The organism is Tenacibaculum sp. TC6, from assembly GCF_050606265.1.
GTDB lineage: Bacteria > Bacteroidota > Bacteroidia > Flavobacteriales > Flavobacteriaceae > Polaribacter.
Genome location: NZ_JBOCUK010000002.1, coordinates 192,672 through 245,882, shown reverse-complemented (window position 1 = coordinate 245,882; position 53,211 = coordinate 192,672). Strand labels below are relative to the sequence as shown.

The window sequence follows — 53,211 nt, the reverse complement described above, 5'->3', positions numbered from 1 at the left end:
TATCATAACCTTACTCTACGCTTTTTCTTTCTGGTTTTTATTACTAAATTTAAACAATTGCTAACTTAAGACGTATATAATTTATTGCTAGTTCTAGCCTACTTACGAAAATCCTCGCGGATTTTCTATTCGGTTTTGTTTGCTAAATTACGTGCTAAACCACGCAACAAACCATATACAAACACGTTGTACATAATACAAATGTAACTAATTTTTCAAATAATATTACTCGCTTTTTTTATCATTTCTAGTTGTAAATCTAAACAGATTGATAAAAACGAATCAATTTCAAAAGCATCAAAAGTTGAGTTTACGTAATTCGATTTAGGAGGAAATGATTTGCCAAAACTCAAACGAGAAGTAAACGATTATGAATTTATTTTCACACTTGAACAGTTAGAAAAATTGACTCTAATAATTCGTGAGTTTGAAAAAGAAACAACTAATCAAATTACTGTAGTTTCAATAGGCTCAATTGGAAAATATACTGATTTTGACCAATTCGCAATTGATTTATCGAATTACAATGGAATTGGACAAAAGGAAAAAGATAACGGACTGACAGTTGTTTTCAGTAAAAACTTAAAAAAATGCGAATCTCAACAGGTTTAGGGACTAAAAAATATTAACAGACGAAATCTGTAAGAATGTAATTGACCAAATAATTATTCCTGAATTCAAAAATGGAGAATATTACAACGGAATTGAAAAGGGGTTTTGGAATTAATCGAAAAATGGAAATAAAAAGTACTGTATACAACAAGATGTATAATTAATAAGATGATTGAATTAAACATAAAAACTAAAGAGCATTTTGACTTATATCTTTTTGATTCAACACTATACTCAGACGTGCCTTCTGATATTGATATAGCTATCATTTACGAGAAGAGTTTTATTAGTATTCAAGAAGTAATAGAGTTTCATTTCGAATTATTGAATGATTTATCAACCAAATCAAAGATGAAAATTGATACAATTCTGCTTTCCAAAGAGAAGGAAATAGAAACAAAATTTCTTTCTAATGCAAAACAGAAAAGATTATAAAACTAACCACAACAAAAAAGAAACTCACAAAATAAACTATGCAAACGATACTCGGAGCTAACGGACAAATTGCTGAAGAATTAACGCGGGAATTGTACAAGAACTATACTAAGAACATTCGGTTAGTCAGTCGAAATCCAAAAAAAGTACACGAAACCGATCAGCTCTTTCCTGCAAATTTGATGGACTCTCAATCGACTAAAAAAGCAGTTGAAGGAAGTGAAATTGCGTATTTAACAGTTGGACTTCCGATGAATTCAAAAATGTGGGAAGACCAATTCCCAACAATGATGAAAAATGTCATTGAAGCCTGTAAAAAATATAAAGTTAAATTAGTTTTCTTTGATAACACTTATATGTACGCCAAGACAAGCGAACCGCAAACCGAAGAAAGCCCATTTGTTCCTATAGGACGCAAATCAATAGTAAGAGCAAAAATGTCCGAAATGCTCTTAAATGAAATCAACAATAAAACCATTGAAGCCGTTATATGCAGAGCACCTGAATTTTACGGACCGAATAAAACGCAAAGCATAACCAATACTTTGATTTTTGACAGCATTCAACAAAACAAAAAACTCAAAGTTCCTTTAAAAGTTAACACCAAAAGGACTTTGATTTGGACACCTGATGCAAGTCGCGCAATGGCTTTGATTGGAAACTCCTCAGATACATATAATCAAACTTGGCATTTACCGTGTGATGATAGCCGTCCGACTTACAAGGAATTGATTGACCTGACTTCTAAAATTTACGGAAAGGAATTTGCATATTCAGTCGTTAAAATGTGGCAGTTTAAAATTGGCAGCTTATTTATCAAAAAACTGAAAGAACTTCAGGAATTACTTCCTCGCTATAAATACGATAACATTTTTAGTTCTGATAAATTCAAAAAGAAATTTCCCGACTTCAAAGTAACTTCCTTTGAAAATGGAATAAACCAAATAAAAGCAGAACAATAAAACCTGCACACAACAATGGTTATACGAGACCATTTGCTACAATCTGAAAAACTGTCTGTGCAAAAAACACTTTTGTAGAACATCGCAAGTTTCGGATTTTATAAAAGTAAAACCATTCGGACATTTGTAGTATAAGATTCAGAGAAATGGAAGCACAAAACCAAATCAATTACCATCGAATTGCAGATGCGATTGAATACATTAAAACAAACTTCAAATCACAACCCAGCCTGGATGAAGTTGCGGAAAAAGTACACATCAGCCCTGCTCACTTTCAACGAATGTTTATCGATTGGGCAGGAATAAGTCCGAAAAAATTCCTGCAATTTATCAGTGTAGAACACGCCAAAAAAATTCTGCAAGAAGAACAAGCAACATTGTTTGATACTGCTTTTGAAACAGGACTTTCCAGTACAAGTAGATTGCACGATTTATTTATAAGTATTGAGGGAATGACACCTGCCGAATACAAAAAAGGCGGAAAAAATCTGCAAATCAACTACAGTTTTGCTGAAAGTCCGTTTGGAAGTTTAATCGTTGCTTCCACATCCAAAGGTATTTGCTATATGGCTTTTGAAGACAATGAAGCAATTGCATTGCAAAACCTTCGAGTAAAATTCCCTAATGCCGCCTTTCAAAGAAAATTAGATTTGATGCAACAAAACGCTCTGTTTATTTTTCAAAACGATTGGAGCAAACTTAATGAAATTAAGTTACACCTAAAAGGGACCGATTTTCAATTGAAAGTTTGGGAAAGTCTGCTCAAAATACCTATGGGAAGTCTATCAACTTATGGAAATTTAGCCGAAAAAATTGGTAATCCAAACGCTTCCAGAGCTGTTGGAACTGCCATAGGAAGTAATCCCGTAGCTTACCTAATCCCTTGCCACAGAGTTATCCAGTCTACAGGAAACTTTGGAGGTTATATGTGGGGCAATACTCGAAAAACAGCCATTATCGGTTGGGAGGCTGCCAAAAATCAATAATTTTTGAATACCGCAAGTTTCGGATTTTTTCAAGCGAGTACAAAATCAATCTTTGTAACTCAATAATCTAAATTATTAACTATGAAAACATTTATTTTAATCCATGGTTCTTGGCACAGTGCTTGGAACTGGCATAAAGTAGTGCCCATATTAGAAAACCAAGGTCATAAAGTTTATGCCATCGATTTGCCCGGAATGGGGCGTGACAAAACTCCTATTAAAGATATCACCCTAAAATCTAGCGTTGAAGAACTTTGTAAGCTTATTGACAGTATTGAGGAAAAAGTAGTTTTGGTAGGACATAGCAAAAACGGGATTATGATTTCGCAAGTTGCCGAATACCGTCCTGAAAAAATTGAGAAATTAATCTATCTGGCTGCTTACTTGATTCCTAATGGTAAAACGCAAGCAGATTATTCTTCCCAAGACGTAAACGGAGTGCTTAAACCCTATGTAACAAGATATCCAGAGACCAACTCACATACCTTGCAACCCGAAATTTATAAAGAAGGTTTGTACCACGATTGTGATGATGATATTTATCAAATGGCAAGAATGATATTGGGTCACGAAAGTGTATTAACTGGAAATACACCTTTAGAGTTGACAGAAGAAAATTATGGAAGTGTACCAAGATTTTATATAGAGTGTACAGAAGATAAGGCCGTAACACCCTTTATACAGCAGAAGATGTATGAGGAGACTCCTTGTGAAAAAGTATATAAAATGCAGACAAGTCATTCACCTTTTTTTAGCAAACCCCAAGAATTGTGTGCTATTTTTTTAGAAATAGCCCATCATTAACAATGAAAGCCATAATTGATAATATAAACAAAGCTGATTGGCATTTAGTAACAGAAGAAATGCACCAGAACGGTTACGCGATTGTACCAAAATTACTTTCCGACGAACAGTGTGATATGCTGAAAGCCAATTACGACAACCCAAATTTGTATCGAAAAACGGTGGTAATGGAACGTTATCGCTTTGGTTTGGGCGAATACAAATATTTCAATTATCCTTTGCCCGACATCATTCAAACTGTTCGGGCAAATATATATCCTAAATTGGCACCAATCGCCAATACATGGTTTAAGGCACTGAAAATTGACATTCAGTTTCCGTTAAGTCATTCAGAATTATTAGATAAATGCCATAAAAATGGCCAAGAAAAAGCCACTGTTTTGATTTTAAAATACCACAAAGGCGGATTCAACACTTTACATCAGGATTTGTATGGTGCTATTTATTTTCCTATTCAAATAGTCTTTGTTTTGGATGAACCTGATACGGATTTTACAGGCGGAGAATTTATTATAACACAACAAATTCCTAGAGCACAATCCAAAGCCATTGTACTGAAACCGAAAAAAGGCGATGTATTGATTTTTACCACCAATTTTAAACCTCAAAAAGGAAGTAAAGGATATTATCGGGTACATATGAAACACGGAGTCAGTGAAGTGAAATCAGGAAACCGACATACGCTGGGTATTATTTTTCATGATGCAGTAAGTTAGTTATGCAACATCACAGTGAAATATCTTATAGTGATTTACACCGTAAAATCAGGCAACAAGAAGTCCGTTTTGGAGGAAACAAGAAACTGAAAATTTACGGATTGTTAAGTTGTAAATCAGGCAAGCGAATGAAACGGGAAAACAGAGTTTTCTTTTCAACAGAAAAAGAAGCCATTGAAAATGGTTTTAGACCTTGCGGGCATTGCATGAAAAGCCAATATAACAAATGGAAAAATGGATTTATTTAACCTAGCTATAGACAAAACAAAAAATTGGTTACCACAAGATGGAACAATTAATTATTATGGGCAAATTTTAACCAAACAACAAGCAGATTTCTATTTCGAACAACTTTTGAAGACCATAGAATGGCGAAATGATGAGGCTATTATTTTTGGAAAGAGAATCATTACCAAACGCAAAGTGGCTTGGTATGGCGATAAACCATATAAATACACTTATTCCAATACCTCTAAATATGCTTTGCCTTGGACTAAGGAATTGTTGGAGTTAAAACAGTTAGCAGAACAAGAAACAAAAGAAACGTTCAATTCGTGTTTACTCAATTTGTATCACAGTGGAAACGAAGGAATGGCTTGGCATAGTGATTCCGAAACCGATTTAAAAAAAGACGAAGCCATTGGCTCATTAAGTTTTGGAGCAGAATGAAAATTTGCCTTTAAACACAAACAATCCAAAGAAAAAATAGCACTGATTTTACAACATGGAAGCCTTTTAGTAATGAAAGATACCACCCAAACATATTGGTTACACCAACTTCCTCCTACCAAAAAAGTAACGACATCAAGAGTGAATTTGACGTTCAGAACGATTGAAGAATAAAAGAGCTGTACCTAATAATGTGTATAAGCAGGAAAACGACAATAATATGAAAAACATTCTCTTTTACGTGGAATCCTAAAATTGCGTCCACTCTCTCTAAAATTTCATTTGAATTTTCATGTTTGCATATTTGCAAAGTTACATACCTCACTCAACTACTCATATACAGCATCATTAGATTAAATAATTACAATAAAAATACCTGATTAGATGTTGAAACGGAATTATCGTTCTTAAAAATTAAAAATCTCCTTTCCTAGCAGAAAGGAGATATCCCTTAAATATTAGCAGAATGTATTGTATCTGTAACTCTAATACAAACACTCTGCAATTTAGATAAAATAACTTCAATTTCTTGTAAGGGGTATCCCTAAAAATAAGCTCAGGGTTTTCCCTTAGCCCGCTACCTATAAACCATTAGAAACAAAAAAGCTCTCCGAAGAGAGCTAAAAACTAAAAACCAATTTAAAAATCTAATAATGAAAAAACTTTTTTATAAAGGTACAGCTAAAATCCTTTTAAATCACATTAAATAAGTTAATTATCCTTAGGTGTTTAGGTGAATACATGAAATCTATAGACGAATGGTTTTTAACCTTAAGTTAACATACCATTACTATTTTAAGTATATTTACATTTATGAACATAGTAGTTATTACAGGAGGCAGTAAAGGCATAGGAAAGGCCTTAGCCAAAATGTATGCTTCAAAGCATTATAAAGTATATACTTTGTCAAGAAGCATAATCAACATACAAAATGTTACACAAATTGCTGTTGACTTAAGTGAGTTTAGCGAGGTAAAAACTCAATTTTACATGTTGTTAGATGAACTTAAAAAGCTTACCATTACCTCTATTACCCTAATTAACAATGCCGGAAGATTGGGTAGCATTGGCAATATAGAAAATAGTACACCTGACGATATTGCTAAAACCATTCAGCTAAATACCACTACCCCTATGGTATTATCCAGTATGTTTATCAACTTTACCAAGCAGCTTACCTGTAAAAAACAATTGATTAATATATCATCCGGTGCTGCTGTGAAGCCCTATGAAGGTTGGAGCGTATATTGTACCTCTAAAGCGGCCATAGACATGTTTACCAAAACCATAGCTATAGAACAAGAAAATAGTAAAAACGGTGTAAAATGTATGTCGTTATACCCTGGGGTAGTAGACACTTGCATGCAGGCACAAATAAGAAATACACCGGAAAGTGATTTTAAAAACCTACAGCGTTTTATTGATTTAAAAGAAAATGATCAACTATATACTACCGATTATGTTGCTGAAGTAATTTATAAAATAGATACTGAAAATTTACTACCTAACGGAGCCATTTTTGACATTAGAAACCTATAGCAAAACTTTACCTGAAAATAGTATTATCTTTTATAAAAGCGTTTTTATAACGCTCACTAAAAGGTATTTGCTCACCATCATGCAAAATAATTAAGTTATCTTCAAAGTAAATCTCTTTAATCTTTTTTACGTTAATTAAATAATTGCGGTGTACCTGTCTAAAATCAGGATTACTCAACATTTCTTTAAGTTTGGTTAATGACAACTTTATTAAATACACTCCGTCATTACACGCCAAACTACAATATTTTTCTTTCACCTCAATGTAGTTAATACAATCTACATCAACCTTAACCACACTCCTCTTTTTCTTAATAAATAAGTAAGCAGGACTCAATACAGCATTCTTATCATTAAAACTAATACTGTTAGATTGTTGGTAGCAAGATTCTATAGCTAATTCTAATGAATACAAAAGCTCAAGCTCATTATACGGTTTTAATAAATATACCATTGGATTGGTAAGTTTAGCCTCATCAAAAACCGCCTTACTTTGCATACTGGTTAAAAATAAAAACGGAATGTTTACCCCTTGCCTATTCATGCGCTGTGCTAACTCAATTCCCTCAGGCTTTCCGTCTATCATAATATCTAAGATAATTACATCAAAAAAGCGATTTTTAATCTCTTTTTCTGCCTCAGCAGCATTACTAACCCTAACAACCTCATAGTTATTAGACTCTAAAAAAGAAATCAAATCAGTAGCTTCCTTATCTAAATCTTCCAGTAGTAATAGTCTCAGTGTATTCATACCATAAAAATAAAGTTAATTTACGTACAAAACCAAATTTTGTACGTCTTTGTGCTAATATTTCATGTATTTATTTGTTTTTCTGTGCATTACTTTATTTCCTTACTAATTATCAGGGTTACTAAAAACAACGTATTAAAAAAAGGCTGTTTATACTATGATAAACAGCCTCAACTCTACAAATGAGAAAACTAAATAGCGCACAGGTACCCCCATACCTGTAGGCACACTCTTTACTTAGTTACCAACACCATTGGGCTAAGCTTTTATATTTTTTTGCTTATTATTTGTTTTATAACAACCTATAATGCTTCTTCTGTAGGCTCTGTAGGCGTTGTTCCACCGGTTGTGGTTCTGTTATCTATTAGCTGATTGTATTGTGTAGTTAGCACCGCTAGCTTATCCAGTAATTTGGCATAAGCATCATTAGCACTTAATACCTTGTGCGCCTCTATATGAGCAATTAACGCTCTAAATGCTTCAGAAGCCTCAATTCTATATTCCGGAATACTCTCAAACGGATTCTCTGCCACATCACCTACTCTTTCAATATACTTTTGAGAAAACGCAGTATTCTCCAGTTTTAATTTAGCAAACCAATCGGTTATGGCTAAAACAGTAGTAGCTTCTTGCAATGTTTGTCTGGTTTCTATATCGCGTACCAAATTATCTAAACTTGCCGTTTCTTCCTGATAATTCTTGCGGGCAATACTGGTACCATATACTTCAATGGCTTTTAGTAATTTTTGCGCAGCGGCGGCCTTACTTTCATCAAAATGGTAGGTATAACCTTCTACTACAAAGCGTATGCCTACTATGGTACGGTCTCTTACAGTATCTAAATCTACCAATTCCTGAGAAAGCTCACTACCTGCCTGCTGTTTATAAGCAGCCTCTATTTTGGCGGTTTTAAGGGTTAAGCTTTGGGTTGGTTCTGTAAGTAGTAAAACATCTACATCTTGTGCTTTTACCAGTTCCAGTACATCTTTCATATACTGTAAATACTCACCATGACGGTAACGTGTTAAATACGGACTTATCATAACATCTGTTTTTAAAATTAGCAATGTATTTTTGTTTGAAAGCAATCTTTATATTCAAAAAAGAAGTATAACTACTTTCATAGCAGCGGCAAGATAAAAAACAAACTCCTGACTCACAAAACATTTCGTGTTAAGAAGTTCTTAAAACTATAAACTAACAAAATTCTACAATACTAACTTTATTCTAAAAACAGTAAACAGTAAACGGGTATCAATTTTGAATTATCAATTTTGAATTATCAATTTTGAATTTTGAATATCCAACTAAATTGCCAACCTCTAACTCTTAACTTCTAACTTCCAAAAAACAGATTGCCACACTCTGTAAACTCCGTTCGCAATGGCGAGAATCTAGTATCAGTAAACAGGTATCAATTATCAGGCATCAACCTTAACTCCTAACAAAACTACCCGACATTGCGAAGAAGTGGCAACGACTGAAGCAATCTTCTTCTCATTAAATCCAAATACAGCAGTAAACAATTATGAATTATCAATTTTGAATCTCCAATTCCTAACTTCTAACTCCTAATTCCTTATTCCTTACCCCTAGCTTCTAACTACCTTTTATAGCTTCCTGCATGGTGCAGGACGATTTTGTACCCTCTACAGAGCTTCCTGCACGGTGCAGGACGATTTTGTACTCACTACAGAGGCTCCTGCACGGTGCAGGACTATTTTGTATCCACTACAGAGGCTCCTGCATGGTGCAGGACGATTTTGTACCCTCTACAGAGCTTCCTGCACGGTGCAGGACGGTTTTGTACTCACTACAGAGGCTCCTGCATGGTGCAGGGCGGTTTTGTATTCACTACAGAGCTTCCTGCATGGTGCAGGGCGGTTTTACCCTTGGCTCTTAGCTTAAACAAGTATCAATTATCAATTAGGAATTATCAATTAGGAATTAGGAATTTCAACTTTTAACTTCTAACTCCTAACTCCTAACTCCTAACTTCAAACTTCAAACTTCAAACTCCTAACTCCAACTTCTACGTTCCTGCTTCATAATTCCATGGTATTTTCTATGATAATCTATTTAAAAAAGATATTTTTGACTCCACTGTCTTAAACTAGCGGCACGGCAAAGGTTCCGCATTTATTTTTAGAACTATTAAAAAGATAAAAGGCAGGTACTTATACAATATAAAACATCTTACGAAGGTAAAAAATGGCAATAAAAAAATCAGAGTTATATAGCTCATTATGGGCAAGTTGTGATGAATTGAGAGGCGGAATGGATGCAAGCCAATACAAAGATTATGTATTGGTGATGCTCTTTTTAAAATACATAAGCGATAAATGGGCAGGGCAACCCTATGCTCCTATTACGATTCCTGAAGGAGCCAGTTTTAAAGATATGATTGCTTTAAAAGGGAAAACCGACATAGGCGATCAAATTAATAAAAAGATTATTAGCCCTATTGCAGAGGCCAATAATTTATCGGACATGCCCGATTTTAATGACGTGACCAAACTGGGTAGCGGTAAAGAAATGGTGGACCGATTGACCAATTTGATTGCTATCTTTCAAAAACCTGAACTCGATTTTAGTAAAAACAAGGCGGAGGGTGATGATATTTTGGGCGATGCCTACGAATATTTAATGCGCCACTTTGCTACCGAAAGCGGAAAAAGTAAAGGTCAATTTTATACGCCTGCCGAAGTAAGCCGAATTATGGCTAAAATTATTGGCATTGATAAAGTTGCTACCACAGCCGAAACCACGGTGTATGACCCTGCTTGTGGTTCGGGTTCTTTGTTATTAAAAATTAGTGATGTAGCCAAAGGCAATGTTACTTTATACGGACAAGAAAAGGACGCAGCCACCTCGGGTTTGGCTCGTATGAACATGATTTTGCACAACAATCCTTATGCGGAAATTAAACAAGGGAACACCTTAGCCAATCCTTTGTTTACCAATAAAGACGACGATACGTTAAAAACCTTCGATTTTGTGGTTGCCAATCCTCCTTTTAGCGACAAACGCTGGAGCAATGGATTGAATTTACCGGAAGATTATCCTTATAACCGTTTTCAAGACTATGGCACACCGCCTGAAAAGAACGGAGATTATGCTTTTTTACTGCATATTGTTCGTTCGTTAAAACGACACGGTAAAGGAGCGGTTATTTTACCCCATGGTGTGTTGTTTCGTGGCAATGCCGAAGCTGAAATACGCATGAACCTGATTAAAAAAGGCTACATAAAAGGCATTATAGGCTTGCCAGCCAACTTGTTTTATGGTACGGGTATTCCGGCTTGTATTATTTTGATTGACAAAGAAAATGCCCAAAACCGCAAAGGTATTTTTATGATAGATGCGGGTAAAGGGTTTATAAAAGACGGGAATAAAAACCGCTTGCGCGAACAAGACATTCATAGAATAGCCGATGTATTTAACAACCAACAGCCTATTATTGGCTATAGTCGCATGGTGAACATTAGTGAAATAGAAGCCAATGAGTATAACCTTAACATACCGCGCTATATAGAAAGCCAAGAAACGGAAGACTTGCAAGATATAGCCGCGCACTTATTAGGGGGGATTCCTATGGCTGATATTGATGCGCTGGCTCCTTTTTGGGCAGTGTATCCTACTTTAAAAAGTGCGTTGTTTACCCCTAGCGAAAGACCCGATTATTTGGATTTGAAAGTAAGCAAAGAGGCTATTAAAAACACCATTTTTGACCATCCTGAATTTGTGGCTTTTAGTACGCAAATGGACACGCTTTTTGAGACTTGGAAAACAAAAAATACGAGTCTTTTAAAAGATTTAGTTATTGGGTTTAACCCCAAAGAACTCATTCATACGCTCTCTGAAGATTTGTTAGCACACTATTATAACAAACCTTTGATAGATGCTTATGACATGTACCAACATTTGATGACTTATTGGTTTGACGTGATGCAAGACGATGCCTACCTGATTACCCAAGACGGTTGGAAAGCCACCACCTACAGAATACTGGTAGAAAACAAACAAAAGAAACTGATAGACAAAGGTTGGACGTGTGATTTAGTACCCAAAGACCTAGTGATAGACCGTTATTTTACCCCCGAAAAAGAAGCCTTAGAAGCCTTGCAAGCCGACAAAGAAACCCTAAGCAGTGCTTTAACCGAACTGGAAGAAGAACACAGCGGTGAAGACGGTTATTTTGCCGAAATGGAAAAAGTAAACAAAGCGAATGTAACGGCTCGTAGTAAAGAATTGAAAGCAGAAATGTCACTTCGAGCGCAGTCGAGAAGCGGAGCGGAGTCAAAAAGTGATAACCATAAGCAAATGGAAGAAGAACTGGCTGTTTTAAAACACTACCTCACGTTAACCGAAAAGCTAAGCGCTACCAACAAAAAAATAAAAGAAGCCGAACTGGCCTTAGATATTGCACTCTATGCCCAATACCCTACCTTAACCGAAAACGAAGTAAAACAACTGGTGGTGGATGAAAAGTGGATGCAAACCCTAGCCACAGCCATAAAAACGGAAATAGACCACATTAGCCAACAACTAACCAACCGTGTTACCACACTAGCCGAACGCTACGAAAAACCTTTACCTGTTATTGAGCAAGAAGTAGCTAGCTTAGAAAGTAAAGTGAATGCACATTTACAAAAAATGGGATTTGTATGGAAATCGTAAGATTCGTGAACTCCTTAAACAAAAAATTAAAATGAATAAACAACTAAAAAAAGGCTATAAACAAACAGAAATTGGTTTGATTCCTGAGGATTGGGTTTGCGTTAATATGGGCGATGTTGGCAAAACAATAATTGGTCTTACATACTCACCTAATGATGTTAGGGATTATGGTACTTTAGTTTTAAGATCATCAAATATTCAGCAAAACAAATTAAAGTATGATAACAATGTCTTTGTCGAAATGGATTTACCTCAAAGAGTAATTGTAAGAGAAAATGATATATTAATTTGTGTTCGTAACGGCAGTAAGCACCTTATTGGTAAATGTGCTTTAATTGATAAAAATGCAGAAGGATATGCATTTGGAGCTTTTATGTCTATTTATAGAAGTGAATTTTCAAAATTTATTTTTTATTCATTTCAAAGTAACATTATCCAAAAGCAGATTGATGAGACTATGGGAGCTACAATCAATCAATTAACAAATAAAAATCTAGCTGAATTTCAAATCCCACTCCCACCACTTCCAGAACAACAAGCCATTGCTACCATACTAACCGATACAGATAACCTTATCAATAGCCTAACACAACAACTCGATAAAAAAAGAGCTATTAAACAAGGGGCTATGCAAGAATTGTTGAAACCAAAAGAGGACTGGGAAGTGAAGACTTTGGGGGAAATTGGAGAAGGTATTATAGGTCTCACTTATTCCCCTAATGATGTCAAAAAATCTGGAACTTTAGTTTTGAGGTCATCAAATGTACAAAATGGTTATTTATCATTTGAAGATAATGTATTTGTAGAAATGAATTTACCAGAAAGAATTATTGTAAAAGAGAATGATATATTAATTTGTGTACGAAACGGAAGCAAAAGACTAATAGGAAAATGTGCTTTAATTGATAAGAAAACAGAAGGAAGTGCGTTTGGTGCATTTATGACTATTTATAGAAGTCAATATTCAAAGTATATTTTCTATGTATTTCAAAGTCATTACATTCAAAGACAAATTGATGAAGTTATGGGTGCAACAATCAATCAAATAACAAATAAAGATTTAAATTCTTTTGAAGTCCCTTTTCCACCAATTGAAGAGCAAACCCGTATTGCTACGATCCTATCTGATATGGATGTAGAAATAGCGAAATTAGAAGAAAAGTTAGCCAAATATAGAGTGGTAAAACAAGGTTTAATGCAACAGTTGTTAACGGGTAACATACGAGTGGTGTAAAAAGAAATAAGAAATGGAAAAAAAAGAATTGTTGAAATGTATTCATTTTTTTAAAACAATAAAAGTGGTAGAACAAGAAGTAACCACAGAAGAAGAAAAAGCGCAGCATTATAAAGTAGTTAAGGTAACCTACATCTACAAAGAACAATCTTATACAACAAAAAAGCTATACTATAAACATATTTTACACCAAGAGGAAGTTAAGAATCCTCAAAACATTATTACTTATTTTGGAGAAAATGTTTTTTGGTTAGATTATGAAAAACACGACTGGCCAAAAGGAAGAGGCGAAGCCGAATTGGAAAAAACCATAATAGATGAAATGGCTGAAGAGAGTGATACCGCCTTTAAAGAACTTTTAAAAAGTATAGCAAACAATAATAAAACAGGGTATATTCAACTCATTACTGCTGAAGGTAAAACAAACCAATACCACCATAACCTTGAAAACAATAACCACTGGCACGATATTATTTTACTAATTCAAGAAATTATTAATAAAAAAGGGGCAAAAGTTCACAAACGCTTTTTTTCTAGATTGGTATTTAGGTGGGACGGCAATAAAAATACCGTTAGAGAACGCTCTTCACTAGCTAAAGAAGCAGAAAATACTAGCCGTGCCTTCATAGATAATTTATACAAAAATATAGCCTCAATACAACATATATTTACCACTATGGAACTGAATGACTTATTAATACATAAGAAACAAATTATTTTACAAGGACCTCCTGGCACTGGAAAAACGCGTAAAGCTAAAGATATAGCAGAACAACTTATTTTTAACGAAATAAGTAACGATAAAGAAAAACAGAAACTTGCTCTTGAAAATTCTGAGCAATTTAAAATTATACAGTTTCATCCTGCATATTCTTATGAAGACTTTGTGCGTGGTATTGTAGTAAGTACTGATACGGGTAGTACTCCTGAATACAAAACAGTAAATAAAATTTTAGGAGAATTTGCTAAAAAAGCTAACGAAAGTAATTTACAAGGTGGTAATGATGATTTTGATAAAGCTTGGTTTGCCTTAGTAGAAGATATAAACAACGGAATCGTTACTAAAATAGGAAGTAGTGATGTTGAAGTAGATATAAATACTCAGGGCAATATTAGATTTAAGTCGCCCGTTGCCACCTATGAAAAGACTTACGAACTTTATAAAGTTGGTAAAACGGACTTAAAATATGAAACCTATAATAAAATTGTTCTTAACTATTTAAAAGATAGTGCTAACAAATATAAATTGAAAGATTATATACCTCCAAAATCAATAAACTCAACCAAACCTTATATTTTAATAATAGATGAAATTAATCGTGCTAATTTGCCTGTCGTTTTGGGTGAATTAATTTATGCCTTAGAATATCGAGGTGAGAAAGTAGAAAGTATGTATGCAACACTAGAAGAAGGCAATACATTAATTTTACCATCTAATCTTTACATCATAGGCACAATGAATACATCTGACCGAAGTATTGGGCACATTGATTATGCCATTCGCAGAAGGTTTGCTTTTATAGATGTTTTACCAAAAATTTTAGAAGGAGATGCATTTGAACTAGAATTATTCAAACAAGTTTCTACTCTTTTTGTTGAAAACTTTGACGAATATGTAAAAGACAATACTGTACCATTAAAACTCTCAGAACATTTATCGGAAGAATTTAGACCTGAAGATGTTTGGTTAGGGCATAGTTATTTTATAAAAGGAAAAGAAGATTTTTCTTTAAGAAAAAAATATGAAATTATTCCCATTTTAAAAGAGTATATAAAAGATGGCATACTTAAACAAAGTGCAACAGCAATAATTAACGCTTTATAAACATGATAATCTTAAGCGAACAATATGGCTATAAAAATCCTAAATCAATAGATACTATTGAGCGCTTTGCCGATACTTTAAAAAATAAATCTTATAGTAAAACAATACAACGTGGTAAAAATGTAGCCTATTGTTATACTATTCTCCACAACGCAAATGATACTATTCCATATCGATTCGAAACTTCTTATTTTGTTGGTGTTGATTGGATTGTAGAAAACGAATTGCCTATATATGTTAAACCAAAATTAGATGATGATGCATCGGAAGTTAATTATGTAAAAATGCTTTTTGATGTTTTAAAAGAACCGGAAAACTATAATCATCTAGATCAACTTTGTGAAATTAATTTTGAAAAACCTAGTATTTCTATTGAGCAAAATCAAGATTTACTAACTCCTTTACTACTCATTCAATACCTTAACATTTTAAAAAAGATAGTTCAGAAAGGATTAAAAAAATCGTATTATGTTGTCTCTAGAAATCTAAATGCTAAAGTGAAGGGTAAAATTTTAGTTCATGAAACCATCAAGAGAAATCATTTTAATAATAAAATGCCTTTTACGTATTGTCAATATACAGAATATGGTATAAACAGTATAGAAAATAAAGTTTTGAAAAAAGCATTATTATTTTCAATTACTGCCATGCAAAATATAAAAGGAATTGAAATTTCTTCATTAAATGGCTTAGTTAACTATATACAACCTGCATTTATAAATGTTGATAGTAACGTAACTACTGAAGAATTAAAAAATAGTAAACCTAATAAGCTTTATAAAGAATACGAACAGGCTCTAAAATTTGCTAAACATATATTAAAACGATACGGTTACAATATCTCAAATACCAACGCTTCGGTTATACAAACTCCTCCTTTTTGGATAGATATGAGTAAACTGTTTGAATTGTATGTATTTTCAAAACTTAAAGAACGTTTTACACATCATAAAGAAGTTACTTATCACAAAATATTCAATTATCTTGAACCCGATTTTATTATAAAAACAAATGACGGTAAAACGAAAATGGTTGTAGATGCTAAATATAAACCACAATATGAACATGGAACAATAAGTACAGAAGACATAAGACAAGTTAGCGGGTATGCAAGATTGAAAAAAGTATATGAGTTTTTAGAAATAGAAAAAGACAAGACTATAGATTGCCTTGTCATCTACTCCAATCAAATTGCCAGTAGAAAAGATTTCATTGGAAATAATTTCAACTTGGAGGAAGAAAAAGAATATAATAGATTTTTCAAAATTGGTATTGAATTACCAGTAAAAAATAATTAACATGACTAACATAGGCAGTTTAGAACGCGTTACACAAAACCGAATTGTACAATTGTTCCAAGAAGAATTGCACTATACCTATCTCGGCAATTGGGAAGAGCGAGAAAACAATAGCAATATTGAAGAAGGACTACTTACTGCCTATTTAGAAAAAAAAGGCTATACAGCGATTCAAATTACCAAAGCTATATACGAATTAAAAACAACGGCTGTTAATTTTAATGATAGTTTATATACTACCAACAAAAACGTGTACAAACTGTTGCGTTATGGGGCTGATATAAAAACTGAAATAGGCAAAAACACAGAAAAAGTCCATTTTATCGATTGGAAAAATTGGGACACCAATGATTTTGCCTTTGCAGAAGAAGTAACCATTAAAGGCAATAAAACCAAACGCCCCGATATTGTTATGTATGTAAACGGTATTGCGCTGGGTGTTTTAGAATTAAAAAGAAGTACGGTACCTCTAGAAGAAGCTACCAGACAAAGCAATGTGAACCAACAAGAAGGTTTTATTCAACAGTTCTTTGCTACAGTACAATTTATTTTCTCAGCAAATGATACCCAAGGCTTGGTATATGGCACTGTAGGTACACCGCAAAAAAAGTATCTCAAATGGAAAGAAGATATTGAAGACAACAGTAGGTTACTTTCTGATAAATACTTGCTTAAAATGTGTCGCAAAGACCGTTTTTTAGAATTTATTCATGATTTCATTGTATTTGATGGTGGGATTAAGAAACTACCAAGAGTACATCAATATTTTGGTATCAAAGAAGCACAAAAACATGTCAATCGCTATGAAGGAGGCATCATTTGGCACACCCAAGGCAGTGGTAAAAGTATTACCATGGTGTATCTTGCCAAATGGATATTAGAAAACAACCCCAATGCAAGAGTGGCTATTTTAACCGACCGTGACGAACTGGATAAACAAATAGAAAGTGTTTTTAAAGATGCTGAAGAACCCATTTACCGCACTCGAAGTGGTAAAGATTTAATACACAAATTGAGCACGCCTACTCCACGCTTGTTGTGTTCGTTAATACACAAGTTTGGTAAAAAGAATGTGACAAATTTTAATCAATTTATCAAAGATTTAGAAAACGAGCCTTCTAAAGCCGTAGGGGAAATCTTTGTTTTTGTAGATGAGTGTCACCGCACCCAAAGTGGTCGTTTGCACAGAACCATGAAAGCACTTTTGCCTAATGCAGTATTTATAGGCTTTACAGGAACTCCCTTACTTAAAGAAGATAAACAAACCAGTTTGGAGGTTTTTGGGAAATATATTCATACCTATAAATACAATGAAGGTGTGGAAGATGGGGTTATTTTAGACTTAGTTTATGAAGCCCGTGATATAGACCAACGCATTTCTTCTCCCAAACGAATAGACGAGTATTTTGATATTGCTACTAGAGATTTAAATGACTTTCAAAAATCGGAACTTAAGAAGAAATGGGGAACGATGCAAAAAGTATTAAGCAGTCGTTCTAGAATGGAAAAGATAATAAGCGATATTATTTATGATTTTAAAAAACAACCCCGTCTTAGTGGCAACAGAGGAAATGCTATTTTAGTAGCGAGTTCCATTTATGAAGCTTGCCGTTATTATGAGTTATTTAAAAACACCAATTCAGAATTACGAGATAAATTTGCTATAATAACTTCCTACAGTCCTACAACAAGCGATGTGACTACAGAAGATACAGGAGCAGGTACAGAAACCGAAAAGCAATTTATGTACAACTTGTACAAAAGTATTTTAGGCACTAAAACTACGGAACAATACGAAGATTGGGCAAAAGCCAAGTTTAGTGACGAACCTGCAAACATGAAATTGTTAATTGTAGTTTCTAAATTATTAACGGGGTTTGATGCTCCTAGTTGTACCTATTTATACATTGACAAGAGCATGCAAGACCACGGTTTGTTTCAAGCCATTTGTAGGGTAAACCGTTTAGACACAGATGACAAGGAATTTGGCTACATTGTAGATTATAAAGATTTGTTTACCAAAGTAAAAAATGCAGTAGCCGTTTATACCTCAGAGTTAGATTATGATGAGTTTGAAGCCAAAGACATAGACATCTTACTAAAAGACCGTTTAAAGGCCGGAAAAGAAAGATTGGATAACGCTTTAGAAGAGTTGCACATATTATGTGAACCCGTTGCACAACCTAAAACATCTTTAGAATATCAGCATTATTTTTGTGGAAATACAGAAATCGAAGAAGACTTAAAAGCTACTGAACCGCAAAGGAATATGTTGTATAAAAAGATTGTTTCTTTAATTAGAGCACATGCCAATATTTTGGACGACATGGAGGAAGGGGGTTATACTGAAAAAGAGCAAAATGACATTAAAAAAGAGGTTGATTTCTATTTGAATTTAAGAGAAGATATAAAACAAGCAAGTGGTGAAAAACTAGACTTTAAAGAATATGAAGCCGATATGCGTCACTTAATTGACACCTACATTCAAGCCGATGAACCCGAAACTATTTCGCCTTTTGAAGGTATGTCTTTATTAGATATTATTGTCAAATCGGGTATTGCAGATGGAATTAATTCTATGTCAAACGGTATCAAAAAAAATAAAAGTGCTATAGCAGAAACCATTGAAAACAACGTAAGAAAAAAAATAATTAAAGAATCTTTAACGGATGCAGCCTTTTTTGAAGAAATGTCTAAACTGTTAGATGAACTCATCAAGGAGCGTAAAGCAAAAGCCATTGAATATGAAGAATATTTAGAACGAATAGCTGAAATAGTTAGAGCTGTTCAAGAAGGTAAAAACGATGCCACTCCAGACATTTTAAAAACACCTGCACAACGAGCATTGTATAATAATGTGGGGAACGATGAAAAATTAGCTATCATTATAGATTCAGCGGTTAAGACCATTAAAAGAGACGATTGGAGAGGTAATTTACCTAAAGAAAGAGAAATTAAAGCAGAAATACACAGACAGTTAATTTCTTATGAACTGGATACGGGAATTAATGTTGCCAATGAACCACCTGAACCTAATGGTTTAGAAAATAAGGTGGAACACATTTTTAACATAGTAAGAGAGCAAAAAGAATACTAATGCCACAAATAGAATTAGGCAATATAATTATTGATGTAGAACTAAAGAATGTTAAAAACATTCATTTGAGTGTCTATCCACCAAATGGTGTAGTACGCATTGCTGCCCCGAGCAGAATGGATTTAGACACGGTTAGGGTATTTGCGTTGCAAAAATTAAAATGGATTAAAAAGCAACAAGAAAGTTTTCATAATCAACCCAGAGAAACAGCAAGAGAATATCTAACCAAAGAAAGTCATTATTTCTTAGGCAAACGCTATTTATTAAAAGTAATTGAAGAAAATGCAACACCTAAAGTTATACTAAAACATAAAACTATAGAATTACATATAAGGCCAAATACTTCTCTTGAAAAAAGAGCTTTAATTATAGATGAATGGTATCGCAATCAACTTAAATTAATGCTACCTAAGCTAATTGTTAAATGGGAAAAGGTGATTGGGGTTCAAGCTAACGATTTTGGCATAAAAAAAATGAAAACCAAATGGGGCACTTGCAATACCTCGGCAAAAAGGATATGGCTGAATTTAGAATTGGCAAAAAAACCTTTAGAATGTATTGAGTTTATTATTGTTCATGAACTAGTGCATTTATTAGAGAGAAATCATAATGATAGATTCGTTAGTTATATGAATGATTTTATGCCTAAATGGTCGTTTTACAGAGAAGAACTAAATAAACTACCTTTTAGACATGTAGATTGGAAGTATTAACAAAACCCTGTCAGTTCGAGTGATTTTTGTTGAGTGATAACGAAATAAAAATTGTATCGAGAACTAATCACTATTCAAACACTTCTCTATACTAAATTATACTCCACTCTGTTTCGTATAATTTCACTCGAAGTGACATATAACAAAACCTTGTCAGTTCGAGTGATTTTTGTTGAATGGTAATGAAATAAAAATTGTATCGAGAACTAATCACTATTCAAACACTTCTCTATACTAAATTATACTCCACTCTGTTTCGTATAATTTCACTCGAAGTGACATATAACAAAACCCTGTCAGTTCGAGTGATTTTTATGGAGTGATAACAAAATAAAAATTGTATCGAGAACCAATCACTATTCAAACACTTCTCGATACTAAATTATACTACACTCTGTTTCGTATAATTTCACTCGACGTGACAAACAACAAAACCTTGTCAGTTCGAGTGATTTTTGTTGAATGATAACAAAATAAAAATTGTATCGAGAACTAATCACTACTCAAACACTTCTCGATACTAAATCATACTCCACTCTGTTTCGTATAATTTCACTCGAAGTGACATATAACAAAACCTTGTCAGTTCGAGTGATTTTTGTTGAGTGATAACAAAATAAAAATTGTATCGAGAACTAATCACTACTCAAACACTTCTCGATACTAAATTATACTACACTCCATTTCGTATAATTTCACTCGAAGTGACAAACAACAAAACCTTGTCAGTTCGAGTGATTTTTGTTGAGTGATAACGAAATAAAAATTGTATCGAGAACTAATTACTACTCAAACACTTCTCGATACTAAATCATACTACACTCCATTTCGTATAATTTCACTCGACGTGACAAATAACAAAACCCTGTCAGTTCGAGTGATTTTTATGGAGTGATAACAAAATAAAAATTGTATCGAGAACCAATCACTATTCAAACACTTCTCGATACTAAATCATACTCCACTCTGTTTCGTATAATTTCACTCGAAGTGACAAATAACAAAACCCTGTCAGTTCGAGTGATTTTTGTTGAGTGATAACGAAATAAAAATTGTATCGAGAACCAATCACTATTCAAACACTTCTCGATACTAAATTATACTCCACTCTGTTTCGTATAATTTCACTCGACGTGACATATAAATAAAAAAAGTATATTAGTACATTATGAAAAAGTACTATGTATATATTTTAAAATGTGCAGATAACACATACTACACAGGAGTATCTTCTAATTTAGAAAAAAGAATTTTTGAGCATACTAATGGACTTAAAAAAGGAAGTTACACCTATTTTAGAAGACCGGTTAACCTAGTTTTTTATTGTGAGTTTACCGATATAAATATTGCTATTGATAAAGAAAAACAGATAAAAAAATGGTCTAAAATTAAAAAGGAAGCTCTAATAAATAACGACTATGAAGCATTACCTAATTTAGCCAAAAAGAAGTTCATTTAACGTCTGTCAGTTCGAGTGATTTTTGTTGAATGGTAATGAAATAAAAATTGTATCGAGAACTAATCACTATTCAAACACTCCTCGATACTAAATTATACTCCACTCTGTTTCGTATAATTTCTCTCGAAGTGACAAACAACAAAACCCTGTCAGTTCGAGTGATTTTTATTGAGTAATAACGAGATAAAAATTGTATCGAGAACCAATGCTCAAAAGAACTATCGAAAACTAATCACTACTCATATACTTCTCGATACTAAATTAAACTCCACACGTTTCGTGTAATTTCACTCGAAGTGACAATCAGATACTTCTACTTTCTTTTTAAATCCCAATTACTTATATTTAAAACAAAAAATAGTTCTGTATGTTAGCCAAACAAGATAAATCACAGCTCAGAAGTCAGCTGTTTCGCCATTTAGATGGTATTGTTACCTGCCCTGCCACTTTTGTACTTTTCAATAAAGGAATTACCGACTATCTGTTAGAACAAAAATCGGCTACTTTAACAGAGATCAGTGCTAAATTTAAAGCTAACGACGGATATTTAAACGTGGCTCTCAGAACACTATGTTCACAAGGTTGGTTAACTCAGCAAGTTGATAATACTACTAATACAGTTACTTTTTATACAAATGATGTTTCTGCCATGGCTTTTCAATATTTTTATGTATATAAAGAAGCCTTTTCACTATTACAACTTTCTGAACATTACAGTCCCAGATTATTTGAAACCGAACCTTTTAGCCAATTAGAACAGGTGTACCATTTATTTACCCACAACTTTAATATTGCCGAGCCTGATGCTGCTAAGGAAAAGGAAATACTTTCTCAGATTAAATTTCATATTGAAGGTATTATAGTAGGCCCTACTGTTGTTCTTTTAGGAATGAGTGGTATGTTTCATAAGTATTTTATGCAGACAAAGTTTAAGGCTGAAGAGTTTCATAAAGACCCTGAAAATTTTGGGCGTTTATTAGATATGTTAACCCATTTAGGTTGGTTTTCTAAAACTAATGACTCTTATGAGTTTACTGATAAAGGGTTGTTTTTTGCCCGAAGAGCCAGTGCTTATGGGGTTACTGTTTCTTATATTCCTACTTTACGCAAACTAGATAAGCTCATTTTTGGAAATCCTGATATGTTTAGAACTTCAGGAATTGGTAATGAAGAAATTCATGTAGACAGGGAAATGAATGTTTGGGGCAGCGGTGGTGCTCATACTGCTTATTTTAGAGTTATTGATGAAATTATTATTAATCTGTTTAACAAACCTATACAGGAACAGCCTAAAGGTATTTTAGATGTTGGATGTGGTAACGGTGCCTTTTTAAAACATTTATTTACCGTTATAGAAAACCAAACCAACCGAGGTAAGGTTTTAGAGGAATATCCTTTATTTCTTATCGGAGTAGATTATAATGAGGCTGCTTTACAAATTACTCGTAAAAATTTAGTTCAGGCAGATATTTGGGCTAAAGTAATTTGGGGAGATATTGGGAACCCGCAAGCATTATCGGAAGATTTACAAGAAAAGTATGGTATTAACCTTTCTGACTTGTTAAACGTTCGTACATTTTTAGATCATAACCGTATATGGGAAGAACCACAGCCTACTCCTAATTTAACCATTACAAAATCTACCGGAGCCTATGCTTACAGAGGTAACCGTTTGAACAATAATTTGGTTATAGAGTCTTTAAAACAACACTTTACAAAGTGGAAACCTTATATAGAAAAATTTGGATTACTGTTAATAGAGCTTCATACTTCTAACCCTGAATTGGTAGCTAATCATTTAGGTAAAACTGCTGCCACCGCCTATGATGCTACCCATGGATATTCTGATCAATATATTATTGAATTAGATGAATATATGAAAGCTATGGAAGCGATAGGGTTATTTCCTGATACGCACGCTTTTAAAAAGTTTCCGGATTCAGAATTAGCAACCGTATCTATTAATTTATTTAAAGGATAATTTTAGGGGGAGGAAACAGGGATTAGTAATCTAGGAATTGGGAATTAGGAATTAGGAATTAAGAATTAGGAATTAGGAATTAGGAAGTTAACAATTGAAATTATACTGATACTTGCTAATTGATTAAATTAGAAATAAAAAATCAATTGCCAGTTAGAGTTAACTACACTGACAATTGATTTTTATTTTTTATACGTTTATTGTACGTTATTTTTAAGGGATAACAGGTTGGTAAATAATTTATAAGCTCCCGGAACTCCTGCCGGTAATTCCCTAAAAAAGCTTAATCCTGTATATATATAGTTTCCTTTTCCGTATTTAGCTACTAACAAACTACCTTCTTTTGGAGTTTCCCCTTTATCATTCATAGATAGTATAGGCGTAAATTCCGAAGCCCAAGAGTCAGGAAAATACAATCCTCGTTCTTGCACCCAGCCGTCAAAATCTGCCTGGGTAATTTTATTAGGATAGTTTAAAATTTCATGCTCTTTAGCTAGTAATGTTACTTTTGCATACTCATCCGTTACTCTGTCTCTAGATAATTTTAAATCATACGGTGCTTTTACATCTACTCCTCTATTAGTATTATACTGCACTACTACGTTTCCTCCGTTTTTTACATAGTCTAATATATACTTTTGTTTAAACTGAAGTTCTTTTTGCGTGTTATACGCTCGTATTCCTATCACCACAGCATCAAACTGAGCTAAGTTTTTATCGTTAATATCTGCCGGAAGTATTTCAGTAACCGTATACCCTATTTGACGTAAACTTTCCGGTACGGCATCACCTGAGCCTTGAATATATCCTATATGAGATCCTTCTTTTTTAATGTTTAAACGTACTACTTTTGCTTGTGACGGTAGTAATACTGATTGTTTAGGTATATGTGAATAGGTAATCTCTACCAACTCTTTATCGTAATTCTTACCATTAACCGTTGCCACTGCTTTTATAGAACCTTCAGATTCTTTATGAGGAGGGGTTACCATAAAATTAACCACTTGTACATCTCCTTTTTGCTCTATGGTAAACATCTTTTTCTCCGGACTCACTTTCCATCCATTAGGAATTTGTAAGGCTACTTCTCCTTTTGTATTGTTGGCTCCTGCTCTTATTTCAACCGTTACTTTTCTAGCTTCGTCATTAGCAAAAATTAGTACTTTGTCCTGAAGTTTTGTAGTTACTTGTGGTAATACCTCAAAAGGCTCATATATTTCACCTTTATCTCCTTTTGAATATCTGTACACCACAGGTTTAGTAAAAGTTATAGGATAGTTTTCAATAGTTACGGTATAAGCTATTTGTACAGGTCGTTTACTTTCCGGGTTACCTCTTTCTTCTTGGTTTGGTACTTGATACATACCTAAACTCCACGGCATTTTTAACCAGTAAGGGGCTGAGTATTCAACGTTTCCTACAGGTATAGTTTCTTTAAATGTTTGTTTTTTATTTGAAGCTAAATCTAACTCTTTAACTATATTTTTCCCTCCCGGTTCCACTTTTATAGAGGTCAATTCCATAGACATATTGCTTCTGTTTAAAGCTTCAATATTAACCGTTACTTCACTATTAGGTGTTGTACTTGAACTTATTGCCGATGCTTCTAAATACAATCCGGCACAAGCTAAAATAATCTCTTTTATTTCTTTTGTTTTAACTGCTTTCCAGTGTGTATCTTCTAACTCTTGAATTTTTTGATAAGCTTTTAATAAATCAGGTATATGTTTTGATGGGTTAACAAAGTTAAATTTATCTTCAACTTCATATAATATTTCTCCTACTTCTCCTCCGCCTTTAATACGATTCCAAGTGGTGTTGATTCCTGAAAAAATATCTTTTTTATCTTTAGGAAATTCTCCTTTTAAAAACTCTACATATTCTTTTTCACTTCCTCTGTTAGTTAAACGTCCAAATCCTTGACATAAGTGTTGGCTACTGGCTATAGAGGCTAACTCGTTATTAGAAACTCCTTTTAACGGGTAGTACACTCCTATATCAAAGCTTACCATGTTACTTTTATCTGCCTTAGCAAAGTTTTCCTGACTTCCGTAAAACCACCAAGAAGTATTAAAAAATAATCGGTTAGGTTGCCAAGTTTCTGTATATTTTAATTGTTCCGGATATTGATTTTTATCTCCTGCTAAATCAAACGCTTCAACACTTAACATGGCAGAAGATGTGTGATGACCATGCGTAGTTCCGGGTGTTCTGTGGTTAAAACGGTTGATAATTACATCAGGCTTAAAAGTTCTTATGGCCCAAACAACGTCTGCCAGCACTTTATTTTTATCCCAAATTTTTAGGGTTTCATCAGGGTGTTTAGAGTACCCGAAATCATTTGCTCTTGAAAAACGTTGCTCACCTCCGTCAACACCTCTGGCTGCTAACAACTCTTGTGTACGAATTACTCCTAATAGCTCTCGTATTTCCGGGCCTATTAAGTTTTGACCTCCGTCTCCTCTGGTTAACGACAAATAGGCGGTTCTTGCTTTTTCATGGTTTGCTAAATACGCTATTAAGCGTGTATTTTCATCATCAGGGTGTGCAGCTATGTATAAAGCTGATCCTAAAAAATTTAGCTTTTGAATTTTCTCGTAAATCTGATTAGATGTTAACTTTTGTGGCTTTTGCGCTGTTATTGATGTAGTTATCAATAAAAATGAAAGAAAAACGATTACTTTTTTGTTCATTCTTAGGGTTTTGATTGCTTAACAAATGTATGCTTTTGTCGGCTTTTTTTATACTAATTAACAAAATGCTAACATTTTTTACTCACTAAGTGAGATTTAAATACTTCTAATACTCACTTCAAAATTTTTAAAACAATTTCCTTTTAAGAATACCTTACGTATAGTTGACTAAATAAAATATTCATCTTGAAATCCTATTAAATATAATTTTTCCTGAGCCCTGGTTATTGCTGTATATAACCAACGTAGATACTCTACACTAGGACCATCCGGTAAATAGGGTTGTTCTATAAATACCGTTTTCCATTGTCCCCCTTGTGATTTATGACAGGTCATAGCGTACGAAAACTTTACCTGCAAGGCATTAAAATATGTATTGTTTTTAACACCCATAAATTGTTTGTACTTCGATTTTTCATGCGCAAAGTCTTCTTTAACTGCTTCATATAATCGGTTTGAATCTTCATAACTTAATGAGGGACTTTCACTCATTAACGTATCCAGTAACAATACTGTATCGAAAGGTTTCATATCCGGATAATCAATCATTCGTATTTCTACTTCGGCAAATTTAAATCCGTATAACTCCTTTATATGATAAATACGTAAAACTTCACAAATATCACCATTGGCTATAAATCCGGCAGAAGATGAATCTTTTAACCAATAGTAATTGTTTTTAACTACCATGACATAATCTCCGGTAGATATTTCACTTTCTTGTCCACGAATTTTAGTTCGTATTTGTTGGTTGTATTGATTCGCTCTTTTGTTTGATCGTACAATAATAGCTGTATCCTCCACTCCTATATCACCGTCATACGCTTCATTAATTGCATCCTGAATATCATATCCGTCTTGCAAACGAATAACATCCGGAAAGTTTACATCAAATTTAAAATCTACAGCATCATTTTGTATAAGTAAACGCAAATCGGTAGCATTGTACAGAATACCGGAATCTTCTTGCTGACGTACTACTTCATCTAATTCTACTTCTGTAACATCTTTGTTAAATTCAAACGATAATCGTTCTGCTTCTAAAGCCGGACTAATCGTTAGTTTTACCGGAGGTAACTGTGCCGTATCACCTATAAAGATTATTTTACAGTTTTTGCCGGCGTACACGTAAGACATTAAATCGTCTAATAAGGAGCCATTTTCAAATAGCTTGGCATTCTGTTTTTCATCAGAAATCATTGACGCTTCATCTACAATAAAAACGGTATCTACATGTTTATTAGGTTGCATTACAAAACTAACGCCTCCGTTACTTTGCTTTTTAGGAAAGTATATTTTTTTATGTATTGTAAAAGCTTGTTTACCTGAGTACCCTGATATTACTTTAGCGGCTCTACCAGTTGGGGCCAATAATACTGCTTTTTTTCCTGCTCTCCATAAATTATTAACTACAGTGCTTATTGTGGTTGTTTTTCCGGTACCCGCATACCCTTTTAAAACAAATAATGCCTTGTTATTTTCATCAAAAATAAAATTAGTTAATTCGTTAAGTAGCTCATTTTGTTTATAGGTAGGTTTGTAAGGGAATTTTTGTAGTATTTCTGTATAAAATTTGTGGGCCGATGCTATCATAAAATCAAATAATTTTCAAAGATAAATGTATTTGTAGTTAAAAATTTTCATCATTAAAAAAAAATTGTAGATTTGCGAGTATCATATATTAAAAATTAGAAAAATGAATTTATTATTAATGATTTTAGCAGCGGTAGTTGTTGCGGTTCTATTAGCAGTAGTTATTGTTAAGTTTGTGCCTCTAAAAATGAGATGGTTAGTATCTATTTTGTTATTAGCTGCTTCTATCTTCTTAGCTATAAAAATTTATGAAGGCATAATGGAGCCAATCAAATTTGCCAAAGAGAAAAAGGTACGTTACGCTAAAGTTATTGAGAATTTAAAATTAATCCGAGACGCTGAAGTTAAGTATAATGAAGTTTATGGTACTTATACTAAGAGTAAAGATTCTTTATTAAGTTTTATTGACAATGGAAGATTAGCCTTAACTGAAACTAAAAACATAGAAGAAGAAGTTGAAAAAGTTGGAGGAATTAAAGTAAAAGTTTCTAAAAAAGTAGTTGATACTATTGGTTTTGAGCCTGTAAAAAAATATTTTGAAGGTAAAGATTACCAAAATATGTTCAATGTACCAGGAACTGATGTTCAGTTTGAATTAGCAACCGGAAGAGTTGAAAAAGTAGCTGGTTTAATTGTTCCTGTTTTTGAAGCTAAAGTAAGTAAAGAGCCTGTATTAAAAGGATTATCTCGTTCTTTAGTTAAGCAAGAATTAGAAGCTATTGAGTCTGACCAAGTAAAAGGATCTTCTATTTCTGTTGGTTCATTAACGGAAGTTACAACAGGTGGTAACTGGCCTCCTTTTTATGATAAAGGTGATGCATCTGCAAAAGAAGAATAAAAAACACAGCGCCAATGCGCAACATAAAAGTCTATCCATCCAATTTAATTTGGATGGATTTTCTTTTTCTATCCAAAACTCAGATACGGGTGAAATTCTCGTTTTTACTGAATATACTTTTGAAAAAACAATTGCTTCTCCTGAGTTATTATTAGAAAAAATAATGTACATTTTTGCCAATGATAAAGATTTACAGCAAGACTTTTCTACTGTTTTTGCTATACATCAAAATAACTTGGCAACTTTGGTACCTAATGAGTACTTTGATAGAAACAACCTAAAACCTTATTTAAAGTTTACGGTAAAAACGTTGTCTACAGATTTTATAACGTATGATACTTTAAATACTGTTGATGCCAGTAACGTTTATATACCATACGTAAACATTAATAATTTTATTTTTCAAAATTTTGGAGAATTTGAGTACCAACATCATGCAACTGTTTTAATTAATAAGCTTTTAGCCAACACAACTCATACAAACGAGTTGCCTGTTATGTATGTGCATGTAGGCATTTCTCAACTAGATATTATTGTTATACAGAAAAAAGAACTAATACTTTATAACTCTTTTGTATATCAAACTAAAGAGGATTTTATTTACTATATTTTGTTTGTGGCAGAACAATTGCAAATGAATCCTGAAGAGTTTCCGTTAGTTTTTCTTGGTAAAATTGACAAAGAATCAGATTTATATACGATTACATATAAATACATACGAACTATTAATTTTATAGAAAGTTCTACTCGTTTTTTTAATAAAGATGATGAGTTTTCTAATCATTCAACCTATATACTTCTTTCATAATGCGTATTATTTCCGGAAAATATAAAAGTAAAAGAATTACAGCACCTAAAAACTTACCCGTTAGACCAACAACAGATATGGCTAAGGAGTCTTTATTCAATATAATAAACAATGTTTTTTACTTTGATTCTATTTCTGTAATTGATCTTTTTGCCGGTACCGGAAATATTAGCTATGAATTTGCTTCAAGAGGTACAGAAGAGGTACATGCGGTTGATGCACACTTTAGCTGTATTAAGTTTATTAACCAAATAGCTAACGAATTAAATTTTAATATTACTACATACAAAAGTGATGTATATAAGTTTTTAGAAAAAACGCCTCTAAAAGCAGATTTAATTTTTGCCGATCCTCCTTATGATTTTAAAGAGGAACAATTTTTAAAAATTGCCGATCTTGTTTTTGAAAGAAACTTATTGAATGAAGAGGGGATACTTATCATAGAACACTCAAAACATACCGATGTTTCTAATCATCCCAGATTTAGTTATCAAAAAAAATATGGTGGAAGTGTTTTTAGTTTTTTTGAAATAGAAGAACAATAAAAGTCTAATTAAATCTCTTTAGCCATAAATTTTATAGTTAATTTATTTAAAAAAGCCTCCAATAAAAACAAACATGTAAATTTTGAAGGCTTTGGTACTAAAGATATTTATGAAGAATTGATGTTTAGAAGTATCCTATAACTTCTACGCTATTCTATGATCTATAATACTTTGAACTACTTCCGGGTTAAGCAGTGTAGAAACATCTCCCAAATTGTCCAGTTCATTATGGGCAATTTTTCGTAAAATACGTCTCATTATTTTTCCTGAGCGTGTTTTTGGAAGTCCTTCAGTAAACTGAATTTTATCCAGTTTAGCAATAGGGCCAATGTGTTCTGTTATAATTTGGTTGATTTCTTTACGTAAGTTATTATGGTCACGTCCTTCTCCTGCTTCTTTTAAAATAACATATCCGTACAAGGCGTTTCCTTTAACATCATGAGGAAAACCAACAATAGCGCTTTCTGCTACAGCCGGATGCTCATTAATTGCGTCTTCTATAGGAGCTGTTCCTAAATTATGCCCAGAAACAATAATAACATCATCAACTCTACCGGTAATACGGTAATAGCCAACTTCATCACGTAAAGCACCATCTCCGGTAAAATATTTGTTTTCAAATGCAGAAAAATATGTTTCTTTATAGCGTTGGTGATTTCCCCAAATGGTTCTTGCCATAGATGGCCATGGGAATTTAACGCACAATCTTCCATCTACTTGATTTCCGTGTATTTCATTTCCTTGCTCATCCATTAACGCTAATTGAACTCCGGGTAATGGTAAGGTAGCATACGTAGGTTTGGTTGGTGTTGCATAAGGTATGGGAGAAATCATCATTCCACCTGTTTCTGTTTGCCACCAAGTATCTACTATCGGATTTTTCTTTTTCCCTACATTATCATTATACCAATGCCATGCCTCTTCATTAATAGGTTCTCCTACCGTACCTAAAACTTTAATAGACGATAAATCATAGGCATCTACATACTCTAAATTTTCTTTTGCCAATGCTCTAATAGCAGTTGGAGCTGTATAAAACTGTGTTATTTTGTGCTTTTCAACTATTTGCCAAAAACGTCCAAAATCTGGGTAGCTTGGTACTCCTTCAAACATAACTGTGGTTGCTCCATTAGTTAAAGGTCCGTATACAATATAACTGTGCCCGGTAATCCATCCAATATCAGCCGTGCACCAATACACATCATTTTCTCTGTAATTAAAAACATTTTTAAATGTATATGCTGTATATACCATATAACCTGCTGTAGTATGCAACATTCCTTTAGGGCTTCCTGTAGATCCTGAGGTATATAAAATAAACAACGGAGCTTCTGCATCCATTATTTCAGGTTCACATTCATCTGAAGCATTATCTAATAGAGGTTGTAACCATTGATCTCTGTCATCTTTCATATGCACTTTAGTGTGCGTTCTTTTGGCTACTAAAACAGTATCTACACACTTACAATTTTCTAAGGCTTCATCTACAATTACTTTCAAATCAATTGTTTTAGCGCCTCTGTAAGATCCATCAGAAGTAATAACCATTTTGGCTTCACAATCGTTAATTCTTGTTGCTAAAGCTGTTGAAGAAAATCCGGCAAAAACAACTGAATGCACAGCCCCAATTCGGGCACAAGCTAATAATGAAACTGCTAATTCAGGAATCATAGGTAAGTAAATACAAACTCTATCTCCTTTTTTAATTCCGTTTTCTTTTAACACATTGGCAAACTTATTAACTCTTTTATATAAATCTTTATAGGTTATGTGCTGTGCTTCTTCATGCGGGTTATTAGGCTCAAATAATATTGCGGTTTTATTTCCTCGTATTGCTAGGTGCCTGTCTATACAATTTTCAGTGATGTTTAACTTTGCTCCTTCAAACCATTTGAATTCAGGCTTAGAAAAATCGTAGCTTAAAATGTTATCCCATCGTTTTCGCCAAACAAAATGTTCTTCGGCTACTTCTTCCCAGAATAAATCCGGATTTCTAACTGATTTTCTATAAACTTGATAATATTCTTCTAGATTCTTTATATGATAATTACTCATCGATACAATCTTTTATATTTTTCGAAACTAATTTACTTTCTTTTTATTAATAAAACATACTTTTTTCTACTAACAACCTTTTTTAAGGTCTAAATACACAACTGTTGTTGTACGTTTTTTTTATTAAGCATCTGATAATAAACGGGAATGAATAATAAATCGTACTCCTAAGGGTATTTCTAATGAAAAACTGGCGCCTCTACCCTCGGTTATATCAATGGTTAAATGTGTATGTTTCCAATATTCATACTGATCTTTATTCATATAAAAAGGAACATTTCTTAGAACACCCAGCAGTATGTCACTTTCATCTAAATATAACTCATCTTTAGGAAATATCATAGGAGAAGAACCATCACAACACCCTCCGCTTTGATGAAAAATAAGATCTCCGTGTTTTTCTTTTAACTGTTCAACTATTTCAGCCGCTTGTTTTGTAATTGCAATACGTTCCATCATTATATAATTTTATAGCGACTGAATAAAGATTCAGCCGCTATGTGTTTAGTATGTTTAGTTGATTAAAAGAACCCTAATTTTTCTTTATCATAAGAAATCAACATGTTTTTAGTTTGCCTGTAATGATCCATCATCATTAAATGATTTTCTCTACCAAATCCTGATTTCTTATACCCTCCAAAAGGTGCATGTGCAGGATATGCGTGATAACAATTTACCCATACACGACCGGCTTTAATAGCTCTTGGTATTTGATACAACTGATGGGCGTCTCTCGTCCAAACTCCGGCTCCTAATCCATAAAGTGTATCGTTAGCTAGGGCTATAGCTTCTGCTTCATCTTTAAACTTTGTTACGCAAACTACCGGACCAAAAATCTCTTCTTGGAAAACTCTCATTTTATTATGACCTTCTAAAATTGTTGGTTGAATAAAAAAGCCTTTAGATAAATCACCTTGTTTATTAGCATCGCCTCCACATAAAACCTTGGCTCCTTCTTCTTTACCTATTTTTATATACGATTGTATTTTTTCATACTGGTCATTAGAGGCTTGTGCGCCAACCATGGTTGTGTCATCGTAAGGATTATCTTGTATGATGGCTTTTGTTCTGGCAACCACACGTTCCATAAATTGGTCATAAATATCTTCTTGTACCAGCATTCTTGAAGGGCATGTACAAACTTCTCCTTGATTAAAAGCAAATAATACTGCTCCTTCAATTGCTTTGTCTAAAAAAGCATCATCTGCATCCATTACACTGTTAAAGAATATATTGGGTGATTTTCCACCAAGTTCCATGGTAACCGGATTCAGATTTTTTGATGCGTATTGCATAATTAATTGACCTGTTGTGGTTTCTCCGGTAAATGCTACCTTATTTATTTTTGAACTAGAAGCTAAGGGTTTACCTGCTTCCGGTCCAAACCCATGTACTACATTAATAACCCCGGGAGGAAAAACATCTACTATTTTTTCCATTAGTAAGGTTGCCGATGAGGGCGTTTGTTCTGCTGGTTTTAAAACCACGCAGTTTCCGGTAGCCAAAGCTGGTGGTAATTTCCATGATAACATTAAAAGTGGAAAGTTCCAAGGAATAATTTGACCAACAACTCCTAACGGTTCTTTCATATTCATTGATAAGGTGTTAGCATCCAACTCTGTAGCACTACCTTCTTCAGCACGAATGCAGGCTGCAAAATAGCGCCAGTGATCTACAGATAGAGGTACATCTGCATTTAATGTTTCTCTTATAGGTTTCCCATTATCACATGTTTCAACTAAGGCAAATTCTTCTAAATTTTCTTCTATAATATCTGCTACTTTGTTCAATAATATTGATCGTTCTGTAGCAGAAGTATTTCCCCAAACTTCTTTAGCTGCATTGGCTGCTTCTAGCGCCAACTCTATATCTTCTTTTTGAGAGCGAGGATATTTAGCTATCAAACTTTTATCAATAGGTGAGGTATTTTCAAAATATTCCCCGCCCACAGGAGCTACAAATTTTCCATTAATAAAATTGCTGTACTTTTCTTTAAATATGGGTTTTGAATACTTCATAGATGTTACGTTTGTTTTTTATTAATTACACATTTTAAAAAGATGATATTTATATATTATTCATTTTTTGTAAAGATATTTTACCACATTCAAACTAAAACGAACATATATCTTAATTTGTTGAACATATCTATTATATTCTTCTTTATATTCATGTAATTTTGTAATATTGTGTATGAACCCGTTATTAAATCAATATAAACAGCATAGAAAGCTAACAACTTTGGTGGAAAACAAAACCACTTATAATGCTGAATATGCTGAGTTGAATATATACGAAACCCATGCGTATGCTGAAAATGTTTCTTTAAAATTCGACTTTCCTATTATTGCCAGTATGGTTACCGGTAAAAAAAGAATGCATATTGACGGAATACCTTCTTTTGATTTTTTTCCGGGAGAGTCTGTGGTTATGCCGGCCAATAAAGAAATGATTATTGATTTTCCGATAGCTTCGCAACAAGCTCCTACACAATGTTTAGCTTTAGGTATTGGTGCAGAAAAAATTGAGGAAATAGTGTCTAATTTTAATCAAATGGTTGCTATTGAAAATGAAAACAACCAATGGAACTTAAGTGATCATTCATCTCATTTAATTCATAACGAAGGGATTAATCACTTGGTTAATCGATTAACTTATACGTTTATACAAAACAATACGTCTAAAGATGTTCTGCTTAATTTAATGATTCAAGAATTAATCATTCGTCTGTTGCAAACCAAAGCAAAATCAATAATTTTAAATGATCAAAATCCTATTTTTTCAGATACCAGAATAGGAAGTGTTATTAAGTTTATTAAAGAAAATTTAACTAATAAAGATATTACGGTTGATCTTTTGGCTAAAAAAGCTTATATGAGTGCTTCTCATTTTCATAAACAGTTTAAAAACACCTTAGGGATTTCTCCTATTGACTACATAAATGCTGAGAAAATTAAATTTTCAAAAAAATTAATGAAGGAATCTAAACATTACCGAATGTCTGAAATAGCTTTTAAATCGGGCTTTAATAGTACCAGTTATTTTAATCGCCAGTTTAAGAAAATGGAGTTAATGACGCCTCAACAATTTAAAAACTCAATACTTCTTTAATTAGTAGCTTATTTATGTTCTATTTTCTTTCTTTAGAGTTATTTTATGATAATTGGTATTTACTAGTGCTCTTTTTTATCATTGCTGTACTATATTCTTCTGTAGGTTTTGGAGGAGGCTCTAGTTATTTAGCTGTGTTAGCACTAACTAGTTTAGCTTTTACACAAATAAGAGCTACTGCCCTATTATGTAATATTATTGTAGTAACCGGTAACGTTATTGTATACACAAAGCAACAACAATATCAATGGAAAAAAGTAATTCCATTAGTGCTGTTTAGTATTCCTTTTGCCTTTATTGGAGGTTATTTACGAATTAGTCAAACCTTTTTCTTTATTCTTTTAGGCTTTACATTACTTTTTGCTGCTATTACTATGTGGGTTTCAAATAAAACAGTTTCAACAGGTAATGTAAATCAATTAAGCGCTTCTAAAAATGCTGCTTATGGAAGTATTATTGGTTTTATTTCAGGAATGGTAGGCATTGGTGGAGGTATTTTTTTAGCTCCTCTTTTACATTTAACCAATTGGGATACTCCTAAAAGAATTGCTGCTACAGCCAGTTTTTTTATTTTGGTAAATTCTATTAGCGGTTTAATTGGTCAATATGCTAACCCTAGTTTTTCTGTTAATTGGCAATTGACTTCTATACTATTGGTTATTGTTTTTATAGGAGGACAAATTGGAAATCATTTAAGTAATAAATTATTGACTCCTATTTTATTAAAAAGAGCAACCGCCATTTTAATTGCTTTTGTCAGTTTGCGTATTTTATGGAAGTTTCTTTTATAAAAATAAAAAGAGGCAACGTTAAATGTTACCTCTTTACTCTCCCCCTAAAATGGACGACTTAGCCTAACCATGCATTCATCATCCATAATGTTTTTTCTTGTTCTGCTATAAAATCGCTCATCATTGAGTTAGTTCCTTCATCATTTGCTTCATCAGATACTTCTAAAATAGCACGTTCTATTTTCAGTAATTCTGATAATGAATCAACTACTAATTTTACAGCTTCAACATCTTTAGATATATTTTTACCTACCGGTACTTTTGCCAGAGCTTCATAATCACTAAATGTATGTAAAGGTGTACCTTGTAATGTTAAAATACGTTCAGCAATTAAATCTACCTTTTCTTGTGCATCTGTATAAAACTCTTCAAACTTTACATGCAATTCAAAAAAGTTTTTCCCTTTTATATTCCAGTGCAATCCTCTAACATTTTGATAATATATTTGAAAGTTAGCCAATAAAACATTTAATTCTTTTACTAAAGTTTCTGTTTTATGCTTGTCTAATCCTAAAACTGAGATTTCCATATTGTATTGATTTTACGTTTGTTACTTTTTCTGCATCAAAATTACCTCAAATTTGAGAGTTAATTCAATAAATTCTATTGATTGTTTTAATATCTTTATCAAAAAATATTATTGAAATGACTATTACACAACTAAAGTATACCTTAGCTGTTGCTGAATATAAAAACTTTACGATTGCTGCTGAAAATTGTTTTGTTACTCAACCTACTTTGAGCATGCAAATTCAAAAGCTTGAAGAAGAGTTAGATGCCAAAATTTTTAACCGCTCAAAAAAGCCTATTGAATTAACTGAAGTGGGCAAACGTATTGTTGAACAAGCAAAAGTAATTGTTGATGAAAGTAATAGAATTATAGATATTGTACATCAACAAAAAGGGTATGTTGGCGGAGAGTTTAAGTTAGGTATTATTCCTACCATTATGCCAACTTTATTGCCAATGTTTTTAAAAACCTTTAATCGTAATTACCCAAAGGTTCAATTAATTATTGAAGAGTTAACTACGGAAGAGATTGTACGAAAATTAACAGATGGTCATATTGATGCAGCCATTGCAGCCACTCCGTTAGAAAATGAAGCTATTAAAGAGCGCGTACTTTATTATGAACCCTTTGTTGGCTTGGTACCGGAAGAACATAAATTATACAAGAAAAATAAACTTACCGTTGAGGAATTAAATGTAGATGATATTTTATTGTTAGAAGATGGGCATTGTTTTAAAGACAGTATTATTAACTTATGCAGAACTAATAAAACTAGCAAAAATTTACATTTTCAATTAGAAAGCGGAAGTTTTGATACGCTTATTAAATTGTCTAAAGATGGATTAGGTATGACTTTATTACCTTACTTAAATACTTTAGATTTAAACGAAAATGACAAAAGACATTTACGTGAATTTGAAACACCACCACCAGCACGTGAGGTAAGTTTAATTTACCATAAATCACAACTTAAAATGCAACTTATAGAAGCGCTAAAAAGTACTATTGACGGAGTTGTAAGAGGTGCTATAGCTTTTAGTGATGTAGAAATTATTAGTCCTTTACATAAAGCTTAAAACTAAAAAATCCCACTCTAGAGTGGGATTTTTTAGTTTTTATTAAAATGTATATTCAGATAACGCCTTTGGGAATTTTTCAGGGTTAGCTGCTAAATGATAACGAGGATCATCAACATCTTCTTCAATAACCTCTGAAAAAACAGGACTGGCTTTATACAATAAAATCTTACAGTCTTCACTTAAATGTTTTAAAGTTATCTTTTTTCCGGCAGCTTGATATTTTTCAACCAAGTTAAATATAGCTTCTATTCCGGAATGATCTGAAATACGTGATTCTACAAAATCTATTTCAACATTATTCGGGTCATTTTTAATATCAAACTTATCATTAAAAGCTTTGATACTTCCAAAAAATAAAGGCCCCCAAATCTCATATACTTTTGTTCCGTCATCTTTCATTCTCTTTCTAGCTCTAATTCTTTTTGCATTTTCCCAAGCAAAAACTAACGCTGAAATAATTACTCCGACAAACACAGCAATTGCTAAATCAAAAACAACAGTTACTGCAGAAACAATAATTAAAACAACTGCATCAGATTTAGGTATTTTATTCATTATTCTAAAGCTAGACCATGCAAATGTTTCTATAACCATCATAAACATAACTCCAACTAAAGCAGCAATTGGCACTTGTTCTATATATTTATCAGCAAATAAAATAAATATCAATAAGGTTACAGCCATCATTACTCCTGATAAACGTCCTCTACCTCCGGCATTGATATTAATTACTGTTTGACCAATCATACCACACCCCCCGGTACCACCAAACAATCCACTTACTATATTACCAGCTCCTTGAGCTACACATTCTTTATTTCCGTTTCCTCTGGAGTCCGTTAATTCATCAACCAAATTCATCGTCATTAAAGTTTCAATTAATCCAACTGAAGCTGCCAAAAATGAATACGGTGCTATAAACTTTAACGTATCTATATTAAAAGGTAAATTACCCCATAACTCAGATAAGTTCATTTTTTTTGATATTTCATCAAAACCATTTAAACCGGCTCCTCCGCCATCTCTAATAAAATCTCCCACATTTATAGCAGGAATTCCTGTAAATACTACAATTAAAGTTACAATTAAAATTGCAGTTAATGCAGCAGGTACTTTAGTTGTTAATTTTGGTAATCCCCAAACAATTAACATGGTTAATAAAACCAAGGCAATCATAGTATATAATTTACTTCCTTGCATTGTTGATTTTACCACTCCTGAATCTTTTACAGAATAAAAACCATCCTCTCCAATATTAAAAACCACCTTTTGCGTAGCTGCATCAAAAACCTGATTTTCGGCAATTATAAAGCTCTTCTTATTGGTTTGAGCATTTAACACCTCACCTTTATTAATTGTAAATAATACGGTATTAGAAGCAATATCTTTAACCTCATTATTTTCAACCTTATAAACAAGCTCTTTACTTTTAGTCTTTCTCTTGTTTTGTCCAAAAATATCTTTCGAATTTTCTTTAAACATTCCTAATTGGGCCATGAAAATTACGATTGCTAAACCATTTACAAACCCCATCATTACCGGGTGTGGTATTAATCTAACAAACTTACCTAGCTTAAACACTCCTGCCAGTACTTGAATAATTCCCATTAAAACAACAGCCGCCAGTAAATAAAAGTACCCCATATTTTCAACAGGTTGTTCAAAAAGTAATCCTTTAGCGTGCCCTTCTTGAATCATATTAACAAAGATAACGGCAACAGCACCGGCCGCTCCGGAAATAAGCCCTGGTCTTCCTCCAAATATTGCCGAAATTATTCCTACTACAAACGCACCAAAAAGAGCTACAATAGGGCTTATTTGTGCAACAAAAGCAAAAGCAACCACTTCCGGAATCATCGCTAATGAAACTGTTATTCCTGCCAGCGAGTCATCTTTTATTTTAATCTTCTTATTTCTAATGTATTTCATCATAATATTTAGAGATTATTGCAAAAGTTGGCAAATGTACCAATAATTTTATGGATTTACTTTTATGTTTCGTTAACTTTAATTTTGCCAACGTGTTTTTTTATCTTAATTTTGAACGTTGAAACTATCAATCAAATTTGGTAGCAACAATGAGCAGAAAAATACTACTTACTTCAAAAGAAATTGAAATCATTCTGCATCGATTAGCGTGTCAGTTAATCGAAAACCATAACGATTTTTCTAATACTGTTTTAATTGGTTTACAACCAAGAGGGACTTATTTAGCGCAACGTTTGGCTAAGCTTTTAAAGAATGATTACGGAATTAACAATTTACAACTAGGTTTATTAGACATTACTTTTTATCGTGATGATTTTAGAAGAAGAGATGAGCCTTTAGAGGCTACCTCTACACAAATAGATTTTCTTATAGAAGGTAAAAATGTTGTTTTTATTGATGATGTATTATACTCCGGAAGAAGTGTTAGATCAGCCCTAACGGCAATACAGTCTTATGGTAGACCGGAAAGCATAGAACTTTTAGTATTAATAGATAGAAGATTTAGCCGTCATTTACCTATTCAACCCAATTACAGAGGTAGACAAGTTGATGCCATAAATGAAGAAAAGGTGGTTGTTAATTGGAAAGAAACACATAAAAAAGATGCCATTTATCTTGAACCCAAGCAAAAAGCTTGATAATATTATGATTAAAAAAATACGTTAAGAATGAAGCAGTTAAGTGTAGAGCATTTATTAGGCATAAAATATCTTAACAAAAATGATTTAGATCTTATTTTTGAAACTGCCTCTCATTTTAAAGAAGTTATTAACAGACCCATTAAAAAGGTTCCTTCGTTAAGAGATATTACCATTGCAAACTTATTTTTTGAAAATAGTACGCGAACTAAGCTCTCTTTTGAACTAGCTGAAAAGCGTCTTTCTGCAGATGTGATTAATTTTTCGGCAGGGCAATCTTCTGTTAAAAAAGGTGAAACTCTTATTGATACGGTTAACAATATTCTTTCTATGAAAGTAGATATTGTTGTTATGCGTCACTCTAATGTAGGAGCCGGAATTTTTTTATCTAAACATGTAGATGCTAAAATAATAAACGCCGGTGATGGTACACACGAGCATCCAACTCAAGCTTTATTAGATAGCTTTTCAATGCGTGAAGCTTTGAACAGTGATTTAAAAGGTAAAAAAATAGTTATTGTAGGTGATGTTTTGCATTCTCGTGTAGCCCTATCAAATATTTTTGCTTTGCAACTACAAGGAGCTCAAGTAAAAGTATGTGGCCCTACTACGTTAATTCCAAAATACATAACTAGTTTGGGCGTTGAAGTAGAAACAAACTTAAAGAAAGCCCTAGAGTGGTGTGATGTAGCTAACGTACTTCGTGTACAACACGAAAGAATGGCTATTAAGTATTTCCCTTCAACCAGAGAATACACACAACTATTTGGTATTAATAAGGAAATTTTAGACAGTCTTGATAAGAAAATTGTTATCATGCATCCCGGACCTATTAACAGAGGTGTTGAATTAACAAGTGATGTGGCTGATAGTGATCAATCTATTATCTTGAATCAGGTAGAAAATGGTGTGGCTGTAAGAATGGCTGTTATTTATTTGTTAGCACAACAAATAAAAAGATAAGTATGAACATCGAAAAAAAACAACACTATAATTTAGTTTCCACAACTCAAACATCGTTTGAAGAATTCTTTAACAGCTTTGAAGAACAATACAATACCCTCAAAGAAAATCATGTTGTTGTAGAAATTAATCCGGAAAATAATTTTATTGAAAAAAATATTTTATTATTTTTGAAATATGCCGATTTACATCAACAAAATGGCATGTCTTTTGTAGTAGTGTGCAGTAATGTTGATGTAGATAATTTTCCGGAAACGTTTAACATCGTTCCTACTTTAATAGAAGCAGAAGATGTTATTGAAATGGAAGATATTCAGCGTGATTTAGGTTTTTAACCTAGTAGTAAAATTATTCATAACCCCTAATGAATTATTTATGATAAAAAAATTACTCGTAGTTATATTTTTTTTGGTGTCGTTTTCAATTTTTTCTCAAGAAAAATCTCTTGATAAGTTGACTACTTCTCCAAACCCTTTTAGTAATCAAACTGAGATTTCTTTTAAATCGAATACAGAACAATATGTTATCTTAAGCATTAGAAATGTATTAGGTAAAACTGTTTTTTCTGAAGAATTAAAAGTTAAAAAAGGTAAAAACTCATTTCAATTTAAACGTAACGATTTAAAACCAGGTATGTATATTTATGCCATTCAAACCAATAAAGAAGTAGTTTCAAAACGCTTCGTTATTAGATAATGAGTATAAGCCTTACTATTTTAGGATGCCATTCTGCAACTCCGCGTGCTAACGCCTACCCTACTTCTCAGTATTTAGAGATTAATAATCGACATTTTTTAATTGATTGCGGAGAGGGCACTCAACGTCAAATGCGAAAATATAAGGTTGGCTTTTCTAAAATAAATCACATTTTTATTTCTCATTTACACGGTGATCATTTTTTTGGTTTAATAGGACTTATTTCAACATTTGGAATATTAAACAGAGAAAAAGATTTACATATATATGGACCTAAAGGAATTAAAGAAGTTACTGTTTTACAATTGAAACTTTCAAAATCGTGGACAAAATATACGTTAGTTTTTCATGAGCTCACCTCAAATGAAAGTGAATTGATTTTTGAAGATGATAATGTAATCGTTCATACGATTCCTTTAGATCACAGAGTATATACCAATGGTTTTTTATTTACCGAAAAGCCTAAATTAAAAAAACTGCATATTGACAATATTAAGCAATATGATGAAATTGAAACTTGTGATTATCATAATATAAGAGCAGGTAAAGATTTTGTACTTTCTACCGGTGAAGTAGTTCCTAATAGCGAGCTTACAATTGAGCCAGAAAAGCCTAAAAGCTTTGCTTTTTGTAGTGATACTGCTTATAAACCGGATATTATTCCTACTATAAAAAATGTAGATGTTTTATACCATGAGGCTACTTTTTTAAAAGACAAAGAAAACTTATGTGAAAAAACTAAGCATTCTACGGCTGAACAAGCAGCTTCCATAGCTAAACAAGCTCATGTTGGTAAATTAATCATTGGGCATTATTCAAGTAGATATAACAATATTTTAAGCTTTAAAGAAGAAGCTCAAACTGTTTTTGAAAATGTTGAATTAGCTGAAGCAGGAAAAAGATATTCTATTGATTCTTTTCCTGTTGAAATTCTAAACTAATATTGATTGGTAGATAAAAGTACTAATGTACAAGCTATTTCTACGTTTATTCCTTTAGTTTCTAATAATTGAATAAACTCTATATTTTCGGTACCCGGATTAAAAATAACTCTTCTGGGTTGTAATTTTAAAATATATTCATAGTATTCTTCTTGTGCAAACGGATTAAGATAAAGTGTTACCGTATCAATAGCTTTAAATTGCGGTTTATTTGTAACAATAGCAACAGTATCTACAACACCTTCTTTCTTACCAATTGCTTTTACTTTAAATCCTTTACTTACAAGCATTTTTATTGCTTTGTTAGCATATCTGCTCTCATTTAGAGAAGCTCCAACCACTAATGTATACGATTCCATTTTTGTTAATAATACGTTAAATAAGATAACATTTAGTAACAAAAGTAACACAATAAGGTCTACTAGACATTAAGACAATTCAAAATTAACAAAATGAAAAAAATATTATTGTTATTATTAACTATACTAAGCATATCATCTTATGCGCAAATGCCTAAAAGCATTTTACCTAAACCCGGATCCGTTTCCGGAAAGGTAGTTGATGTCAACTCAAAAGAACCATTGCCTTATGTTAACATAATTATCAAAGATGCTGCCAAAAAAGTTTTAACCGGTGGAATAACCGATGAAAACGGGCTATTTAATGTAAAAAATATTCCTGAAGGAAACAGTATTGTTGAAATTCAGTTTATTGGTTACAAAACGGTAAGCAAACCCATTACGATTAATAGAGACAATTAAGAATGTTGAATTAGGAACTATTCAGTTACAAGAAGATTCTACAACGTTAGATGAAGTTGAAGTAAGAGCTGAAACATCATCAGTTACTCAAAAAATAGACAGAAAAGTAATTAATGTTGGAAAAGATTTAACTTCTGCCGGAGCAACGGCTTCTGAACTTTTAAATAATGTGCAATCTGTAAGTGTTGACAGCCAAACCGGTAATATTAGTTTGCGTGGTAATGAAAATGTTCGTGTATTAGTTGACGGGAAACCTACAAACATTCCTGCTTCTCAATTATTAAAACAAATACCTTCATCATCTATTAAAAGTGTTGAATTAATTACCAATCCATCTGCTAAGTACAATCCGGAAGGAATGAGTGGTATTATTAATATTATTTTAAATAAAAATGCCAATATGGGCTTTAATGGTTCTATAAATACAGGTGTTGAAGCCGGACATTATGTGCGCAACAATGCTTCAACTAATATGAACTATAAAACCGGTAAGGTTAACTTTTTTGGAAACTATGGCTTTAACGGAGGTGACCGATATAACTTTGGATATGTAAACAGGCCAGGAACAAACTATCAAGATTTTATTTTTGTAAATGATAATGAATCTCATTTATTAAAATTTGGAGCAGATATTTATCTTGATGATAAAAATACATTATCTTTTTACACAACTCAAAACTGGTTTGACAGCAATGCTAACGGACGTGCCTTAATTACCAATAATGCCGGAAATGTAGTTAGTAATGCGCCTAATACTCAAAATTCTGACAGTAAAAATCAAACTTATAACATAAACTATAAGCATGATTTTGATAAAGAAGGGCATAATATTGAATTTGAAACCACTTATTCTAAAAACAACTCTCCTAACTTTTTAGTAAATAAAGATTTAACATTAACTAATGTTGACAGAGACTATAAATTGTTAAATTATTTTAATGATATTAATAACGTTGGAGAAAATGTTTTGATTAATTTAGATTACACCAACCCAATTAGTGAAAAGGGTAAATTAGAATTAGGTTTAGAATATAGAACTAACACTACCGATAATACCAATCTAACAGATCAGGAAAGACATTTAACTGATAATGCTTTAAATATTATTGGTACCACTCCAATAGGAAACTCTGAATTTACTTACGATAGAAAAATTTATTCGGGATATGTAAACTATGGACACCAATTTGGAAAAGTAACCATGCAGTTAGGAGCTAGATTTGAACAATATTCTATTGAAGGTGTATTTAGCCAAGAAACAAAACCTACAGCTACGATAACTGATGATATTTTTACAGTATACCCATCAGCCTTTATTACATTTACTCCTACAGATGCTAATCAGTTTCAATTAAGCTATAGTAAAAGAGTAGACAGACCAAGTATTCAACAAGTAAACCCTATAAGAGAATGGAGTACGCCATTAATTACTTCGGTTGGTAATGAAAATCTTTTACCTCAATTTACAAACTCTATTGAGTTTAACTATACTCGAAAAATCAAAGGAGGTTCTCTAACTTTTGGAAGTTTTTATAGAAATGTTAATGATGTAATTTCTAGAGTAACTTACAAAGATCCAACTGATGTTTCAAACTCAAGACAAATTTTGACTTTCCAAAACTTTGATGATACCAATGCTTACGGTTTAGAATTCTCTGTTAATTATAAAATTGCTAAATGGTGGAGAGCTAATGCAAGTATGGATGTTTATTCTCAAAAACAATACGGAACCACAGATTTAAACAATCCTAATGCACCTAGATTAGAAGTAAAAAATGAGGTGTTTAATGCCAGAATAAGCAATAGCTTTAATGCTTCTAAGAATTTAAGTCTACAATTATTCGCTATGTATAGAGGTTCTAACCAAGATATTCAATGGAAAGTTGCTCCTATGTCTATGGTTAATTTCGGGGCTAACTATTCAGTTTTAAAAGGAAAAGGAAACATAACTTTTAGAGTAAATGATATTTTCAATACAATGAAATTCCAATTCAATTCGAGCAATCCTTTCACACAAGATGGTCGTTTTAAATGGGAAAGTAGAACTACCTATATTGGTTTTAACTATAGATTTGGTAGTGGAAAAAACAAAGCTAAAGCTCGTAAACAAAGAGACAGCAATGAAAAACAAGGTGGCGGTGGTTTTATGTAAAAAATAAACATCCGTACAGAAAAACTCCAGATATTAATTTATCTGGAGTTTTTTTTTTATACTTGCAGTGTATTTCGGTCTTCTGAAATATTCCCCTCATTTGGCTATACTTATCTATAAGAATACTACTAGGCACCTCTTACCCTATTTTATAAGAACCTTGTCTTATTACTAATCCCTATAATGAAAAGATTAATATTAATATGCTTACTCATCAATACATATACTCTCTTCTCCCAAAAAAGTATTTCAGGAGAAGTTAATGGTTATGTATTAGATAAAAAAGATAAAATAGCTATTCCTTATGCCACAGTTACCTGTAAAACTGATAAAGAAAAAATAATTACTGGTGGCATTACTGACAAAAAAGGGAAGTTTTCCTTAAAAAAAATCCCTCTGGGCACCTATTTAATTGAGATTCAGTTTATAGGATATACTTCAATAACTCAAGCTATAACGCTTACTTCAAAAGAAAATAAAATCAATCTAAGTCCAATATTTTTAGAAGAAAACAATACCTCACTAAATACTGTTGAGATTGATAGTGAAGTAACTAGTGTAGTACAAAAAGTTGACAAAAAAATTATCAATGTAGGAAAAGATTTAATAGCTACCGGAAGTAACTCTTTACAATTATTGCAAAATATACCTTCTGTAGATGTTAATTTACAAACCGGAAGTATCAGTTTACGAGGTAATGAAAATGTTAGAGTGTTAATTAATGGAAAGCCTTCTAACATGAATACCGCACAACTTTTAAGACAAACACCTTCTGCTTTAATTAAACAAATTGAAATTATCACTACTCCTTCTGCTAAATACAATCCTGAAGGAATGAGTGGTATTATTAATTTTATCCTACGAAAAAATACCGATTACGGCTTTAACGGTAACGTCTTTTTTGGTACAGAACATAGTAAAAACACGCGACCTAGCGGAACCTTAGATTTTAATTATAATACCGGAAAAACTAACTATTTTGGTAATTATAGTATTAGCTTTGGTAAAAGTGCAACCTTGCAACGTCTTAGTAGAGAGGATAAGGTATTGAATCAACACTTTGATTTCTTACATAATTATACAGATCAGGCCTTTAAGGTAGGCTCAGATTTTCACCTGAACAGTAAAAGTACCTTGTCTTTATATACGTATCAGAACTACAGTTCTTCTACTCTATATACAAATACTACTGTTCAATCTGACACCAATTCATTATATACTCCTAACCTATCCGATTATAATGAGTCTGAACAAATTTATAATGTAGATTATAAATTAGATCTAGATGACAATGGAGGAAATTTGGAATTGGAAGCTAATTATAGTATTCATAAAAACCCGGAAACCTCTATTAACCGATTTCCTGACGATGAGAACAATAAACAACTTAATTATACTAATGCTATAACTGATACACGAAAATCTTGGTTGGTTAATTTAGATTATGAAAAAGTCATTTTTAATGATTATAACTTAGAAGTAGGTTTAGAATACAGAAGTCAAAAAATGCACAGTACAATTGTAACAGACCAAGAAATTGAAGTAGGTTCGCCTCCTACTGTTCAACCTAAGGGGAATACCGAGTTTAATTATGATCGATATATGTATTCAGGGTATTTTAATATTCACAAAACTTTTAATAAGCTTTCCCTTCAAACAGGTATTCGATTTGAGCAATTTTTAGTTGAAGGTTTATTTTCTAATACTCAGCAGAGTGCTAAAATGCCTTATTCTGATAAAATATTTAGTGTATACCCTTCCTTATTTATTACTTACAATATCAATGAAAAAGAAGATATTCAAATAGCTTATAGCAAAAGAGTTGACAGGCCTTCCATGTTTCAGGTAACTCCTATTCAAGAATGGGTTTCTCCTTTGACTATTTCAGAAGGAAATCAAACCTTAGTTCCTCAATTTACAAACTCTGTTGAATTGAATTATTCAAAATCATTTAGCAAGGGGTCTGTAACTTTTGGTACTTTTTACAGAATTATAACTGATAAAATAGGTAGAATTATTCAGCAAAATGCTTCTAATCCGGACAAACAAATTATCTCTTATAACAATTATGATTCCGCTAACAGTTATGGTGTTGAAATTTCTGCTTCTTATAACGCTTATTCTTGGTGGAAAATAGCACCAAGAATAGAAACGTATATTCAAGACTCTCAAGGCATTGTAAACCAAAAAGAAGAACGTATAAAAAATACGCTATTTAAAACAACTGTTAATAATAGATTTAAAATCAGTAAACGTTTACGAGCTCAATTAACAGCTATACATAAAGGTACAAGTAAAAATGTTCAGTTTGAGGTTAAACCGTATACTATGATCAATATTGGGGCTAGTTTAAGTGTGTTAGATGGTAAAGGAACAGTAACTTTTAGAGGCACTGATATTTTTAACGGTCTTAATTATGACTATTCTTCTGAAAGCCCTTTTCCACAAGTTGGTCATTATGACTTAGAATATGATACTGTTTTTCTTGGATTCAGTTATAATTTCGGAAGTTCTAAAAACAAATCCAGAACGCGAAAATACAGGGATGAAAATGAAAGTTCCGGTGGTTTATTTTAACTAAACTTTTTTATCAAAATAGTAGAGCTCACTAAAAAGCGAGCTCTTATTATTTGTTCTTTATTCCTCTATACTAGGTAATAGAATGGTAATTTTTGTTCCTTTTCCTACTTCACTTTCAAAAGTAATACTGCCTCCGTTTTTCTTAACTAATGTTTGACATAAGAGTAATCCTAAACCAACTCCTTTAGATCTGTCTATTTTGTCAATAGTTAAATCTTTTAGAGCATTAATTTTATCCAGTTTTTCCTGTGGTATACCAATTCCGGTATCTTGAACTGTTATATAGGCTTCCGTATCAGAATAGGATCCGGTTTTAACAGTAATCTCACCTTCTCTATTCATATACTTTACAGCATTGTCTAATAAATTACGTAATACTATTTTAAGGGACTCTTTATCTGCTTTTACTAATACATTTTCAAGTTCACTATTTATGGTAATTCCCTTAGCTTCTACCAGAGTTGCATAATCATGTAAAACATGTTGTACCATTGGGCGCAAAGCATATTCTTTAGTATCAAACAATAATTGATTACTTTGTTCTAATGACCAATGTAACACATTATTTAGTAAATGACTTGTGCTTTCTGTTACCGCTATAGCTGCATCTGTTGCCGCTCTTAATGCTGGTAAATCATTATTTTCAATATGATTTTTTAGCTCTATATGCTTTCCTCTAATGGTATTAATAGGAGAACGTAAATCATGTGATACTACTGAAAATAAATAGTCTTTGGTTTTATTTGCTATGTTAAGGTCTTCTTTTTGTTGTGTAATTAATGTGTTTTGCTTTTTTAGCTTTTTATATAAAAACCCTAAAAAACCAATAAAAATAACTAATCCGGAAGCACCAGCAATTAAACCATTTTGTACTAGTTTTTGGCGTTTTAATTGTTCTTCTTGAAGCACAATTTCTTGTTGTTTTTGTGCTAAGGCTATTTGTTTATCCTTTTCAGCTAATCCAATAATATTATCTCTGTTCCAAATGGAATCTTTCCATTTAATATATTCTCTATAATATTCAACACTCTCTTTGTAACGTTTTCTATTACGTTCAACAATAGCCATATTATAGGTGGAGTTTTGTTTTAATTCCAAGTTAGAATATATCTTTGACAAGTTATATGCTTCAGTAAATAAAGGAATAGCTTCATCATCTAAATACTGATTATAATACACATTAGCTAAATCCATCTTCAATGCTATTATATCCAACGTATCCCTTTTTTCAACTAGCTCAATTTCCTTATCAAAATATTCCTTTGCCTTAACATATTCTTTTTTATGCATATAACACAAACCAATGTTATGAAAGCTATCCATCTTAAGCTTTCTTTCAGATCCGTATAAAGAATCTAAAGATTCCCATTTTACATAGTGTTCAAGAGATTCATTATAGTTCTTTAAGTGTAACTGAATCAGCCCCAATTGAGATTCCTTTAACCCAATAAATTCGGGGTTATCGGATATCCTCTTTAAATTTTCAAGAGCCTTTTTAAATAATTTCTTTTTCCTAGAACTAAAGCTTTGTATATAATTTAAAATATCGCTTTCCTTTTGTGATTTAGATTCGACTAAAGCCCTACTTGAATAAACATAGCAGGAATCGAATTCTTTATTTATATAAAAATCAAAAGCTTTACAAAAAAGCTTTTGATTTTTTTCACATATTTTCTTAGCATTATTAATCAAATTATCGTTAGACGTTTGAGAAACTATGCTATTACTTACAAATATAAAAAGTAATAAAACGTAATTCTTAATCATTAACCTTTTGGAGTACTAATAGTTCCTCTATCTGTTTCAGGATCTTCGTCTTTTTCTCTTACAAATATAGCATCCACAGAAGGTGTTCCTTCTTCTAGCTCATAAGTGAATTGTATATAGTATAAATCGTAATTTACAGCTTCTTCAGAACAGTTAAACTCTACTCGAAAATCTCTACATAATATTGGTATTGGTTCATTATTTTTATTCAATGCATTAACCGTAATAGGTCCATAATAATCTAAATAAATTTTATCTTCAAATAATGGTAAGCCACTAGTATTTTCAACTGGATTTAAAGGTTGGCTACCCGGCAAATACGCCAATACTGTTACCGTGTAAGGAACATTATCTCCATTTTCTAAAGCCGAAATATTAACTAGCGGTCCTTGAGGTCTGTATTCTGGTTCAATATTAGTGTCAAATTTTTTAAAATCAACTAAACTTAAAGTTAATCCGTTAACAGAAACAGATTGTGTTGTAATTGTAGTGTTTTTCATGTTTTTTATATTAAGATTTGGTTTAATGTTAATTCCAAATTTACAATAAAAATTGAATTATGATTAAAACCTACCTCCTTTTAACTTTCCCTTTTTAGTATCTTTATAAGTATCAGTTAATCAACTGATTTTTTTAAAAGGTATATAAAAAGTTAATATAGTTCCTTTATTTATTCCCGTTTGTATATTCAACTTTCCTTTAATAGCATCTACTCTCGAAACTATATTTTTTATCCCTATTCCTTTATTGTATTGTTCATTATTATAAATAAAGCCGGCACCATTATCTTCAATTTTCATATATAAAGTACTCTCTTCTAAAGAAATAGTTACACTTACCTGTGTTGCTTCTGCATGTTTAACTATGTTATGTATAGCCTCTTGTAATATCCTATAAATATTAACTTTTAAACTCTCTTCAATTTCTTCTAACTTTCCAAAATCCGGGATATTCAATTCATACTCAAATTTGGCTATTTTACTTTTCTCTTCTAATAATTTTTTTATTAAGGCTGAAAAATTATCCTGTTTAGCTAACGGAGTATTCAACTTATGAGATACATCACGAATCTCTTCTTCGATCTCTTTTAACTCATCCAAAAAATATTGATACTTTTCTATTATTTTATTATTTCCTTCTATTTGTAAATAACCTAACCCAAAACGAATTCCAAATAGTTTACCTAGAATCCCATCGTGTAATTCTTTTGATATTCGTTCTCTTTCCTCATTAGTTTTATTAATTGAACTTATATAATTTTGATACTTAACTTGTCTCTGTTTCAGTATAAACATTAACATTAAAACCCCTAAGCAAAAAATAGCTATTATTACTATAAACCACTTAATTAATTTCTGCCTTTTTAACTCTTCATTTTTAACCAACAATTCTTTCTCTTTTTGAGCTAAGGCTACCTGTTTATCTTTCTCCGTTAATTCCCAAATTTTATCTCTGTTCCATATAGAATCTTTCCATTTATTAAACTCTTGATAGTAAACCAGACTTTTTTCAAAATTCTTTCTATTGCGCTCAACAATAGCCATATTATATGCTGAATTTTTTTTAAACCTCAAATCGGAATATAATTTAGCTAATTCGTATGACTCTAAAAATAAAGGAATTGCTTTATCATCTAGATATTGATTATAGTAAATATTTGCAAATTCCATTTTAGACATAATAATATCTGATGTATCTTTTTCTTTTACAATAGTTTCTTCTTTTTTGAGGTAATCTTCTGCCTTTTCATATTCTTTAATATGAATGTAACAAATTGCTATATTATGAATTGTTAACTTTCTATATTTAAATGACAATCGACTTTCTTCTTTCTCCAATTTATGTAAGTTATCAAGAGCTTCTTTAAAATTTCTATTTTTAAGATGAATATATGCTAAACTAAACCTTTTTAAATTTCTATATTCACTAGTATCTGAAATTTCTTGTAAATTAGTCATTGCCTGCTTTAATAGATTTTTCATAATAGCAGAATGTCCTTGTATATAATTTAAAACTTCTTTTCCTTTATAATTTTTATCTAAATTTCGGAGTGCTTTAGCACTATAAACATAACACGAGTCATATTTCTGCTCTTTATAATATTTATAGGCTTTACAAAAATCATTATTTTCTTGATTGCATATTTTTTCAGCTTCTTTGTAAAGTATTTCCGTTTCTGTTTGCCCATAAACAAAAACGGTAATTAGTAGTAATAATACACTTAAACACTTTTTCATACGCAATATGTTATGGTTCTATAATAGTTCTAAAAGTTAAATTTATTCTGGGTCTATGTACTTTTTTAGTGGGTGGTAAACGATGTAACCAATGGGTTTGTGTGGTATCTTTCATTACCAATAAAGAACCATGTTGTAATATTAATCCTATAACCTCTTTACTTACTTTATGTTTAAATGCAAATTTACGTTCTGCCCCAAAAGTTAATGAGGCTATAGCTCCGTTCTTTTTTAAATCTTTTTCCCCGTCAGCATGCCAGGCCATTCCTTCTGAACCGTTATGATATAAATTTAGCAAGCATGAATTGTAGGTTTCTTGTGTTTCTCTTTCCACCAGTTCTTTCAATACTACTAACTCTTTTGTAAACGGTAATGCCACTTTTGTTGTGTTAGAATAAGAATATTCAAAAGGTTGACTGGCATACCAAGCTACTTTTCTTTTAGTTACCATGCGCTTTCCAAAAATAATAGCTTCATCATTTTTCCATTCAATTGAATTGAGTAAGTATTCATAATACTGATCTGAAGATTTTCTATCTAATACTAATCCGTGATATAGTACGGTACCATCTTTTGGAAGTAAGTTTTTCTGTGGTTCTTCAAATTGAGAAAATAAATCCATAACGTTAGCAGTTAGCAGTTAGCAGTTAGCAGTTAGCAGTTAGCAGTTAGCAGTTAGCAGTTAGCAGTTAGCAGTTAGCA

45 protein-coding genes and 1 pseudogene are annotated in these 53,211 nt (G+C 32.3%); 32 read left to right on the top strand and 14 right to left on the bottom strand.

Annotated features, from left to right (window positions below):
• Nucleotides 1–339: 339 nt before the first annotated feature.
• The 10 genes and pseudogenes from ACQY1Q_RS02540 (at nucleotide 340) to ACQY1Q_RS02495 (ending at nucleotide 6,723) form a co-directional block, all read left to right on the top strand.
• Nucleotides 340–612, top strand: coding sequence for a TPM domain-containing protein (locus ACQY1Q_RS02540; RefSeq protein ID WP_431003712.1), 273 nt, complete (start codon nucleotides 340–342; stop codon nucleotides 610–612).
• A gap of 10 nt (nucleotides 613–622) precedes the next feature.
• On the top strand, nucleotides 623–727 hold the full coding sequence (locus ACQY1Q_RS02535; protein ID WP_431003717.1) for a TPM domain-containing protein: 105 nt from the start codon (nucleotides 623–625) through the stop codon (nucleotides 725–727).
• 53 nt (nucleotides 728–780) lie between these two features.
• Nucleotides 781–1,047, top strand: coding sequence for a hypothetical protein (locus tag ACQY1Q_RS02530; RefSeq protein ID WP_431003711.1), 267 nt, complete (start codon nucleotides 781–783; stop codon nucleotides 1,045–1,047).
• A 38-nt stretch (nucleotides 1,048–1,085) separates the two neighbouring features.
• Entirely contained in the window at nucleotides 1,086–2,009 is a 924-nt protein-coding gene (locus tag ACQY1Q_RS02525) for an NAD-dependent epimerase/dehydratase family protein (protein WP_431003710.1), read from the top strand.
• A gap of 146 nt (nucleotides 2,010–2,155) precedes the next feature.
• A complete protein-coding gene (locus ACQY1Q_RS02520; protein ID WP_431003709.1) occupies nucleotides 2,156–2,995 on the top strand; it encodes a bifunctional helix-turn-helix domain-containing protein/methylated-DNA--[protein]-cysteine S-methyltransferase in 840 nt (279 codons plus the stop codon).
• Between the two features lie 81 nt (nucleotides 2,996–3,076).
• Nucleotides 3,077–3,799 (top strand): alpha/beta fold hydrolase, encoded by a 723-nt coding sequence (locus ACQY1Q_RS02515; RefSeq protein WP_431003708.1) that lies wholly within the window; start codon nucleotides 3,077–3,079, stop codon nucleotides 3,797–3,799.
• Between the two features lie 2 nt (nucleotides 3,800–3,801).
• On the top strand, nucleotides 3,802–4,515 hold the full coding sequence (locus ACQY1Q_RS02510; RefSeq protein ID WP_431003707.1) for a 2OG-Fe(II) oxygenase: 714 nt from the start codon (nucleotides 3,802–3,804) through the stop codon (nucleotides 4,513–4,515).
• A 2-nt stretch (nucleotides 4,516–4,517) separates the two neighbouring features.
• Nucleotides 4,518–4,763 carry an Ada metal-binding domain-containing protein gene (locus ACQY1Q_RS02505; RefSeq protein ID WP_431003706.1) on the top strand — a complete coding sequence of 82 codons (246 nt, stop codon included), beginning with the start codon at nucleotides 4,518–4,520 and terminating at the stop codon, nucleotides 4,761–4,763.
• Nucleotides 4,750–5,358: pseudogene (locus ACQY1Q_RS02500) on the top strand (alpha-ketoglutarate-dependent dioxygenase AlkB family protein). Before ACQY1Q_RS02505 ends, ACQY1Q_RS02500 begins: the two are co-directional and overlap by 14 nt.
• Before the next feature lie 639 nt (nucleotides 5,359–5,997).
• Nucleotides 5,998–6,723, top strand: coding sequence for an SDR family NAD(P)-dependent oxidoreductase (locus tag ACQY1Q_RS02495; RefSeq protein ID WP_431003705.1), 726 nt, complete (start codon nucleotides 5,998–6,000; stop codon nucleotides 6,721–6,723).
• 7 nt (nucleotides 6,724–6,730) lie between these two features.
• Here the strand turns inward: ACQY1Q_RS02495 and ACQY1Q_RS02490 are convergent, their stop codons facing one another.
• Both ACQY1Q_RS02490 and ACQY1Q_RS02485 read right to left on the bottom strand, forming a co-directional pair.
• Nucleotides 6,731–7,474 carry a LytR/AlgR family response regulator transcription factor gene (locus ACQY1Q_RS02490; RefSeq protein WP_431003704.1) on the bottom strand — a complete coding sequence of 248 codons (744 nt, stop codon included), beginning with the start codon at nucleotides 7,472–7,474 and terminating at the stop codon, nucleotides 6,731–6,733.
• Between the two features lie 302 nt (nucleotides 7,475–7,776).
• Nucleotides 7,777–8,517 (bottom strand): DUF6261 family protein, encoded by a 741-nt coding sequence (locus tag ACQY1Q_RS02485; RefSeq protein WP_431003703.1) that lies wholly within the window; start codon nucleotides 8,515–8,517, stop codon nucleotides 7,777–7,779.
• A gap of 1,168 nt (nucleotides 8,518–9,685) precedes the next feature.
• Between ACQY1Q_RS02485 and ACQY1Q_RS02480 the strand changes: the two genes are divergently transcribed.
• From ACQY1Q_RS02480 to ACQY1Q_RS02445, 8 genes are all read left to right on the top strand, one after another.
• On the top strand, nucleotides 9,686–12,154 hold the full coding sequence (locus tag ACQY1Q_RS02480) for a type I restriction-modification system subunit M (RefSeq protein WP_431003702.1): 2,469 nt from the start codon (nucleotides 9,686–9,688) through the stop codon (nucleotides 12,152–12,154).
• A 31-nt stretch (nucleotides 12,155–12,185) separates the two neighbouring features.
• The gene (locus ACQY1Q_RS02475; RefSeq protein WP_431003701.1) at nucleotides 12,186–13,388 is read left to right on the top strand and encodes a restriction endonuclease subunit S; all 1,203 of its coding nucleotides are present in this window, start codon (nucleotides 12,186–12,188) and stop codon (nucleotides 13,386–13,388) included.
• Nucleotides 13,389–13,401: 13 nt separating this feature from the next.
• Complete coding sequence (locus tag ACQY1Q_RS02470; protein ID WP_431003700.1) at nucleotides 13,402–15,213, top strand: McrB family protein; 1,812 nt, start codon at nucleotides 13,402–13,404, stop codon at nucleotides 15,211–15,213.
• 2 nt (nucleotides 15,214–15,215) lie between these two features.
• The gene (locus ACQY1Q_RS02465; protein ID WP_431003699.1) at nucleotides 15,216–16,511 is read left to right on the top strand and encodes a 5-methylcytosine restriction system specificity protein McrC; all 1,296 of its coding nucleotides are present in this window, start codon (nucleotides 15,216–15,218) and stop codon (nucleotides 16,509–16,511) included.
• Between the two features lies 1 nt (nucleotide 16,512).
• Nucleotides 16,513–19,608 (top strand): type I restriction endonuclease subunit R, encoded by a 3,096-nt coding sequence (locus ACQY1Q_RS02460; RefSeq protein ID WP_431003698.1) that lies wholly within the window; start codon nucleotides 16,513–16,515, stop codon nucleotides 19,606–19,608.
• Nucleotides 19,608–20,321, top strand: a complete 714-nt coding sequence (locus ACQY1Q_RS02455; protein ID WP_431003697.1) for a M48 family metallopeptidase — start codon at nucleotides 19,608–19,610, stop codon at nucleotides 20,319–20,321. Before ACQY1Q_RS02460 ends, ACQY1Q_RS02455 begins: the two co-directional genes overlap by 1 nt.
• Nucleotides 20,322–21,489: 1,168 nt before the next feature.
• A complete protein-coding gene (locus ACQY1Q_RS02450; protein WP_431003696.1) occupies nucleotides 21,490–21,780 on the top strand; it encodes a GIY-YIG nuclease family protein in 291 nt (96 codons plus the stop codon).
• A gap of 367 nt (nucleotides 21,781–22,147) precedes the next feature.
• On the top strand, nucleotides 22,148–23,761 hold the full coding sequence (locus ACQY1Q_RS02445; protein ID WP_431003695.1) for a class I SAM-dependent methyltransferase: 1,614 nt from the start codon (nucleotides 22,148–22,150) through the stop codon (nucleotides 23,759–23,761).
• Nucleotides 23,762–23,958: 197 nt separating this feature from the next.
• Here the strand turns inward: ACQY1Q_RS02445 and ACQY1Q_RS02440 are convergent, their stop codons facing one another.
• Both ACQY1Q_RS02440 and ACQY1Q_RS02435 read right to left on the bottom strand, forming a co-directional pair.
• Nucleotides 23,959–26,454 (bottom strand): PIG-L family deacetylase, encoded by a 2,496-nt coding sequence (locus tag ACQY1Q_RS02440; protein ID WP_431003694.1) that lies wholly within the window; start codon nucleotides 26,452–26,454, stop codon nucleotides 23,959–23,961.
• A gap of 168 nt (nucleotides 26,455–26,622) precedes the next feature.
• Nucleotides 26,623–28,047 carry an ATP-dependent DNA helicase gene (locus ACQY1Q_RS02435; protein WP_431003693.1) on the bottom strand — a complete coding sequence of 475 codons (1,425 nt, stop codon included), beginning with the start codon at nucleotides 28,045–28,047 and terminating at the stop codon, nucleotides 26,623–26,625.
• Between the two features lie 103 nt (nucleotides 28,048–28,150).
• Between ACQY1Q_RS02435 and ACQY1Q_RS02430 the strand changes: the two genes are divergently transcribed.
• Genes ACQY1Q_RS02430 through ACQY1Q_RS02420 form a run of 3 tightly spaced genes read left to right on the top strand, consistent with a single transcriptional unit; the run spans nucleotide 28,151 to nucleotide 30,238 of the window.
• Nucleotides 28,151–28,885, top strand: coding sequence for a hypothetical protein (locus ACQY1Q_RS02430; RefSeq protein WP_431003692.1), 735 nt, complete (start codon nucleotides 28,151–28,153; stop codon nucleotides 28,883–28,885).
• Nucleotides 28,863–29,693, top strand: a complete 831-nt coding sequence (locus tag ACQY1Q_RS02425; protein WP_431003691.1) for a DUF3822 family protein — start codon at nucleotides 28,863–28,865, stop codon at nucleotides 29,691–29,693. Before ACQY1Q_RS02430 ends, ACQY1Q_RS02425 begins: the two co-directional genes overlap by 23 nt.
• A complete protein-coding gene (locus ACQY1Q_RS02420; protein WP_431003690.1) occupies nucleotides 29,693–30,238 on the top strand; it encodes an RsmD family RNA methyltransferase in 546 nt (181 codons plus the stop codon). The genes ACQY1Q_RS02425 and ACQY1Q_RS02420 overlap by 1 nt, the downstream gene beginning before the upstream one ends.
• A gap of 144 nt (nucleotides 30,239–30,382) precedes the next feature.
• On the opposite strand, the gene acs is transcribed toward ACQY1Q_RS02420, so the two are convergent.
• The 3 genes from acs to ACQY1Q_RS02405 all read right to left on the bottom strand — a co-directional run bounded on the left by acs (nucleotide 30,383) and on the right by ACQY1Q_RS02405 (nucleotide 34,311).
• Entirely contained in the window at nucleotides 30,383–32,293 is a 1,911-nt protein-coding gene (gene acs / locus ACQY1Q_RS02415) for an acetate--CoA ligase (RefSeq protein ID WP_431003689.1), read from the bottom strand.
• Nucleotides 32,294–32,416: 123 nt separating this feature from the next.
• Entirely contained in the window at nucleotides 32,417–32,749 is a 333-nt protein-coding gene (locus tag ACQY1Q_RS02410; RefSeq protein WP_431003716.1) for a DUF779 domain-containing protein, read from the bottom strand.
• A gap of 65 nt (nucleotides 32,750–32,814) precedes the next feature.
• Nucleotides 32,815–34,311 (bottom strand): aldehyde dehydrogenase family protein, encoded by a 1,497-nt coding sequence (locus ACQY1Q_RS02405; protein ID WP_431003688.1) that lies wholly within the window; start codon nucleotides 34,309–34,311, stop codon nucleotides 32,815–32,817.
• A 175-nt stretch (nucleotides 34,312–34,486) separates the two neighbouring features.
• Between ACQY1Q_RS02405 and ACQY1Q_RS02400 the strand changes: the two genes are divergently transcribed.
• Together ACQY1Q_RS02400 and ACQY1Q_RS02395 are read left to right on the top strand one after the other, a co-directional pair.
• Complete coding sequence (locus tag ACQY1Q_RS02400; RefSeq protein ID WP_431003687.1) at nucleotides 34,487–35,404, top strand: AraC family transcriptional regulator; 918 nt, start codon at nucleotides 34,487–34,489, stop codon at nucleotides 35,402–35,404.
• Nucleotides 35,405–35,418: 14 nt separating this feature from the next.
• Nucleotides 35,419–36,195, top strand: coding sequence for a sulfite exporter TauE/SafE family protein (locus ACQY1Q_RS02395; RefSeq protein ID WP_431003686.1), 777 nt, complete (start codon nucleotides 35,419–35,421; stop codon nucleotides 36,193–36,195).
• Nucleotides 36,196–36,253: 58 nt separating this feature from the next.
• Here the strand turns inward: ACQY1Q_RS02395 and ACQY1Q_RS02390 are convergent, their stop codons facing one another.
• Nucleotides 36,254–36,724, bottom strand: coding sequence for a Dps family protein (locus ACQY1Q_RS02390; protein WP_431003685.1), 471 nt, complete (start codon nucleotides 36,722–36,724; stop codon nucleotides 36,254–36,256).
• Nucleotides 36,725–36,840: 116 nt separating this feature from the next.
• Between ACQY1Q_RS02390 and ACQY1Q_RS02385 the strand changes: the two genes are divergently transcribed.
• A complete protein-coding gene (locus ACQY1Q_RS02385) occupies nucleotides 36,841–37,782 on the top strand; it encodes a hydrogen peroxide-inducible genes activator (RefSeq protein ID WP_431003684.1) in 942 nt (313 codons plus the stop codon).
• 42 nt (nucleotides 37,783–37,824) lie between these two features.
• Here the strand turns inward: ACQY1Q_RS02385 and ACQY1Q_RS02380 are convergent, their stop codons facing one another.
• The gene (locus ACQY1Q_RS02380) at nucleotides 37,825–39,717 is read right to left on the bottom strand and encodes a SulP family inorganic anion transporter (protein ID WP_431003683.1); all 1,893 of its coding nucleotides are present in this window, start codon (nucleotides 39,715–39,717) and stop codon (nucleotides 37,825–37,827) included.
• 146 nt (nucleotides 39,718–39,863) lie between these two features.
• On the opposite strand from ACQY1Q_RS02380, the gene pyrR reads away from it, so the two are divergent.
• Genes pyrR through ACQY1Q_RS02355 form a run of 5 tightly spaced genes read left to right on the top strand, consistent with a single transcriptional unit; the run spans nucleotide 39,864 to nucleotide 43,012 of the window.
• Nucleotides 39,864–40,412: a bifunctional pyr operon transcriptional regulator/uracil phosphoribosyltransferase PyrR gene (gene pyrR / locus ACQY1Q_RS02375; RefSeq protein ID WP_431003682.1), complete on the top strand. Its 549-nt coding sequence runs from the start codon at nucleotides 39,864–39,866 to the stop codon at nucleotides 40,410–40,412.
• Nucleotides 40,413–40,442: 30 nt separating this feature from the next.
• Nucleotides 40,443–41,375: an aspartate carbamoyltransferase catalytic subunit gene (locus ACQY1Q_RS02370; protein WP_431003681.1), complete on the top strand. Its 933-nt coding sequence runs from the start codon at nucleotides 40,443–40,445 to the stop codon at nucleotides 41,373–41,375.
• A gap of 2 nt (nucleotides 41,376–41,377) precedes the next feature.
• A complete protein-coding gene (locus tag ACQY1Q_RS02365) occupies nucleotides 41,378–41,710 on the top strand; it encodes a hypothetical protein (protein WP_431003680.1) in 333 nt (110 codons plus the stop codon).
• A 40-nt stretch (nucleotides 41,711–41,750) separates the two neighbouring features.
• A complete protein-coding gene (locus tag ACQY1Q_RS02360; protein WP_431003679.1) occupies nucleotides 41,751–42,071 on the top strand; it encodes a T9SS type A sorting domain-containing protein in 321 nt (106 codons plus the stop codon).
• Nucleotides 42,071–43,012 (top strand): ribonuclease Z, encoded by a 942-nt coding sequence (locus tag ACQY1Q_RS02355; RefSeq protein WP_431003678.1) that lies wholly within the window; start codon nucleotides 42,071–42,073, stop codon nucleotides 43,010–43,012. Before ACQY1Q_RS02360 ends, ACQY1Q_RS02355 begins: the two co-directional genes overlap by 1 nt.
• Here the strand turns inward: ACQY1Q_RS02355 and ACQY1Q_RS02350 are convergent.
• Nucleotides 43,009–43,371: a CoA-binding protein gene (locus ACQY1Q_RS02350; protein WP_431003677.1), complete on the bottom strand. Its 363-nt coding sequence runs from the start codon at nucleotides 43,369–43,371 to the stop codon at nucleotides 43,009–43,011. The genes ACQY1Q_RS02355 and ACQY1Q_RS02350 overlap by 4 nt on opposite strands.
• 93 nt (nucleotides 43,372–43,464) lie before the next feature.
• On the opposite strand from ACQY1Q_RS02350, the gene ACQY1Q_RS02345 reads away from it, so the two are divergent.
• The 3 genes from ACQY1Q_RS02345 (at nucleotide 43,465) to ACQY1Q_RS02335 (ending at nucleotide 48,502) form a co-directional block, all read left to right on the top strand.
• On the top strand, nucleotides 43,465–43,773 hold the full coding sequence (locus ACQY1Q_RS02345) for a carboxypeptidase-like regulatory domain-containing protein (protein ID WP_431003676.1): 309 nt from the start codon (nucleotides 43,465–43,467) through the stop codon (nucleotides 43,771–43,773).
• Between the two features lie 169 nt (nucleotides 43,774–43,942).
• Nucleotides 43,943–45,925 carry a TonB-dependent receptor domain-containing protein gene (locus ACQY1Q_RS02340; RefSeq protein WP_431003675.1) on the top strand — a complete coding sequence of 661 codons (1,983 nt, stop codon included), beginning with the start codon at nucleotides 43,943–43,945 and terminating at the stop codon, nucleotides 45,923–45,925.
• 183 nt (nucleotides 45,926–46,108) lie between these two features.
• Entirely contained in the window at nucleotides 46,109–48,502 is a 2,394-nt protein-coding gene (locus ACQY1Q_RS02335; RefSeq protein ID WP_431003674.1) for a TonB-dependent receptor domain-containing protein, read from the top strand.
• A 60-nt stretch (nucleotides 48,503–48,562) separates the two neighbouring features.
• Here the strand turns inward: ACQY1Q_RS02335 and ACQY1Q_RS02330 are convergent, their stop codons facing one another.
• The 4 genes from ACQY1Q_RS02330 to ACQY1Q_RS02315 all read right to left on the bottom strand — a co-directional run bounded on the left by ACQY1Q_RS02330 (nucleotide 48,563) and on the right by ACQY1Q_RS02315 (nucleotide 53,131).
• Entirely contained in the window at nucleotides 48,563–50,272 is a 1,710-nt protein-coding gene (locus ACQY1Q_RS02330; RefSeq protein WP_431003673.1) for an ATP-binding protein, read from the bottom strand.
• Nucleotides 50,272–50,772, bottom strand: coding sequence for a hypothetical protein (locus ACQY1Q_RS02325; RefSeq protein ID WP_431003672.1), 501 nt, complete (start codon nucleotides 50,770–50,772; stop codon nucleotides 50,272–50,274). Before ACQY1Q_RS02325 ends, ACQY1Q_RS02330 begins: the two co-directional genes overlap by 1 nt.
• A gap of 120 nt (nucleotides 50,773–50,892) precedes the next feature.
• Entirely contained in the window at nucleotides 50,893–52,509 is a 1,617-nt protein-coding gene (locus tag ACQY1Q_RS02320) for a tetratricopeptide repeat-containing sensor histidine kinase (protein ID WP_431003671.1), read from the bottom strand.
• A 10-nt stretch (nucleotides 52,510–52,519) separates the two neighbouring features.
• Nucleotides 52,520–53,131, bottom strand: a complete 612-nt coding sequence (locus tag ACQY1Q_RS02315) for an alpha-ketoglutarate-dependent dioxygenase AlkB family protein (RefSeq protein WP_431003670.1) — start codon at nucleotides 53,129–53,131, stop codon at nucleotides 52,520–52,522.
• Nucleotides 53,132–53,211 lie beyond the last annotated feature (80 nt).

Bases quoted from the DNA above. Each gene is read 5' to 3' on its own strand.
- ACQY1Q_RS02530 (WP_431003711.1), top strand. From the start codon at position 781: ATGATTGAATTAAACATAAAAACTAAAGAGCATTTTGACTTATATCTT.
- ACQY1Q_RS02525 (WP_431003710.1), top strand. From the start codon at position 1,086: ATGCAAACGATACTCGGAGCTAACGGACAAATTGCTGAAGAATTAACG.
- ACQY1Q_RS02520 (WP_431003709.1), top strand. From the start codon at position 2,156: ATGGAAGCACAAAACCAAATCAATTACCATCGAATTGCAGATGCGATT.
- ACQY1Q_RS02515 (WP_431003708.1), top strand. From the start codon at position 3,077: ATGAAAACATTTATTTTAATCCATGGTTCTTGGCACAGTGCTTGGAAC.
- ACQY1Q_RS02510 (WP_431003707.1), top strand. From the start codon at position 3,802: ATGAAAGCCATAATTGATAATATAAACAAAGCTGATTGGCATTTAGTA.
- ACQY1Q_RS02505 (WP_431003706.1), top strand. From the start codon at position 4,518: ATGCAACATCACAGTGAAATATCTTATAGTGATTTACACCGTAAAATC.
- ACQY1Q_RS02495 (WP_431003705.1), top strand. From the start codon at position 5,998: ATGAACATAGTAGTTATTACAGGAGGCAGTAAAGGCATAGGAAAGGCC.
- ACQY1Q_RS02490 (WP_431003704.1), bottom strand. From the start codon at position 7,474: ATGAATACACTGAGACTATTACTACTGGAAGATTTAGATAAGGAAGCT.
- ACQY1Q_RS02485 (WP_431003703.1), bottom strand. From the start codon at position 8,517: ATGATAAGTCCGTATTTAACACGTTACCGTCATGGTGAGTATTTACAG.
- ACQY1Q_RS02480 (WP_431003702.1), top strand. From the start codon at position 9,686: ATGGCAATAAAAAAATCAGAGTTATATAGCTCATTATGGGCAAGTTGT.
- ACQY1Q_RS02475 (WP_431003701.1), top strand. From the start codon at position 12,186: ATGAATAAACAACTAAAAAAAGGCTATAAACAAACAGAAATTGGTTTG.
- ACQY1Q_RS02470 (WP_431003700.1), top strand. From the start codon at position 13,402: ATGGAAAAAAAAGAATTGTTGAAATGTATTCATTTTTTTAAAACAATA.
- ACQY1Q_RS02465 (WP_431003699.1), top strand. From the start codon at position 15,216: ATGATAATCTTAAGCGAACAATATGGCTATAAAAATCCTAAATCAATA.
- ACQY1Q_RS02460 (WP_431003698.1), top strand. From the start codon at position 16,513: ATGACTAACATAGGCAGTTTAGAACGCGTTACACAAAACCGAATTGTA.
- ACQY1Q_RS02455 (WP_431003697.1), top strand. From the start codon at position 19,608: ATGCCACAAATAGAATTAGGCAATATAATTATTGATGTAGAACTAAAG.
- ACQY1Q_RS02450 (WP_431003696.1), top strand. From the start codon at position 21,490: ATGAAAAAGTACTATGTATATATTTTAAAATGTGCAGATAACACATAC.
- ACQY1Q_RS02445 (WP_431003695.1), top strand. From the start codon at position 22,148: ATGTTAGCCAAACAAGATAAATCACAGCTCAGAAGTCAGCTGTTTCGC.
- ACQY1Q_RS02440 (WP_431003694.1), bottom strand. From the start codon at position 26,454: ATGAACAAAAAAGTAATCGTTTTTCTTTCATTTTTATTGATAACTACA.
- ACQY1Q_RS02435 (WP_431003693.1), bottom strand. From the start codon at position 28,047: ATGATAGCATCGGCCCACAAATTTTATACAGAAATACTACAAAAATTC.
- ACQY1Q_RS02430 (WP_431003692.1), top strand. From the start codon at position 28,151: ATGAATTTATTATTAATGATTTTAGCAGCGGTAGTTGTTGCGGTTCTA.
- ACQY1Q_RS02425 (WP_431003691.1), top strand. From the start codon at position 28,863: ATGCATCTGCAAAAGAAGAATAAAAAACACAGCGCCAATGCGCAACAT.
- ACQY1Q_RS02420 (WP_431003690.1), top strand. From the start codon at position 29,693: ATGCGTATTATTTCCGGAAAATATAAAAGTAAAAGAATTACAGCACCT.
- acs (WP_431003689.1), bottom strand. From the start codon at position 32,293: ATGAGTAATTATCATATAAAGAATCTAGAAGAATATTATCAAGTTTAT.
- ACQY1Q_RS02410 (WP_431003716.1), bottom strand. From the start codon at position 32,749: ATGGAACGTATTGCAATTACAAAACAAGCGGCTGAAATAGTTGAACAG.
- ACQY1Q_RS02405 (WP_431003688.1), bottom strand. From the start codon at position 34,311: ATGAAGTATTCAAAACCCATATTTAAAGAAAAGTACAGCAATTTTATT.
- ACQY1Q_RS02400 (WP_431003687.1), top strand. From the start codon at position 34,487: ATGAACCCGTTATTAAATCAATATAAACAGCATAGAAAGCTAACAACT.
- ACQY1Q_RS02395 (WP_431003686.1), top strand. From the start codon at position 35,419: ATGTTCTATTTTCTTTCTTTAGAGTTATTTTATGATAATTGGTATTTA.
- ACQY1Q_RS02390 (WP_431003685.1), bottom strand. From the start codon at position 36,724: ATGGAAATCTCAGTTTTAGGATTAGACAAGCATAAAACAGAAACTTTA.
- ACQY1Q_RS02385 (WP_431003684.1), top strand. From the start codon at position 36,841: ATGACTATTACACAACTAAAGTATACCTTAGCTGTTGCTGAATATAAA.
- ACQY1Q_RS02380 (WP_431003683.1), bottom strand. From the start codon at position 39,717: ATGATGAAATACATTAGAAATAAGAAGATTAAAATAAAAGATGACTCG.
- pyrR (WP_431003682.1), top strand. From the start codon at position 39,864: ATGAGCAGAAAAATACTACTTACTTCAAAAGAAATTGAAATCATTCTG.
- ACQY1Q_RS02370 (WP_431003681.1), top strand. From the start codon at position 40,443: ATGAAGCAGTTAAGTGTAGAGCATTTATTAGGCATAAAATATCTTAAC.
- ACQY1Q_RS02365 (WP_431003680.1), top strand. From the start codon at position 41,378: ATGAACATCGAAAAAAAACAACACTATAATTTAGTTTCCACAACTCAA.
- ACQY1Q_RS02360 (WP_431003679.1), top strand. From the start codon at position 41,751: ATGATAAAAAAATTACTCGTAGTTATATTTTTTTTGGTGTCGTTTTCA.
- ACQY1Q_RS02355 (WP_431003678.1), top strand. From the start codon at position 42,071: ATGAGTATAAGCCTTACTATTTTAGGATGCCATTCTGCAACTCCGCGT.
- ACQY1Q_RS02350 (WP_431003677.1), bottom strand. From the start codon at position 43,371: ATGGAATCGTATACATTAGTGGTTGGAGCTTCTCTAAATGAGAGCAGA.
- ACQY1Q_RS02345 (WP_431003676.1), top strand. From the start codon at position 43,465: ATGAAAAAAATATTATTGTTATTATTAACTATACTAAGCATATCATCT.
- ACQY1Q_RS02335 (WP_431003674.1), top strand. From the start codon at position 46,109: ATGAAAAGATTAATATTAATATGCTTACTCATCAATACATATACTCTC.
- ACQY1Q_RS02330 (WP_431003673.1), bottom strand. From the start codon at position 50,272: ATGATTAAGAATTACGTTTTATTACTTTTTATATTTGTAAGTAATAGC.
- ACQY1Q_RS02325 (WP_431003672.1), bottom strand. From the start codon at position 50,772: ATGAAAAACACTACAATTACAACACAATCTGTTTCTGTTAACGGATTA.
- ACQY1Q_RS02320 (WP_431003671.1), bottom strand. From the start codon at position 52,509: ATGAAAAAGTGTTTAAGTGTATTATTACTACTAATTACCGTTTTTGTT.
- ACQY1Q_RS02315 (WP_431003670.1), bottom strand. From the start codon at position 53,131: ATGGATTTATTTTCTCAATTTGAAGAACCACAGAAAAACTTACTTCCA.